Genomic DNA, 54,945 nt, shown 5'->3' on the forward strand with positions numbered 1-54,945 from the left:
AACAATCCAACAATGGCGGTTCCCCCGCTACGGCGCCGCGGGGCGCTTTGCTAGAGTGCGCGGGCTGCGCAATCGCGTAGCCGCGTCGCCCGTTTGACCATCCCAAGGAAGAGGACACCATGAATTCGACCCGCCGCCTCATGATGAGCGCGCTCGCCGCCACCCTGCTGCTCGCCGCCTGCGGCAAGAAGGAGGAGGCCGCACCCGCCGCCGAGGCCCAGCCCGCCGCCGCGCCGGCCGCCGCGGTGCAGACCTACAAGGTCGCCTCCGACGCCGCCTACGCGCCGTTCGAATCCGAGACCGAGGACAAGAAGGTGGTCGGCTTCGACGTCGACGTGCTGACGGCCGCAGCCGAGAAGGCCGGCTTCAAGGTCGAATTCGTCAATACGCCGTGGGAAGGCATCTTCAACACGCTCGGCACCGGCGACCGCGACATCGTCGCCTCGGCCGTGACCATCACCGACGAGCGCAAGCAGACGATGGACTTCTCCGATCCCTACTTCGAAGCCAAGCAGCTGATCGCCATCGGCGAGGGCAGCAAGATCGCCAGCGCCGGCGACCTCAAGGGCAAGAAGGTCGGCGTGCAGACCGGCACCACCGGCGACGAAGTGGTGCAGAAGATCCTCGGCAAGACCAGCCCCAACATCAAGCGCTTCGAGAGCACCCCGCTGGCGCTGCAGGAACTGCAGGCCGGCGGCGTGGAAGCGGTGGTGGCCGACAACGGCGTGGTGATCAACTACGTGGCCAACAACCCGAACGCCAAGCTCAAGACCATCGACGACGCCGAGTTCGCCAAGGAGTACTACGGCTTCGCGGTGAAGAAGGGCAACGCCGAGCTGCAGGCCAAGCTCAACGAAGGCATCAAGAAGATCAAGGAAGACGGCAGCTACGAGGCGATCTACGCCAGGTACTTCGGTGCGGCCACCGCACCGGCGGCACCGGCCGCCGCAGCCGCCCCGGCCGAGCAGACCAAGCAGTAAGGCCGTCCTGCTGCGCCGCAGCAGAGGGTTAACCCCAAGCAGAGGAAGCGCAATTTCACCGTAAATTGCGCTTCTTTTATTTTCCCGCCACGAGGGCCTGTTCCATGGATTTCGCCGCCAGCTGGAAAGCGCTGCAGGAAAGCGCGCCCTTCCTCGCCCACTTCCGCCCCGACATCGTCTGGGAATACCGCCAGCTGTTCGTCGAAGGCGCGTTGATGACGATCGAGATCACCATCGTCGCGGTGATCTTCGGCACGCTGATCGGCCTCCTGGGCGGCATGTCGCGGCTGGCCGAGACGCGCCATGGCCCGTGGCGGCTGCCGCTGCGCTGGGGCGTGCGCATGCCGGCCACCGCCTACGTCACCTTCTTCCGCGGCACCCCGCTGTTCGTGCAGATCATGCTGGTGCACTTCGCGCTGATGCCGCTGCTGGTGCACCCGACCGACGGCATCCTGATCTCCGGCGACACCGCGCGCCACCTGCGGCAGGAATACGGCGCCTTCATGTCGGGCCTGGTGGCGCTGACGCTGAACGCCGGCGCCTACATCACCGAGATCTTCCGCGCCGGCATCCAGTCGATCCACCGCGGCCAGACCGAGGCCGCGCGCTCGCTCGGCATGAACTACTGGCAGACCATGCGCTTCGTGATCGTGCCGCAGGCTTTCCGCCGCATGCTGCCGCCGCTGGGCAACGAGGCGATCATGCTGCTCAAGGATTCCTCGCTGGTCTCCGCCATCGGCCTGGCCGAGATGGCCTACGCCGCGCGCACAGTGGCCGGCGCCTACTCGCGCTACTGGGAGCCCTACCTGGCGATCTCGTTCTGCTACCTGGCCATGACCATGGCGATGGCGGCCCTGGTGAGCCGGCTGGAAAAACGCTTTCAAGCCTCGGGCGGCGTATAAGCTGCCGTAAGCGATCAAGCAGTCGGACAGGCGCACGGGAAACCCGTGCGCCTGTCCGCTTGTGCAGACTGAAGCTGCGGCCAGCCCTGTTCGACCTCTCCCGTCCCCGCCGCGGGGAAGCCTCGCTGGCGCCCGTCCGTGACGCGAACATGCGCAGGGCAGCGAGCCGGCAGGCCCATCTCCCTAGGCGCGTACCGGCCGGCCGGCTCAATCGCCCATCACGCTCCAGCGCGTCTGCAGCATCATCAGCCGAATGCGCGCATCGCGCCGGTCGCGCTCGCGGCTTTCGCGCATGCGGCGCAGCTTGTTGCGCTCGTCCTCGTTGGGCGCCTTGGCGATCTGGTCGGCCAGCCGGTCCAGTTCGCGGCCCCAGTTCGCGATGTCGTTCTCGAGCGCGTCGATGTCGCGGCGCAGCTCGTAGCGTTCGCGGCCGCGCTCGTATTCGCGCAGGAAGGCGGCCTGCAACTCGGGCGCGCAGACGCCGCCGTAGGACTGGCCGTTGCGGCCCTCGTGGTAGCCGTTCTCCGGCGTGCAGTAGGCGCGCAGGCCACGCTCGCGGCCGCGCGAGTACTCGCCGGCATCGGGCATCACCGCGACCTTCTGGCAGGCCTCGGCATAGGCGCCGAGCTGGCTCGAACGGCCTTCGCGGCCATCGCGCTCGCCGACGCCGTACCAGTCGCCGCTCCGACATTCCGCTTCCGACATCGCGGCGCAGCCGCCCAGCAGGGCGAGACTGGCCAACAGGACGATCCGTTTCATGTTGTTCTCCCTGGGCTATGGTGGCGGCAGCTTAGATCGCCATGGCCCAACGCCGCCTGAACGAAAAGAGCCCCGGACTGCGCCGGGGCTCTTCGCTGCAGGCCAGGACGCTCAGCCGCGCTTGCGCGCCGCGATGCGCATGCGCAGCGCGTTGAGCTTGATGAAGCCCTCGGCATCCTTCTGGTTGTAGGCGCCGCCGTCGTCGTCGAAGGTGGCGATGGTCTGGTCGAACAGCGTGTCCTTCGAATCGCGTGCGACCACCGAGACGCCGCCCTTGTACAGCTTGACCCGCACCCAGCCGTTGACGTGGGTCTGGGTGGTGTCGATCAGCGCCTGGATGGCGCGGCGCTCCGGGCTCCACCAGTAGCCGTTGTAGATCAGCTCGGCGTAGCGCGGCATCAGGTTGTCCTTCAGGTGCGCCACTTCGCGGTCGAGCGTGATGCTCTCGATGCCGCGGTGGGCCTTCAGCAGGATGGCGCCGCCGGGGGTTTCGTAGCAGCCGCGCGACTTCATGCCGACGTAGCGGTTCTCGACCAGGTCGAGCCGGCCGATGCCGTGCTTGCCGCCGAGCTCGTTGAGCTTGGCCAGCAGTTCGTGCGGCAGCATGCGCACGCCGTCGATGGCGACCAGGTCGCCGCGCTCGAATTCCATGTCGACGTACTGCGCCGCATCGGGCGCGGCCTCGGGCGACACGGTCCAGCGCCACATGCTCTCCTCGGCCTCGGCCTTCGGGTCTTCGAGGTGGCGGCCTTCGAAGCTGATGTGCAGCAGGTTGGCGTCCATCGAGTAAGGCGCGCCGCCGGCCTTGTGCTTCATCTCGATCGGGATGCCGGCCTGCTCGGCATAGGCCAGCAGCTTCTCGCGGCTCAGCAGGTCCCACTCGCGCCACGGCGCGATCACCTTCACGCCGGGCTTGAGCGCGTAGTAACCGAGCTCGAAGCGGACCTGGTCGTTGCCCTTGCCTGTGGCGCCGTGGCTCACCGCGTCGGCGCCGGTGGCGTTGGCGATCTCGATCTGGCGCTTGGCGATCAGCGGCCGGGCGATCGAGGTGCCGAGCAGGTACTCGCCTTCGTAGATGGTGTTGGCGCGGAACATCGGGAACACGAAGTCGCGCACGAATTCCTCGCGCAGATCGTCGATGAAGATGTTCTCGGGCTTGATGCCAAGCTTGATCGCCTTGGCGCGCGCCGGCTCGAGCTCTTCGCCCTGGCCGATGTCGGCGGTGAAGGTGACCACCTCGGTCTGGTAGGTGTCCTGCAGCCACTTGAGGATGACGGAGGTGTCCAGGCCGCCCGAATAGGCGAGGACGACTTTGTTGATGTCGGACATGGGGGCTTCCTGCTTGGGTTCAGATCAATTCTGGCGTTGGGGCGACACCGTCTTGGCGTAGGTCGCGCCGTCGATGTCGATGGTCTCGAAGCACAGCTGGCAGTCGCGCTCGGCCAGCGAGCGGGCGAAATGGGCGGCGACCACCGCCTGCATCGCCGCCACGGCGCGCTGCTTGAACTCGACGCTGCGGCGGTTGATCAGGTGCAGCTTGACGTGGACGAAGGCGTGGCCGGCTTCGCCGTGGCCGACGTACCAGTCGGTCAGCTTGACCGCACGGCTCTTGAGGTCGGCCGGGGCGATGTCGCCCAGCGCGATCAGGGCCTGGTGCAGCTCGCCGAACAGCGCCCGGAAATCGGGCTGCTCGGCGAGGTTGTCGGTGTAGTCGATGACGATGTGGGGCATGAATAAACTCTTCGGCACTCAATATGCGCCCGAGCGGAGCGAGGCTCCCTCCGGCCCACCCCACGAAGTCTGCGACTTTGCGGGGCCCCCGGAGCGGCGGGGGAGTAGGAATGATTCAAGGATGAGCCGATGGTCGAGCCCTCACGAATCTCCAGCGCCCGGCTCAGCCGCGGGCCTGCGCCCGAGCGATGATGTCCGCGACTCACAGGCTCGCCACCGGCGAATGGCAGACGGCTTCGATGTTGTGGCCGTCCGGGTCGAGCACGAAGGCGCCGTAGTAGTCGGGGTGGTAGTGCAGCCGCAGCCCCGGTGCGCCGTTGTCGCGGCCGCCGGCGGCCAAGGCCGCTGCGTGGAAGGCGTCGACCGTGGCGCGATCGGCCACCCGGAAGGCGACGTGGATCGGCGGCTGGTTGGGCGTGCCGGAGCTGATCCAGAAATCGGGCTTGCCGGTGGCCGTCTCGCCGAAGCCGGCGACGTCGACATGGCCGGTCACGCTGGCCGGGAATTCCATCAGCTTGGCGTAGCCGATGGCGGCCAGCGCAGCCTGGTAGAACGCCTTGCTGCGCTCGAAGTCGCTGACCGCGACGCCGGTGTGGTCGATCATTTTCCTCTCCTCAATCGTCGATCTTGCCCAGCAGCAGGAACTCGATCAGCGCCTTCTGCGTGTGCATGCGGTTTTCGGCTTCATCCCAGACGATGGACTGCGGACCGTCCAGCACGTCGGGGTCGACCTCTTCGCCGCGGTGGGCCGGCAGGCAGTGCATGAACACCGCATCCTTGCCGGCCAATTTCATCAGCTCGGCGCTGACCTTGTAATTCAGGAAGTCGACGCGGCGTTGCAGGCTTTCGCGCTCGAAGCCCATCGACACGCAGACGTCGGTGGTGACGATGTCGGCCCCTCGACCGCCGCACGCGGGTCGTTGGTCTGCTCGAAATGGGCCGAGCCGTAGTCGATGCCGTCGAGCACCTTCATCTCGTAGCCCTTGGGGCAGGCCAGCCGGAGCTTGAAGTCGAAGATCTTCGCGGCCTGCAGCCAGGTGCGCGAGATATTGTTGCTGTCGCCGATCCAGGCCACGGTACGGCCGCTGATCGGGCCGCGGTGCTCGATGAAGGTGAAGATGTCGGCCAGGGTCTGGCACGGGTGGTATTCGTTGGTCAGGCCGTTGATCACCGGCGACTTCGAATACCTGGCGAAGGTGTCGACGATGGTCTGCTCGTAGGTGCGCACCATGGTGATGTCGCACATGCGGCCGATCACCCGGGCGACGTCCTCGATCGGCTCGCCGCGGCCGAGCTGGGTGTCCTTGCTGGCCAGGAACATCGCATGGCCGCCGAGCTGGTTCATGCCGGCCTCGAACGAGACGCGGGTGCGGGTCGAACTCTTCTCGAAGATCATCGCCAGCGTCTTGCCGACCAGCGGCTGGTAGACCTCGCCTCGGCGCAGGCGCTCCTTCAGTACTCGGCTTCGGGCGAACAGGTGCTCGTATTCGTCGCGGGTAAAGTCGGTGAACTGGAGGAAATGCCGGGTCATGCTTGCCCCTATCGGTACCGTTGCGGAAAAGCTTCGAGCTTGTCCGAAGGCCGCCGCGGCGGTCAAGCAGGATTTTCGGCAATCGATAGTGCGACTTGGATATATGGAATCGCGACATCGCCATGTCGCAATGGCGGCGCCTACTCGGCCGCGTAGATGCGGTCGCGCCCGGCCGCCTTGGCGCGGTAGAGCGCGGCGTCGGCCGCCGCCAGCAGGTCGTCGGGCGTGCTGCCGTGATGCGGATGCGCGGCCACGCCGGCCGAGAAGGTCAGGCGATCGAGCTGGCTGTCGGCCAGGTCGACCACCAGCGCGCGGAAGCGGTCGAGCAGGTCGGCCATGCGTCCCATCGCGGCCTCGAGGCCGATGTCGGACAGCACCAGGCAGAACTCCTCGCCGCCGAAGCGGCAGGCGAAATCGGAACCGCGGATATTGGCGCGCAGCAGGTTGGCCAGCTCGATCAGTACCCGGTCGCCGACCGGATGGCCGAAGCGGTCGTTGACGGTCTTGAAGTGGTCGAGATCGATCAGCACCACGCAGATCGGGTAGTAGCGGCGCTCGGCCAGGCGGATCTCGTTGGCCAGCTCTTCCTGCAGGTAGCGCCGGTTGTAGAGGTCGGTCAGCGGATCGCGGATCGCCTGCTCGCGCAGCTTGGTCTGCAGCCGCTCGATCTCGTCGACCTTGGCGGCCAGCTCGCGGTTCAGCATCTCGAGCTCGGCGCGCGCGCGCTCGGCCTCGGCCTGCTTGAGCAGCGCGAAATCGCGTTCTCGCTCGGCCTCGGCCAGCTCGCTCTGGATGCGGGCGATCTGCATCCGCGCGCGCGCCGCGCTGCCGAGCGAGCGCTGATACAGCAACTGATGCTGCTCGAGGTAGCGGTAGGCTTCGGGCCAATTGCCCAACGCGGCGTGGCCGGCAGCCAGCTCGCGACTGATCTGCACCGAGTAGTAGGGGTCCTTGATCGGCCCGAGCAGCGCCTCGGCCTTCTGCAGCGCGACCAGCGATTCGGCCGGCCGACCTTCGCCGCGCTCGACCAGGCCCAGCACCCAGTGGCAGTGCACCGCGATCTTGACGTCGCCGAGCTGGTCGGCCGCTTCCAGCGCGCGGGCGACCATCTGGCGCGCTTCGAGCCATTGGCCGTTGGCGGTGTAGGTGTGGGCCGCAATGGCGCGGAAGAAGGCGGCGTCGGCACGGCCCATCCGCACCGTGTCGCGGTCGAGCTCGAGATAGGGCTGGATGGTGACGAAGGCGGCCTCGTGCGCGCCGATGGCCAGCTGGCACATGGCCAGATTGCTGGCGACGAAGGGCGCCAGCGCGGCCAGCCGCGACTTGGCGACCATCTCGTCGGCTTCGACCAGGAAGCGGATCGCGTCCTCGTAGTTGCCGGCGCCGTGCTGGGTGTCGCCGAGATTGGACAGCACCAGCGCCAGGTGGTCGGGCGAATCGAGCTGGCGGGCGGCCCCAGAGCCAGGTAGAAATTGCGCAGGCCCTCGTCGAGCAGGCCGGCCTCGACGCTGGTGGCGCCGATGGCGTTGTAGATGACGAAGGCGTCGACCGGCGCCGCCTCGTCCAGCCCCGAGACGAGGCCGATCAGCTCGGCATAGGACTCGTCGACCCGGCCGCTGCGCGCCAGCAGCGCCGAGACGCCGAAGCTCGCCCGCATATGGCCGCGGCGATCCTCGCGCGCATCGAAGAACTGCTGGAGCGACTGGAATTCGCGCAAGGCCACGTCGCCGTCGCCATGGCGCATCTGGTAAGCCGCCAGCGTGAGCCGGGCATAGGCCTCGCCGACCGCGTCGCCCTGGCTGCGGGCGAGCTCGGCGGCGCGCTCGGCGAGCGCGCGCGCCTGCTGCGGATCGCCGTACTGGAGACGCCAGGCATCCTCGTTGAGGGCCTCGGTCTCGCCGACGGTTTCCTGCACCGGATTAGGGACTTGCGCCTGTCCTGTCATGGCTGGCAAGCATGCGGCAAATCAGACCTCGCCGTCCAGCGGACGCAGGCCGGCCGCTTCCTCCTCGGTGAGCACCCGGATGCACGGCAGCCAGCCGTCGAACACCACGCCATGCAGCTCGACCTGCTTCTGGCTGCGCAGCAGGTTGACCAGGTAGCTGATGATCTCGGGCGTGATGACCTGGCCCGGCACCAGCACCGGGATGCCCGGCGGATAAGGCGTGATCTGGTCGGCGCTGACCAGGCCGGCCAGCTTCTGGTTCACCTGGTCGGCCTCGTCCAGCAGCGGGCGAGCTCGCCGCCGCAGTAGAAGGCGTCGCGCGGCAGGTACTTGAGGTAGGTGAAATGCGGAATGGCCGGCGTGCGATAGATGCGGCGCGGCGCCCGCGCCTCGCGCGCGATGCGCATCAAGGCGTCGTAAAGACGCGACACCTTGCTCTTGGTGGTGCCGATGGTCAGCAGCAGGGTGATGGTGTTGAAGGTCGATTTCTCGATCTGGATGTTGTAGCGCTCGAACAGCACCTTCTGCAGCTCGTCCACGGTGTAGCCGCAGGCCGAGATGTCGACGGTGACCTTGGTCGGGTCGAGCCGCACGCCGTCGTTCTTCACTTCCTCGGGCAGCAGGTCGTCGAGCTCGAGCACGCGGAACACGCCGGTCGAGTTGATCAGCGTCTTGAGCTCGGCCGCCAGCGCCAGCGTGCGCGACAAGAGCTTGTAGCCTTCCATGCTCATCTGCCGGCGGGCGACGTCGAGGCTCGCGATCATGCTGTACTGCGGGCTGGTCGAGGTGTGCATGTTGTAGTTCTCGCGGAACACATGCTCGTTGAACTCCGCGTCGTTCACATGAATCATCGACGCCTGCGAGAAGGCGCTCATCACCTTGTGGGTGGACTGGGTGGCGAAATCGGCGCCCGACTCCAGCGCCGTCGGGCGGAACTCGGGATGGAAGCGGCCGTGGCCATACCAGGCCTCGTCGATGATCACCTTGATGCCGTGCGCGTGGGCCGCCTCGATGATGGGCTTGAGGTCGTAGCGCAGGCCGTCGTAGGTGCACGAGGTCAGGATCATGACCACCGCGTCGGGGTTCTCCTCGATGGTCTTGAGGATGACCGCCTTGGGCACCGGCCCGAACAGGCCGTACTCGAGGTTGGTGCTCGAATCGAGGTAGACCGGCCGCGCGCCCGAGATCACCACGCCGTGGTGGACCGACTTGTGGCAGTTGCGGTCGAGCAGCATCTTGTCGCCGGGCGCCAAGAGCGTCTGCAGAATCACCTTGTTGGCGGTCGAGGTGCCGTTGGTGGCGAAGAAGGTGCGGCGCGCGCCGAAGGCCTGGGCCGCCATCTGCTGCGCTTCCTCGATGATGCCGGTCGGGTGCAGCAGCGAGTCGAGCATCGGCACCGAGACCGACAGGTCGCCCTTGAAGATGTGCTCGCCCATGAAATCGTAGAAGTCCTCGGCCCAGGGGCTGCCGCGCAGGCTGTCGCCCGAGCTGTGGCCCGGCGTGTGCCAGGCATCCTTGGCCATGAAGACGTACTGCTTGAGCTTGTCGTAGAACGGCGTCTGGGCGCGTTCCTGCAACTGGGCGTTGAGGATGCGGTACCAGCCGAGGTAGTCGGGATCGTCGCGGTAGAAATAGCCGTCGACGGTCTCGCACAACAGGGTGTTGACCACCTCGTCCTCGTCGGCCTGGGCGATCATCACGTAGACGTCGAGTTCGGGACGCAGGACATGGATCTCGTGCACCAGCTCGAGCGCCGACATCTGCAGCTTCTTGCCGCGCTTGCCCTTGCCGGCGTCGCCGAGGCGGTGCAGCTGGTCGTCGACGATCACCGCCTGGATGTCGCCGTCGTCGCGGATCGCAGCCAGCGCTTCGCGGGCCGTCTCGACGCCGGCGCAGCTGATGCCGAGCGGGTTGTCGAGCTGACGCGCTGCAGCATTCAGTCCTTTTACAAGCGCTTTGAGCACCTGCTGTTCATCGTTTACCAGTAAAATGCGGCTCACCGGCTTGGTCATGCTGTCCCCTTCTCGCTATTTTTGGCGCAGGGCGGGATCGCCGCCCAAGCCCGCAAGAATAATCCAAGCCTCAGTCCAAGCCCAAGCCCAGCTGCACACGATGATTTGCAACCCGTACGAAGTCATCATTCAAGGCCTCACCAAAAGTGGCCGCGAATTCCGTCCCTCCGACTGGGCTGAACGCCTGTCGGGCATCCTGTCCACCTTCGGCATGGACCAGAAGCTGTCGTACGCGCCCTACGTGCGTCCGATGGTGATGGAGAACATCCGCTGCGTGGCGATCGACAAGCAGCTCGAGAAGATCGATCCGCGCGTCTATTCCTTCCTGATGAGCTTCGCCAAGGACAACGACCTGCGCGTGGTCGATTGCCGCCAGCTGCTCGAAGAGCACTACCCGAGCCAGTTCCTCGGCTGAGCGCCATCCCGCCCGCCGGCAACGGCCGCATCGCCGCGGCCCGGTTCGAGCAAAAACTCCACGCCATTCCCTCCCCGCGCCGCTAGCGCCGCCGTCCCATCCCGCCCGCAGCCAGCGCCAGATCAGCGGCAGCTGGCAAACCACGAACAGCAGGAAGCCGGTTTCCAGCCCTTCCGAGCCGCCCGGTCCGATCCAGCCGAAGAAGTACAGCCAGAAGCCGGCGATGCCGGCTGCCGCCAGCCATTTGAGCGGCCGGCCGATCGGCATGGCCGGGAGGGACGGCCGCCGTTCCTCTTCCTGGTCGGCCCAGCCCGCGCGGACCTGGATGCGCCGCCGCTGCTTCATCGCCGCTCAGGCCACCGTGAAGGCCGCATCGACCAGGCCGCCGAGCTTCAGCGCCAGCGCATCGCCCGGCCGCAGCGCGGCCACGCCGGCCGGTGTGCCGGTGAACACCAGGTCGCCGGCCTGCAGCGTGAAGCGGCTCGACAGGTAGGCGATCAGCGCCGGCAGGTCGTGCAGCATCAGGCGGCAGTCGCCGCTCTGGCGCCGTTCACCGTTCACGTCGAGCGAAAAGGTCGCCTCGCCCGGATAGGGAATCGCCGCGGCCGGCACGAAGCGGCTGAGGCAGGCGCTGCCGTCGAAGCCCTTGGCCAGCGTCCACGGCAGCCCCTTGCGCTTGGCCTCGGCCTGCAGGTCGCGCGCGGTCAGGTCCAGCCCCACCGCGTAGCCGGCGATGTGGCTCAGCGCGCTGGCGCGGTCGATGTCCTTGCCGCCGCGGCCGATCAGCGCCACCAGCTCGACTTCGTGGTGCACGTCCTGCGAGAAGGCCGGCAGCGCCAGTGGCGCGCCTTCGCCTCGCAGGGCCGAGGTCGGCTTGAGAAAGACCACCGGCTCGGGCTCGACCGCGTTGCCGAGCTCGGCGGCATGGGCGGCGTAGTTGCGGCCGATGCAGAAGATGTTGGCGACCGGCTGGCTGCGGCCGTCGAGGAAGTGGACGTCGGGCATCGGAAGGCTCCGCAAAGGAAAAGGACGGCGCCTGCCGTCCTTGGATTGGATCGAGATCGCTGCGCCGCGGTTCAGAACAGGGTCGACAGCGTGACCAGCAGGATCAGCGCCAGCCAGAACAGCAGCGTGCGCCAGACCAGGCCGACCGCGCTGGCCAGCATGTCGGCGTCGGCATCCTCGCCGAGGCCGAGCTCGGGGCGGAACTTGACCGTGTAGTCCTGGTGCAGCGGCATGCCGAGCTTGACGCCGATCGCGCCGGCGCCGGCCGCCAAGAGGATGCCGTAGGCCTCGCTGGTCCAGCGCTCGGCCTGCTGGCGCCAGCAGTAGACCGCGTCCTCGAAGTCGCCGACCACCGCGAAGCTGGCCGCGGTGATCCGGCTCGGCAGCCAGTCGATCACCGCCGCGACGCGCTCGGCGAACAAGCCGAAGCGGCCGCCGAGCCGGCGGTCGCGCGCGCCCCACTTGAGCTGCAGGATGGTGGCGGCGCGGTAGGCCACCGCGCCGGCCGGGCCGAGCACGACGAACCAGAACATCGGCCCGAACACGTGGCGGTAGGCATCGATCAGGCCCTGCTCGATCGCCACCCGGGCGACCTCGTTCTCCGACAGCGTGCGCGTCGATTCGCGCGTCCAGCCGCCCAGCAGCTCGCGCGCGGTGTCCAGATCGCCCTCCTTGAGCGCATCGGCCACGCCGGTGAAGGCCGAGCTGAACTGGCGGAAGCCCATGGTGACCCACAGCACGCCGAGGCCGAACAGCCAGGCGAGCAAGGGGTGCAGCAGGTAGAGGCCGCCCCAGACCAGGCCGGCCAGCACGGCCGGCACCGCCACCGCGATCGTCCAGCCGACCACGCCGTGCTGGTATTCGCCGGCGTTGAAATTGCGCTCGACCATTTCGGCGAAGCCGCGATAGCCGCCATAGAACAGGTTGCCGCGGCCGACCGGGCGGAATTGTTCGAGCAGCAGGGCGAGGACGAGCGCGAGCCAGGTCATGGTCGATCGAGGGAAAGGGACAATGAAAGACCGGGCCATGATAGCGCAAATGCTCCAGCGGTCCGACCGGCGCGGCCAAGCCCTTGTAATAGCATAGTAATTTACTCAACTATTGGCTGACGGGGTGAGTCGCGCTATCCTTTCGCGGTATCCCGATCGCAAGCCGCCACGCGGCGCGCCCCCTTTTACGGCCACGTCTTGGAGAAAAAGTCATGGAACACAAGCTGCCAGAACTGCCCTACGCGCTCGACGCCCTCGCCCCGCACATGTCGAAGGAAACGCTCGAGTACCACTACGGCAAGCACCACCAGACCTACATCACCAACCTGAACAACCTGATCAAGGGCACCGAGCTGGAGAACGCCAGCCTCGAGGAGATCGTGAAGAAGGCGCCGGCCGGCGGCCTGTTCAACAACTCCGCCCAGGTCTGGAACCACACCTTCTTCTGGCTCGGCTTCAAGCCGAACCCGGACAGCGAAGCGCGCGCCCCCGCCGGCGCGCTGGCCGACGCGATCAACGCCAAGTGGGGCTCGTTCGACGAGTTCAAGAAGGCCTTCAACACGTCCGCCGCCGGCAACTTCGGCTCGGGCTGGACCTGGCTGGTGAAGAAGCCGGACGGCACGGTCGACATCGTCAACACCACCGCCGCCGCCACCCCGCTGACCACCGCCGACGTGGCTCTGCTGACCGCCGACGTGTGGGAACACGCCTACTACATCGACTACCGCAACAGCCGCCCGAACTACCTCGAGGCGTTCTGGAAGCTGGTCGACTGGGACGTGGTGGCCGGCCGCTTCGCCTGAACCACCGGCACGGGCGCCTGAGGCGCCCCGGTCCCGAAAACGAAACGCCCCGCATCGCGGGGCGTTTTGCTTGGCGGGGCCATCGCGGCAGCCAGGTTGCCGGCGGGTGGCCGACCGCAACCGGGCCGTCGACCGCAGGTCGGACTGAAGTCCGACCAACCCAAGCCCATCCGCCCACCATGGACCTCAGCGGCTGCGCACCGTGATCGCCCCGGCAGCCCGGCCCGCACCCGACCGGCCTCGATCAGCACGCGCTCGAACAGCTCCTGCACCGACGGCAGGTCGCGCACCAGGCCCTGGGACTGGCCGATCAGTTGCACGCCGCGCGCATGGTCGCCATCCTCGATCGCCAGCCGGATCGCCTCGGTCGCCGCGCCGAACTGCGCCAGTTGCTTGACCGCCGCCGGCCTGGCGAACACGCCGGCCAGCACCCGCCCCAGCGGCAGGCCGGCCCGCCGCGCCGCCGCCATCGCGCGCGGCACCGCCTCGACCAGCGTCAGGCTGCGGCGCGAACGCTTGCGCGCCGTCGGAGTATCCATGATGCGGCAGGGGATGCCGTCGAACTTCGAGCTGTAGATGGTCTCGTTGACCGCCTTGCCGACGATCATGCCCTTGGTGTTGGCATGCACCGGGCTCTCGCGCGTGGCGGCCAGCCGGGTGCCCATCGCCACCGCGTCGGCGCCGAGCGCCAGCGCGGCCAGCAGGCCGCGGCCGTCGGCAAAGCCGCCGGCCGCGATGATCGGCAGCTTGACCGCGTCGCGGATGGCCGGGATCAGCGTCAGCGAGGTCACCGCGCCGCCGTGGGCGGCCGCCTCGTGGCCGGTCACCAGCAACGCGTCGGCGCCGATCCGCTCGGCCGCGCGGGCGTGTTTCTCGGTGGTCACGGTGGCGATCACCCGGCCGCCGTAGCGGTGCGCCTGCTCGACGATCCAGTCGCCCTTGCCGAGCGAGAAATTGATCACCGGCACCTTTTCCTCCAGCGCCACCCGGGCGTTCTCGGCCGCGCCGGGCATCAGCAGCGTCACGCCGACGCCGAAAGGCTTGTCGCTGAGTTCGCGCACGCGGCGGATCGCGGCGCGCGTCTGCTCGGGCGTCAGCGGCCCGCTCGCCAGGATGCCCAGGCCGCCGGCGTTGCCCACCGCGGCCACCAGCTCGGGCACGGCGATATAGCTCATGCCTGGGCAGATCAGCGGCTTGTCGATGCCGAACAGGGCAGTGATACGGGTGTGCATGGCGAGGAAATCCTATCTATGGCCAACCGGCAGGCGGCGTGATGTCTTTGGACAGCGCGATTCTATCTATTTTAAACAAGCGCTTGCTTTACAGATGCGCGATCGCATCCTGACCGTGACGATCCCACGCCGCAGGGGTGGCATCCCATTGGTGGAATCCAAGAAATCGGGCGCGGCAGGGGCGTGAATTTTGCGCATCGCCCCATGCGATTGGCGCAGCCCGTTGGCCTTTATGCAGGAGCGGCTTCAGCAGCGAATGGCGGCAGCAGGAACCGGACGGCGATCTCTCCGCCATTCGCGGCCGAAGCCGCTTCTACATGGGGAGGCCCCCGCGGCAGCGCGGGCTCCCCGGTTGAAGCCGCCGCCCGATTGCGCCACGATCGCGTCCCCGCCAGGAGAATCCATGCTCATCGCCGCCATCGCCTACCTCTACGTGATCGGCATCGTCGCCGTCGTCAGCATCGCCGGCGGCCACGTCGCATCGGGCATCTTCACGCTGCTGTTCGCCGGCGTGCTGCCGACCTGGCTGGCGCTGACCATCGTCCGCCGCAAGCAGTTGAACCGGCTGGCGCAATTCCGCGAACGGCAGGCGGCCGAGGCGGCGCAGGCGGAAACCGGCGCCGATCCGCAGGACTGAACCGGGCCGGAACTCGCCGCAATCGTGCCGGACGTAAAGGAAAGGCTTGCCTTGCCAGCCGAATTGTTACGTTATAACATCAATTCACCATTCGAACCTCGACCGCCATGCCCTGCACTCATGCCCACGATCTCGACCAGCAGCTGCTCGCCGCCACGCGCAGGTGCGCCGCGCGCGGCGAGAAGCTGACCGATCAGCGCCGCGAGGTGCTGGCGCTGCTGCTGGCGGCACCCGGCGCGATGAAGGCCTACGACCTCCTGGCCGCGATCCAGAAGCAGAAGCCGACCGCGGCGCCGCCGACGGTCTACCGCGCGCTGGACTTCCTGGTGGCGGCCGGCCTCGCCCACAAGCTCGATTCCAAGAACGCCTTCGTCGCCTGCCACGACTTCGAGCATCCGCACCACGGCGTGATGCTGATCTGCGACAGCTGCGACTCGGTGACCGAGCTCAGCGACGACACGCTGGAAGCGCGGCTGGCCGAGGATGCCGCCGCCTTCGGCTTCGCAGTGGCGACCCAGGACATCGAGGTAAAGGGCCTGTGCAGCAACTGCCGCAACCCGCCCGGCAAGGACGCGGCATGAAGCGCACCCGACTGATCGCGCTGTCGGCGCTGCAGCGCGTGCTGCTGGTGCTGCCGCTGCTGGCCGTGCTGTGGGCGCTGGTCGGCTGGGCGCTGGGGGATGCGACATGAACGCGCGCCACGACCACCATCGTCACGATCATCACGGTCACGACCACGGCCAGCCCGCCGCCACCCGGCCCGGGCTGCTGCGGCTGGACAACCTGACGCTGACCTACCACCGCCACCCGGTGGTCCACCACGTCTCCGGCAGCTTCGCCGCCGGCCGGACCACCGCCATCGTCGGTCCCAACGGCGCCGGCAAGAGCACGCTGATGAAGGCGCTGGCCGGCCTGATGGCGCCGCACCACGGCCGCGTCGAGCGCGGCGCGCTGAAACCGCGCGAACTGGCCTACCTGCCGCAGCAGGCCGCCATCGCGCGCGATTTCCCGCTGTCGGTGCTCGACGTGGTGCTGCTCGGCGACTGGCGCGGCTCGGGCTGGTTCGGCCGGGTCAGCCGCACCGCGCGCGCCAATGCCGAGACCGCGCTCGAGCGGGTCGGCCTGGCCGGCTTCGGCGCGCGTTCGCTCGACGAGCTGTCGGCCGGCCAGTTCCAGCGCGTGCTGTTCGCCCGGCTGTTGCTGCAGGACGCCAAGGTGATCCTGCTGGACGAGCCGTTCACCGCGCTCGACGCGCGCACCACCGCCGACCTGCTCGGCCTGGTCGCCGCCTGGCACGGCGAAGGCCGCACGGTGATCGCGGTGCTGCACGACTACGAGCAGGTGCGCAGCCATTTCGCCGAGACGCTGCTGCTGGCCAAGGAATGCATCGCCTGGGGCCCGACCGCCGAGGTGCTGACGCCGACCAACCTGGCGCGCGCCAACGGCGTGCCGGTGGGCTGGGACGAACGGGCGCCGGTGTGCGGAAGGCCGTGAAACGTGAAAGGTGAAGCGTGAAATGTGGACCCCATCCCCAGCCTACGCCGGCCGCCCCAACCCTCCCCTTGAAGGGGAGGGAGCCCGATTGCGACACGTCTGACGATCACCGCCACCCGAAACCGCTGCGCCCGACTCCTCCCCCTTCACGGGGAGGCCGGGAGGGGACGGGTTCCATCTTTCACATTTCACGTTTCACCTTTCACATGTCTTCCATGTACGCATTGCTCTGGCAACCCTTCGCCGAATTCGCCTTCATGCGCCACGCCCTGGTCGGCTGCCTGGCGCTCGCGCTCGGCTGCGCGCCGGTCGGGCTGTTCCTGGTCCTGCGGCGCATGAGCCTGGTCGGCGATGCGATGAGCCACGCCATCCTGCCCGGCGCCGCCATCGCCTTCATCGCCTACGGCCTGTCGCTCACCGCGATGAGCATCGGCGGGCTGATCGCCGGCCTGGTGGTGATCCTCGCCGCCGGCCTGGTCACCCGCGCCACCCAACTCAAGGAAGATGCCAGCTTCGCCGCCTTCTACCTGGTCTCGCTGGCCGCCGGCGTGCTGCTGGTGTCGCGCTGGGGCAGCAACGTCGACCTGATGCACATCCTGTTCGGCACCGTGCTGGCGGTCGACGACAGCGCGCTGCTGTTCCTCGCCGGCGTGGCCACCGTCACCCTGCTGGCGCTGGCGCTGCTCTACCGCGCGCTGGTGCTCGAGAGCTTCGATCCCGACTTCCTGCGCAGCATGGGCGGCGGCGGCGCCTGGGCCCACTTCGCCTTCCTGGTGCTGGTGGTGCTGAACCTGGTGGCCGGCTTCCAGGCGCTCGGCACGCTGATGGCAGTGGGCCTGATGATGCTGCCGGCCGCCAGCAGCCGGCTGTGGGCCGCCTCGCTGCCGGCCATGCTGGCCATCGCGCTGGCGATCGCGCTGGTCGCGGGCTACGCCGGCCTGCTGGTGTCCTACCACGGCGACCTGCCGTCCGGCCCCTGCATCATCCTCACCGCCGGCCTCGCCTATTTCGCCTCGCTGCTGCTGGGCCGCCGCGGCGGCCTGCTATGGCGCTGGTGGCGCGGCCGCCACCTGGAAGCCTGATCCGCGCCAGGCCCCCGGACATCCGCAGGCGCGGCCGGCCCGCATCGGGCTCCAGCTGCGAATGCCGCTGCCCGCGCCTACGCCCACCCGCTTTTCGACCCTATTTTTTCGCTTCGGAGCATTGCGCATGAAAACCCTGCTGCTCGCCTTCCTCGCCACGCTGGGCCTCGCCGCCCAGGCCGCCGCCCCGCTGCCGGTGGTGGCCTCCTTCAGCATCCTCGGCGACCTGGTGCACGAGGTCGGCGGCGACAAGGTCGCTGTCACCACCCTGGTCGGTCCCGACGGCGACGCCCACGTCTACCAGCCCACGCCGCAGGATGGCCGCGCGCTGGCCGGCGCGCGCCTCTTGGTGGTGAACGGCCTCGGCTTCGAAGGCTGGATCGACCGGTTGGCCCGCGCCAGCGCCTACAAGGGGCCGCGCGTAGTGGCCAGCGCGAAGGTGGTCGCCCAGCAGATGGAGGCGGACGAGCACGAGCACGGCCACGACGATCACGATCATGGCCGACTCGATCCGCATGCCTGGCAGGACCCGGCCCGGGTGCGCCAGTACGTCGCCAACATCGCCGCGGGCCTGGCCGCCGCCGATCCGGCCAACGCCGCCTATTACAAGGTCCGCGCTGCCGACTACGACCGCTCGCTGCGCGCGCTCGAACAATGGGCGGCCGAGCAGATCGGCAGCATCCCGCCGGCGCAGCGCAAGGTCATCACCTCGCACGACGCCTTCGGCTACCTCGGCCGCCGCTTCGGCATCGCCTTCCTGGCGCCGCAGGGCGTGAGCACCGATTCGGAAGCCTCGGCTCGGATGGTCGGCGCGCTGATCCGGCAGATCCGCCAGGAACGCATCGGCGCGGTGTTCGTCGAGAACATCAGCAATCCCAAGCTGCTGGAACAGATCGGCCGCGAAACCGGCGTACAGATCGGCGCCCAGCTGTATTCGGACGCGCTGTCGGGCCCAGCCGGACCGGCGTCAACTTATCTCACGATGATGCGTTACAACATCGGCCAGCTGGTGGCCGGCATGAAGCGGAACCGCTAGCGCCGCAAGGCTGCAATGCGGCGCCGCTACCGTGGCGCACCGGTGGCGGCGGGCGGCCGCCTCCGCAGGTCGGACTTCAGCCCGACTGCGATCGCTCCGGCAGCGTAGGTCGGGCATGAAGCCCGACCTACGACCCCGCCATCGCAACCCGCCATTGACGAAGTTCGACTTCCACTCGAGGACCGCCGCACCGTGTTCCAGCTCGCTTCGCTTCGCCACCACTACGCCGGCGGCACGCCGCTGGCCTTCCCCGACTGGTCGCTGCCGCAGGGCGGCCAGGCCGTGCTGGTCGGCCCGTCGGGCAGCGGCAAGACCACGCTGCTGTCGCTGCTGGCCGGCATGCTCCGGCCGGCCGCAGGCCAGCTGGCCGTAGCCGGCCAGGACATCGGCCGGCTCGGCGGCGCCGCGCTCGACCGCTTCCGCGGCCGCCACATCGGCCTGGTGCCGCAGCGGCCCCACCTGATCGCCAGCCTCACCGTGGCCGAGAACCTGACGCTGGCGCAGTACCTGGCCCGGCTGCCGCAGGACATGGCGCGCGTGGCCAACGTGCTGGCCCGGCTCGGCCTGGCCGAGCTCGCCGCACGGCGGCCGCACCAGTTGTCGCAGGGCCAGGCCCAGCGCGCCGCGATCGGCCGAGCGGTGGTCAACCGGCCGCGCCTCTTGCTGGCCGACGAACCGACCGCCAACCTCGACGACGAGGCGACCGCCGACGTGCTGGCGCTGCTGCGGCGCGAAGCCGAGGCGGTCGGCGCCACGCTGCTGATCGCCAGCCACGACGGCCGGCTCAAGGCCGAATTCGCCGAACGCTTCACCCTGGTCCGCGGAGGCGCCGCATGAACATCGCCCGCCTCGCCCTCAAGCAGGTCGCCGCGCGGCCGCTGATGAGCGGTCTCAACGTGCTGCTGCTCGCGCTCGGCCTCGCCAGCATCGCGCTGCTGATGCTGTTCGACGCGCAACTGGAGGAGCGGCTGGTCAGCAACGCGCGCGGCATCGACCTGGTGGTCGGCGCCAAGGGCAGCCCGCTGCAGCTGATCCTGTCGACCGTCTACCACGCCGACATCCCGACCGGGAACATCCTCAAGCGCGAGGCCGACAAGCTGGCCCGCCATCCGCTGGTGGCGCGCGCGATTCCGCTGGCGCTGGGCGACAACCTGCAGGGCTTCCGCATCGTCGGCACCAGCCGCGACTACCCGGCGCTGTACGGCGCCAGGCTGGCCGCCGGCCGCTGGTGGGATCTCAGCATGGAGGCGGTGCTCGGCGCCCGGGTCGCAGCGCGCACCGGCCTCGGGCCCGGCCAGGAATTCGCCAGCCAGCACGGCCTGGCGCCGGGCGGCCATATGCACGACGACAATATGTACCAGGTGGTCGGCGTGCTCGCGCCGACCGGCACCATACTCGACGAGCTGGTGCTGACCACGCCGCAGAGCGTGTGGGACCTGCACGAGGGCCACGACCGCACCAGCAACCCGGCCTATGCGCCCGAGAACAGCCTGGCCACGCCGAACGCCGCCGCGGACGGGGATGACGAAGACGAGGACGACGGCAAGCCGCGCGAGTACACCGCGCTGCTGCTGCAGTACAAGACGCCGCTGGCGGTGCTGGCGCTGCCGCGCCAGATCAACGCCCAGACCGCGCTGCAGGCCGCCTCGCCGGCGATGGAATCGGCGCGGCTGCTGCACGTGGTCGGCATCGGCCTCGACGCCTTCCGCGCCTTCGCCGGCATCCTGATCGTCTCGGCCGGCCTGTCGGTCTTCGTCGCGCTGTATACCGCGCTAGAGGCGCGCCGTTTCGACCTGGCGGTGATGCGCATGCTCGGCGCCAGCCGGCTGCGGCTGTTCGCCAGCGTGCTGCTCGAAGGCCTCCTGCTGGCCGCCGGCGCGGTGCTGCTGGCGCTGGCCCTGGCGCACGGCGCGGCCGAACTGGCCGGCCGGCTCGAACTGGCCGGCCGGCTCGAACTGGCGCCCGGCCTCGCGCTCACCGGCCGCATCTGGCTGTGGCAGGAGACCTGGCTGGCGCTGCTGGCGCTGGCAGTCGGCCTGTTCGCCGCCCTGCTGCCCGCCATCCAGGCCTACCGCACCCAGATCGCCAGCGTGCTGGCCGAACGTTGATCACCCACCCGACCGGAGCCTCACCATGCGCATCGCCCCTGCCCTGACGACCTGCCTGCTCGCCACCGCCTGCCTGGCCCACGACGAAACGCCCTGCACCTCCGAAGCCGAAGCCAAGTGGCAGCCGCTGTCGGCCGCGGTGAAGAAGGCCGAATCGCTCGGCCATCAACCCAAGGTCGCCGAAATCCATCACAAGTGTTATGAAGTACGTGGAAAAACCAAGGACGGCCAGCGTTTCGAGCTGATCCTGAACCCGGTCACGCTCGAACCGCGTCCGGCCAAGTAGGAAAGCGCCGACTTGTTCGAAGGCTTGGCCTTCAGCCCATCACCCGGCAACGCCGGGTGATGGTCGGGCATGTATGATCCAATGATTCCTTCCTGTTTTATTCCACCCCCACAGCCCCCGCCGCGGGAAACCGCGCCAAGGCGCGTCGGTGGAATGAATCAGCGCTTTAGCCATCCATCGGAGATCCGCCATGCTGCGTCCCGCCCTCGCCCTGCTCGCCGCCGGCCTCGCGCTGGCAGCCGATCCTTCGAGCCTGCCGGCCGGACCGGCTCCGGTGGGCGGCGCCGGCTTCGGCGTCACCGCGCCGTCGGGCAAGCCGCTGGCCGACCGCGGCGGCTTCGTGTCGTGGAACCTGCTGGCCCAGGTCGAAGCGGTGCCGCAGGGCAATACCCACGTGCCGCGATTCGACCCGGCGATCCGCAAGCTCGACCGCAAGACGGTCAAACTGCAGGGTTTCATGCTGCCGCTGGGCATGGGCGAGATGCAAAACCACTTCGTGCTGACCGCCACGCCGCCGACCTGCGCCTATTGCCTGCCGGGCGGCCCCGATTCGGTGATCGAGGTGAAGACTGCCACCCCGGTGCGCTTCGGCTACGAGCCGATCGCCATCGCCGGCAAGTTCGAGCTGCTGAGCAACGATCCGATGGGGCTGTACTACCGCATCACCGAGGCCAAGCCGATCAACTAGCGGGATCGGCGGCGCCGGCGCCTCGGCGCGGATAGCAGTCGTACGACGCGCCGGCGGCCGATCGAATCGTTCGATCGGCCGCCGGTGTCGCATTCAGCGACCGCGGGGATGGCAGCAGGCCGGGAGCCTGCAGGAAGGGCCGGCCGTTCAGGCCTCCGGCTCGATCCACACCAGCGCCGCCATGCGGCCGGTGGTGCAGTCGCGCCGGTAGGAGAAGAAGCGCGCCCGATCGCTCACCGTGCACAAACCGCCGCCGTGCACGCTCCGCACGCCGGCCGCGGCCAGCCGTTGGCGCGCCAGCAGGTAGAGATCGCACCACCATTTGCCGGCCGATTCGCCGGGACGGAAAGCCTCGGCCGCAGCCTCGCCGTGCGCCATGAAGGCGGTGCGCACCTCGTCGCCGACCTCGAAGGCATCCGGCCCGATCGCCGGCCCGAGCCAGGCCACGATGCGCGCCGGCTCGCCGAGCCGCGCCACCGTCGCCTCCAGCACGCCGTCGCACAGCCCGCGCCAGCCGGCATGGGCGGCGCCGACCGCGCTGCCGTCGTCGCGCGCGAACAGCACCGGCAGGCAGTCGGCCGTCATCACCGTGCAGACCGCGCCGGGGCCGAACGCCACCGAGGCATCGGCCATCGGCGGCAACAGGCCCTTCTCGGTCGCATCGACCACGTTGGTGCCGTGCACCTGGGTCAGCCAGGCCGGCTCGGCCGGCAACACCGCCGCCAGCGCGGCGCGGTTGGCGGCGACCGCGGCCGGATCGTCGCGCACATGGGTGCCGAGGTTGAAGCTCTCGTACGGCGCCGCACTCACGCCGCCCTGCCGCGTCGTCACCAGCGCGCGCACGCGCGCCGGCACCGGCCAGTCGGGCAGCAGCGCATGGGCCAGCCAATCGGCCGTCGCCGTCAGGTTTTCGCGCTTCGCCATCTTCTTGATCCCCTTGTTCATCGCCGGGCTCCCGCGTGTGCGGCGAGCCGGTCGCCGGGCGGCGCCGCGCGCCAGCCGCGGACCGCCCTGTTTCCGCATCGTCCGGGCATGTTACGCCGCGGACCCTGCCTACCCTATGCGCCAAAGTACCACCGCTCCGGCCATACCGGTATCGTCCACACGGCTGAGGCCACGGTCGGCCGACGGCCGCAGCAAGGCCTCGCGGACGGGCCTGGAACGCCGCGCCGGCACGGGGCTACAAGGGGTGACTGGGGTCAGGCCGATTCGTGCCGCAGCGCGTCGACCAGCGCCGCAAAATCGACGGACGGCGGGCTGGACCATTGCAGGGTCTCGCCGCTGTCGGGGTGGACCAGCGCCAGCCGCGCCGCGTGCAATGCCTGGCGCCGCAGGCCGGCCAGCGCCGCCGCCACCTCGTCCGACACCGGCAGCGCGCGGCCGCCGTAGACCGGGTCGGCCGCCAGCGGATGGCCGATGTGCGCCATGTGGACGCGGATCTGGTGGGTACGGCCGGTCTCGAGCCGGCATTCGACCAGGGTATGGCGCGCATAGCGCTCGAGCACGCCGAAATGGGTGACGGCCGGCTTGCCGTTGGGCACCACCGCCATGCGCAGCCGGTCGCGCGGATGGCGGCCGATCGGCGCGTCGACCGTGCCGTCGGCGGCCAGCACGCCCTGCGCTACCGCCAGGTAGTGGCGCTTCACGCTGCGCGCCTGCAACTGGCGCACCAGCTCGGTCTGCGCCTTCAGCGTGCGCGCCACCACCATCAGCCCGCTGGTGTCCTTGTCGAGCCGGTGCACGATGCCGGCGCGCGGCACGCCGGCGAGCTCGGGATAGCGGTGCAGCAGGCCGTTGAGCAGGGTTCCCGACCAATTTCCGGCGGCCGGGTGAACCACCAGGCCGGCCGGCTTGTCGATGACGACGAGCGCGGCGTCCTCGTGGATCACCGGGAATTCGACCGGCTCGGGCTGGAAAGCCTGGGTCTCGGGATCGGGCTCGGCGTCGACCTCGACGGTCTCGCCGCCCCACACGCGGGTCTTGGGGCTGGCCGCCTTGCCGTCGAGCCGGGCCTTGCCCTGCTCGATCCAGCGCGCCAGGCGGCTGCGCGAGTAGTCGGGCATCAGCTTGGCCAGCACGGCGTCGAGCCGACCGCCGGCGCAATCGGTCGGCACGCTGACGCGTAGCGTCGCGTCCGACTCGCTATAATCATCGGCTTCGATATCGGAGTGTTCCATGAAGCGCATTCTACCTTTCCTCGCCGCCGCCCTCGTGCTGTCGGCCTGCGGCACCACGCCGAAGAACCCCGGCGAGGAAAACCCGGGCGCCAGCGCCGAAGAGATGTACCGCGAGGCCAAGCAGGAACTGGAGTCCGGCAACTACAACCGCTCGGTCAAGCAGTTCGAAGCGCTGCAGGCACGCTACCCGTACGGCCGCTACGCCCAGCAGGCCGAGCTCGAAGTGGCCTACGCCAACTACAAGGACCAGGAACCCGAACTCGCGCTGGCCGCGATCGACCGCTTCCTCAAGGCCCACCCGACCCATCCGAATGCCGACTACGCGCTCTACCTCAAGGGACTGGTCAACTTCATCGAAGATCGCTCGCTGTTCGCCAGCCTGGCCAAGCAGGACATGTCCGAGCGCGACCCCAAGGCCGCGCGCGAGTCGTTCGAGGCGTTCCGCGACCTGGTCACCCGCTACCCGCAGAGCCGCTACGCGCCCGACGCGCGCGACCGCATGGCCTACCTGGTCACTGCGCTGGCCGACGGCGAGCTGCACGTCGCCCGCTACTACTACAAGCGCGGCGCCTACCTCGCCGCCGCCAACCGCGCCAAGGCCGTGATCGAGCGCTATTCCAACACCGACCGCGTCGAGACCGCGCTGGTGGTGATGATCGCCGCCTACGACAAGCTCGGCCAGCCCGAGCTGCGCGACGATGCGCGCCGGGTGCTGGCGCAGAACTACCCGCAGAGCAAGCTGACTCCGGACGAGATTTTCGCCGATGGGGCATGGTGGAAGCTCTGGTGATCGCCGGGTCTTAATGCTCGCAGGCGGTAATCAACGTTCAGTGCAGGCGCCCGGCAAAGCCGGGCGCTTTTCATTTGTGATGGCTGAACCGGTCCGGCGATCCTTGATCCACCCCGACTCCCCCGCCCTCGTCGCTGCGAGGGAGCCTCGCTTCGCTCGCCGGGCTCTTCTAATCACATTGAGGCTCACCAACGATTGGTACAGCGTTCGGCATAGCCGGCCGTTAACGGACAGTGAGCCCCGACCATCCGGCTCGCCTTGATTTACCCCGACTCCCCCCGCCCTCGCCGCCGCGAGGGGCCTCGCATCGCTCGCCGGGCGCTTCTTTCCGCCTCGGCGGTTGCACAGGCGATTAATGCAGCGCCCGGCCCAGCCGGGCGTCAACGGGCAGTAGATCTCGGCCATCCGGCTCGTCTTGATTCATCCCTACTCCCCTGCCCTCGCCGCCGCGAGGGAGCGTCGCTTCGCTCGTGGGTGACCGTTCATCCGTTTGCTTCTGCCCATCGAATGATCCGGGCCGGAGCAAGCTCTTCGACGAAAATGCGTGACAGGGGGTTTACAAGATCGATCGACCTCCTTATGATGCGCGTCTCTTCGCCGCCGGCCATGCCGGAAGCGAGTCGAGTGGGGGTATAGCTCAGCTGGGAGAGCGCTTGCATGGCATGCAAGAGGTCAGCGGTTCGATCCCGCTTACCTCCACCAAAGTTCGATAGATTCCGCGGTCGCCAGCCGCTGGATCGCAAGGCCAAAGTCCCCATCGTCTAGAGGCCTAGGACACCGCCCTTTCACGGCGATAACCGGGGTTCGAATCCCCGTGGGGACGCCAATACCGAAGTCGGCTTGGCGTTGTACGCACCAGGCAGCACTTCACCCGGAACCTGGTTCCGGCGCAACGCAAGGTTGCGAGCAGCAAAATTTGGGGTATAGCTCAGCTGGGAGAGCGCTTGCATGGCATGCAAGAGGTCATCGGTTCGATCCCGTTTACCTCCACCAAAATTCGAATCGTCCGCTCCGGTGGCGAACGATTCGTAGGCCAAAGTCCCCATCGTCTAGAGGCCTAGGACACCGCCCTTTCACGGCGATAACCGGGGTTCGAATCCCCGTGGGGACGCCACAACAGAGAACGGCCTGGCAGCGATGTCAGGCCGTTTTTCCATTTCCATTTCCGCACAGGACCGGGGTCATCCCGGTCATCCCGGTCATCCCGGCAGCGTGCATATCCGACGCCGCTGCCGGAATGAATTCCGACCTGCCACCCCACATCGCTAGTCGAACCCGCGGATCGTCTCGTCGCCGAAGCGCGGCAGCTGCCAGTCGAAGCGCAGCGCGCACAGCCGCAGCGCCAGGCCGGCCACGAAAGCCGCCGCCAGCGTCGCGGTCGCGCCGACGCCGAGCAGCGGCAGGCCGAGGTACAGCGCGCCGCACAGCAGCGACACGCTGGCATAGAGCTCGCGCTGCAACACCAGCGGGATCTCGTTGCACAGCACGTCGCGCAACAGGCCGCCGAAGATGCCGGTGATCAGGCCCGATACCAGCACGATGCTGGTCGGCAGCCCCTGGCTCGCCGCGATGTCGCAGCCGAGCACGGTAAAGGCGACCAGGCCCAGCGCGTCGACCACCAGGAAGGGCATGCGCAGCTTGTGCAGCCGGCGCGCCGCCACGGCGGTGAGCGCCGCCGCGCCGGCGGTCAGCAGCAGGTATTCGGGATGGGCGATCCAGCCCAGCGGATAGTGGCCCAGCAGCACGTCGCGCACCGTGCCGCCGCCGAGCGCGGCGACGGTACCGACCAGGCAGATGCCGAACAGGTCCATGCCGCGGCGCATGCCCATCAGCGCGCCCGACATGGCCTCGGCGACGATGGCCAGCAGGTAGAGTCCGTGCAGCGACATGATTCAATCCTCTCGTTCGGAAAACAGTTCCAGGATGGCCGCGCGCTCGGCCGCGGCCTCGTCGGCCACGGGATCGGCACTGGCCGCGGCCTGGGCAGGCACGATCGAGGCCGGCGGACCGCCGGCTGGCGCGGTTTCGGCCACCGTGGCGCCGGTCGCCGCGCCGGCCTGCTGCATCGGCCGCGCGCAATCGAACTCGCTGCGGATGTAGGGCGGCAGCCCGTCGAGGCAGCGGCCGTCGAGGTATTCAGCGTAAACATAGTCGCCGTCGAACGGTACCAGCCCGTCCGGCAGCACCGCCGGCTCGATCGGGCGGCCGCGCAGCGCCACCTTCATGTAGTCGGTCCACACCGGCAGCGCCAGGCCGGCGCCGGTGGCGCGCGCGCCGAGGCTGCGCGGCCGGTCGTAGCCGAGCCAGACCACCGAGACCACGCCGCCGGCATAGCCGGCGAACCAGGCGTCGCGCGACTGGTTCGAGGTGCCGGTCTTGCCGGCCAGGTCGTCGCGGCCGAGCACGCGGGCGGCACGGCCGGTGCCGTCGCGCACCGCCTCGCGCAGCATGCTGTCCATCAGGTAGGCGTTGCGGGCCGATACCACCCGCGTGGCGGCCGGCTTCGACCTTGCCCGGTAGTAGACGTGGCCGCTGCGGTCGCGCACCTCGCGGATCAGGCGCGAAGCCACCCGGCAGCCGCCGTTGGCGAACACCGCATAGGCTTCCGCCATCTGCAGCGGCGTGGCGGCGCCGGCACCGAGCGCCAGCGGCAGGCTGGCCGGGTTGCGCGCCGGCTCGAAGCCGAAGCGGCCGGCGAAATCCTGCACGTAGTCGGCACCGCTGGCCTGCAGCAGGCTGACCGCCACCAGGTTCTTCGAGCGCGCCAGGCCGCGCCGCACCGGGATGAAGCCGTCGTAGCGATCGCCGTAGTTGCGCGGCTGCCAGGCGCGTGCGCCGGTCTCGGCCGGGCTCAGCAGGCGGCGCGTGTCGTCGACCAGGGTGTCGGGGAAGTAGCCCTTCTCCAGCGCGGCCGAGTAGACGAAGGGCTTGAAGCTCGAGCCGGGCTGGCGATAGGCCTGGCTGGCGTGGTCGTACTGGTTGCGGCCGAAATCGAAGCCGCCGACCAGCGCGATCACCTCGCCGCTGGCGGCATCGAGCGAGACCAGCGCGCCCTCGGCGCCGGGCAGCCGCAGCGCCGTCCAGCGGCCGTCGATGCCTTGCCGGACATGGATCACGCTGCCGGCTTCCAGTGCGGCGGCCCGTGCCCCAGGGCGACGCGGCGGCCGTCGCGCAGCAGCGCCTCGCCACCGGGCGCGACCCAGGCGGCGCGCAGCTCGCCGCTGTCGGGCCAGGCCGCCAGCGCGGCGGCCGCCTGCGCCGGCGTGGCGCCGCCGGCCGGCCAGTCGACATGGCCCTCGCCGAGGCGCCCTCCGCCCTGTTCGTGCGCCAGCAGCGCGGTGCGCAGGGCCGCGTCGGCCGCACGCTGCTCGGGCATGCGCAAGGTGGTGAACACGTCGAGCCCGCTGGCATAGGCCGCCTGCTCGCCGTAGCGCGCCACCACCTCCTGCCGCACCTGCTCCACCGCGTAGGCCGCTTCGCGCGTCACGCCGGCACCGCGCGGGCCAGCGCCAGGCGCTCGTCGACCGCGCTGCGGTAGTCGCGGCCGTCGATCCAGCCGAGCTCCAGCATGCGCCGCAGGATGTACTGCTGGCGCTGGCGCGCGCGCAGCGGATCGCTGACCGGGTTGTAGGCCGACGGCGCCTTGGGCAGGCCGGCCAGCATCGCCGACTCGGCCAGGCTCAGCTGCGCGACCGGCTTGCCGAAGTAGATGTTGGCCGCCGCGGCGAAACCGTAGGCGCGCTCGCCGAGGTAGATCTGGTTCATGTAGCGCTCGAGCAGGCGGTCCTTGCTGTAGGTCTGCTCGAGCCGCCAGGCCAGGCGGATTTCCTGCAGCTTGCGCCGGTAGGTCTTCTCCCGGCCCAGGTAGAGGTTGCGCGCCAGTTGCATGGTGATGGTGCTGGCGCCCTGGCCGTGGCGGCCGTGCAGCAGGTTGGCCCAGGCGGCGCGGGCCAGGCCCTGCCAGTCGACGCCGTCGTGCTCGTAGAAGCGCGCGTCCTCGATCGCCAGCACCGCCTGGCGCAGTTGGGCCGGCATCTCCGCCAGCGGGGTCAGCTCGCGCCGCTCCTCGCCGTATTCGGCCAGCAGTTCGCCGTCGCTCGAGTAGATGCGCAAGGGCTGGGCCGGCCGCTGCAGCGCCAGGCCGTCCACCGACGGCAGCGGCGGCAGATCGCGCAGCAGCCAGGCGGCGGCGGCAGCCACGCCGATGCCGGCCAGCAGCATCAAGCACAGGGCGGCGAGCACGATGCGGCGCAGCAGGCGACGGCGGGCAGGCGGCGGCGGGGCGGGCTGCGGAGTGGGTCTGTTCAGGCGCATGGGCTGTGCTCCTCGTCTCGATCGGATAGCCCGGCCGTAGGCGTGGAGCGCCGGGCCGGGCTGCGCACATTGTCGAGCCCGGCCCGCTGTTCATGAATCAGGCTAAGTATTCATAATTAATGCTTACATCAGCTTCATAACGGCCATGGAGTAAGCCATGAACCTGGATCGCAAGCATACCGACGCGTTTCTCGCCGTGATCGATACCGGCAGCTTCGAGCAGGCCGCCGGCCGGCTCCACGTCACGCCTTCCGCGGTGTCGCAGCGCGTGCGCGCGCTCGAAAGCCAGCTCGGCAACCCGCTGGTGGTGCGCACCCGCCCCTGCCATGCGACGCGGCTGGGCCAGCGCCTGCTGCAATACCTGCGGCGGGCGCGGCTGCTGGAAGAGGATCTGGTGGCCGAGCTGGCCGGCGAAGGCGACGCGCCGCTGAACGTGGTGATGGCGGTCAACGCCGATACGCTGGCCACCTGGTTCTTCCCGGCGCTGGCGGACGAGCTGGCCGGCGAGCGGGTGCTGCTGGAGCTCAGCGTGGACGACCAGGACCACACCTACGCGCTGCTCGAGAGCGGCCGCGCGGTCGGCTGCGTGAGCACCGAGCCCAAGCCGATGCGCGGCTGCAGCGCCGAGCCGCTCGGCGCCATGCGCTACCGGCTGGTGGCGGCGCCGGACTTCGCCGCCGAGCGCTTCCCGGCCGGCCTGCAGCGCGAGGCGGCGCGGCGCGCGCCGGTGGTGGCCTTCAATCGCAAGGACATGTTGCAGTCGCGCTTCCTGGCCCAGCATTTCGCACTGCAGCCGGGCAACTACCCCTGCCACTACGTACCGGTGCCCGGCCCGCGGCTCGAAGCGATCGCCCGCGGCCTGGGCTACGGCATGGTGCCCGAGCTGCAACTGGGCGAGGCCATTGCGCAGGGCCTGCTGATCGACCTGGCGCCCGATCTGCCGACCGACGTGATGCTGTACTGGCATACCTGGAAAGTGCAGTCGCCGCGCATGGAATACCTGTCGGCGCGCATCGTGGCGGCCGGCCAGCGCACGCTGCTGGCCGGCCCGGCCGGCTGAACCGGCGGCGTCAGCCCGGCTGGCCGATCTCCGCCAGGTCGGCGCGTAGCCGCAGGAAGGACTGCTCCTCGATGTCGAGGTGGATGAAGCCGCGGCCGGGCCGGTCGAGGTCGAGCGTGACGTAGATCACCAGCGCCGCCAGCACGGCGAAGCCGGCGTGGCCGGCCAGGCTGAAGCTGCCGCTGTGCCCTGCCGCGTAGCCGCTGGTCAGCGCCGCGGCCAGCGCGACCACGAACAGCACCAGCACGATCACGTCGGGCATGTGCAGCTTGGCGGCCAGCTCGCGGCTGGCGCCCAGGTTGAACATGCGGTCGAGCGCCGGCAGCATCTGGCCGCTGGCCAGACTGTTGGCCGGCTCGCGCGAAAGCTCGGTAGCGCGTTGCCACAGCTCGCGCTCGACGGCGCGGCCGCGTTCGGTCGCGCCGTCGAGCGCGGCCCGGTCGTAGCCGGCCTCGTAGAAGGCGATGCGGCTGTCGAGGTACTGGCGCAGCAAGGCGCGGAAGGCGACGCGCTCGGCCGGCGGATAGAGGTCGGCGCGCAGGATCGCGCCGTGGATCGCGTTGGCCGCCTCGTTCATCAGATTGCTGCGCGTCTCGATGCGCGCGGCGGCGCCCGAGAAGGTGAAGGCCAGCAAGAGGCCGAACAACCCCATCAGCGCATTCTCGATCGAAGCCAACCCCCCCTTGCCCTGGTCGGCGCGCAGGCGCGCATGGCGGCCGCCCAGCCGCGCACCGAACCAGGCGGTGGCCACCATCGCCAGCGCCAGCACCCCGCAAATCAGTACCGCATCGATCTGGTACAGCACGGTTTCCCGCATCTCGTCCTCTCCCCGTTCCGCCGATCCGGCGGGCTTCCTCATCAATATATTTGATGCACGGAGACCATCCAAGCGCTCGCTCATCGGCCGCCAGCCCGCATGCAGACTGGCATCTCACTTAATGCTTATGGAATAACAAGACAACCTGTTATTTATGACATATTGATAATTCGGTAGATGCGCGCTAGCTTGGGCTTGGCACCGGCAAATGCACCAAACCGGTGCGCCGCAGCTAAGCCCATGCGGCAGAAGACTAAATCAACAACTACCCCCGGAGAAATCATGGCTGCCTCGACCCAAGCCCGTTCGTCCACCTGTCAATTTTCGCACCGCCGCACTGCCGCGCTGGCAATCGCCCTGGCCGGCCTGCTGTACGCACCCGCCGGCCTCGCCGCCGGCCAGCCCGACGCCGCACTGCGCCAGGCCGCCAGCGCCGCCCTGCTCCAGCAGACGGCCGCCCTGCGCGCGTCCGCCGCGCTGCCGCCCGAGACCTGGGTCGACCTGGGCAAGAGCGACCCGTCCGGCCGCTGGGTAATGGGCTCGGTCACCGAGCAGATCGACGGCAGCCGCGACGAGACGCCGCGTTCGAAGCTGTTCCTGGCACGGCGCGACGGCCAGCGCTGGACCGTCGGCCTCGAAGGCAGCGAAACCTTCTTCAGCATGCTGGAGCAGGCGCCGACCAGCCTGCTGGCCGAGGCCGAGAAGTCCGCCTTCCGCAGCCAGCGCAAGTCGGCGACCGCGCGGCCGAACGCGGCGCCGCAGCTCTTGGCCGGCGAGACCGGCCTCGGGCTGCCCTGGCCCGAGGGCGTCGCCTGGTACATGGGCGGCGGCCCTCACGGCAACAGCGGCGACAGCCGGCCGTTCGATTCGATCGACTTCAGCGGCGGCGACGGCCGCGTGCTGGCGCCGCGCGACGGCCGCATCTACAAGAGCTGCATCCGCAACGGCAGCGCCATCGTCCAGCTGGTGCACGACAACGGCTACACCACGCGCTACTACCACATGGTGAACCTGCCGACGCTGGCCGACGGCACGCTGGTGCGCAAGGGCGCCTACCTCGGCCAGATCGGCAACGGCCTGCCCTGCGGCGGCTCGACCACCGGCCCGCACGTGCATTTCTCGCTGAGCCAGAACGGCCAGGCGATCGCGGTGAACGGCAAGACCGTGGGCGGCTGGCAGTTCTTCGAGGGCGCCCAGCCCTATGCCGGCTACGCGTTGCGCAACGGCCGGCGGGTGAACACCGGCGGCTCGCTGGTCAACTACGGCGCCGACCAGGGCCCGACGCCCGAGCCGCAGCCGCGCACCGTGACGGTGAAGGCGCCCAGCGCCAACCAGCTGGTCAACCTGCGTGCCAATCCGAGCCTGTCGGCCGCCGTGGTGGCCACCGCCCGCAACGGCGACCGCATCCAGATCGTCTGCCACGCCTACGGCGACGAGGTGAACGGCAACTGGGGCCGCACGCGGCTGTGGAACCGGCTGACCACCAATACCTGGGTCAGCGACGGCTTCGTCGATACCGGCAGCAACGAGCCGGTCGTGCCGGCCTGCAGCACGCTGAAGCGGCCTTGATGTTCTGCCTGCCGTGAGAATGTCGAGCTGATGTGCAAGCGCCCGGCGGAGCCGGGCGCTTTGTGTTTCGTGCTCATTGAATCGGCGGGCCGCTGCCGGATCGAACCCGGCTCCCCCCGCCCTCGCCGCCGCGAGGGCGCCTCGCTAACGCTCGCCAGGGCGTCGCACGACCGTCGGGGCAACGCGTCTACCTGCCCGCCGCGGGATCCGCGTCGCCGGCTCAATCCGCTTCGAATACCTCGGTCCGGTTGCGGCCGCTGTGCTTGGCCCGGTACAGCGCCTGGTCGGCGCGCTTGAGCACCAGCGCGGCCGGGTCGTTGTCCTCGCAGCCGGCGATCGGCGCCAGCTCGCCGGCATCGAGGCTGGCGCAGCCGAAGCTGGCGGTCACCGCGATCGACTTGCCTTCCCAGCAGGTCCAGTCGGCCTCGACCAGCACGCGCAGCCGCTCAGCCACCGCGCGGGCGGCCTGGGCATCGGTCTCCGGCAGCAGGATGGCGAACTCCTCGCCGCCGAGCCGGCCGACCGTGTCGACCGCGCGGCGGTGATGGTCGAGGATGCCGGCCACTCGCACCAGCACGCTGTCGCCGGCCGGGTGGCCATGCTGGTCGTTGATCGACTTGAAGTAGTCGATATCGACCAGCACCACCGCCAGCGGCCGGCCGTGGCGGCGGCTGCGCTCGACCTCGTGCGCCAGCATGGCCAGGAACTGGCGCCGGTTCGGGATGCCGGTCAGCGCATCGGTCACCGCCAGCCGGCGCATCTCGGCCTCGGTCTCGACCAGCTGGCTGTGGGTGCGCGCATTGGCTACCGCCACCGCGACGTAGGCGCTCAGGGTGCGGAAGATCAGCCGCTCGCGCGGGCCGTAGGCGCGTTCGTCCTCGGACTGGATGGTCAGCACGCCGAACAGCGTCTCGCCGACGCTCAGCGGCCCGAACCAGGATGCGTGCATGCCGCGCGTACCGGGATGTGCGAGGGGCCGAGCTCGCCGCCGACGTCGTGCTCGACCAGGATCTCCTGCCGCTCGCGCGCGCAGCGGGCCGCCAGCAGCACCGGGTCGTCGATGTCGATGCGGGCCGGCGGCAGCGGCCGGCCGTCCTCCACGCTGCGGCGCATCATCTCGCGGCCGCCGGGCTCGACCACCGAGATGCCGACGTAGCTGACCGGCAGCAGCTCGCCAAGCAGGGTCGCCAGCGCGTTGAGCACGTTGTCCAGGTCGAGGTTGGCAGTGATCTCGCGGCCGATGCGACCGAGGTTCTCGAGGATCTGGAACGAGGCCTCGAGCTCGCGCGCCCGCGCCGCCTCGGCCTCGGCCAGGCCGCGCTGGTATTCGATCAGCGCGCGCTGCTGCTCGGCCTGGTGGCGCATTTCGAGCAGCGACAGGCGGTTGGCCACGCGCTTGGTCTGGGCCCCGGCCATCCGCGCACGCGCCTGGCGCTCGGCCTGCACCGCGCGGGCCGGATCGCCGGCCGCCTCGTAGAAGCGCGACAGCGCCTCGAGGATGTCGACGTCCTCGCTGCCGCCGTTCACCGCCAGCGCGCGCTCGAGCAGGCCCAGCGCCCGCTCGGACGAGCCCTCGCGCGGCCAGGCCGATTCGATCTCGGCCAGGCCCTGCAGCGCGGCCGCCAGCCAGACCGGGTTGGACTGCCGCTCGGCATCGGCCAGCGCCCGTTCGGCCGAGGCGCGCGCCACTTCGCCGCGGCCGAGCCGCGATTCGGCCCGCGCGGCCACCACCATGGCGTCGACCTTCACCGGCAGGATGCCGAGCTCGCCGGCGATCCGCTCGGCATTGCGCGCATGCAGCAGCGCCTGCTCGGGCCGCTGCGCCGCCAGTTCGGCATGGCCGAGATAGCACTGCACCAGCGCGTTGCCGCGCGACAGCGGCGCCACCTGCAGCCATTGCGCCGCCTCGGTCAGCATCGCCAGGCTGCGCTCGAGCTCGCCCGCCTCGCGCAGCACGCCGCCCAGCAGCGCCAGCGTGTCGCCCATCGCCAGCGGCCAGCGCGTGGTGCGGGCCAGCTTGAGGTTGCGCTCGACCCAGTCGAGCGCGCCTTCCTTGTCGTCGAGATTGGCCAGCGAGGCGCCGAGCGAATTGCCGATTCGCAGGCAGAAATGCACCATGCCCAGCCGCATGGCCGGCTCGAGCAGCTCGGAGAAGTCGATCACCGCCTCGGTGTAGCGGGCCGCGTTGAACAGCCGGTAGGAACGGGCGATGCCGAGCAGCAGGCCGGCCGCACGGCGCGCGGCAGCGTTGCTGCCCGCCGCGCCGAGGCCGGCTTCGAGCTCGGCGATGCGGCGCGCGGTGCTGTCCTGGTCGCCGAAGGTGCTGGCTACCGCGGCCCAGGCGCGCGCCAGCAGGGCGCGCTCGGCCACGCCGGCCGCGCCGTAGCATTCGAACGCGCGCTCGGCCTCGGCCAGGTTGCCGCGGTTGTCGCCCTGCACGCTGGCCAGCATGCCGGCGGTGAGATGGCTGTCGCCGATGCCGACCAGGTCGCCTGCCGCCTGCATCGCCTGCCGCGCCTGCTCGAGCAGCGCCTGCGAGCGTTCGAATTCGGCGAACAGCGCCACCACCTCGGCGCGCATCAGGTCGAGCCGGGCCAGGCCGGCCCGCGCCTCGGGCCGTCGCCGAGCCGGAGCGCGGCCTGGTCGGCCAGCGCCAGCGCATGGCGGCTGTCGCGCTGGCGGTAGTGCCACGCCAGTTCGACCAGCAGCGCGGCCGCTTCCGGCCCCTGCGCCTCGCGCTGACGCGCCTCGAGTGCCGCCAGTGCGGCATCGTCAACAAACAGGTCCACGCACATTCCTAGTCGGGGCGGCCGGTCGAGTCATCGATCGTCCCGCCCGTTCGCCTCGTTTCCCGCCACGCCGCCACCGGGGCGGCGCCACCATGCATTCAAGCCACGCAGCGGCGATCTACCCACCGGCATAGACCACCGCCGCGGCAACAGCCACCGCAAAGGTGCATCGCCGCCCTGTCCGAGGTCGCCGCACGCACCTGTTTCACCACGATCGGATGATTATATAAATATATTCTACCAATCCCATCGCCGAAGCAGCACGGCCGAGGCGGTCGAGCGGACGGTCGGCTCGATGCGGGCCGGCTACCGGTACGACCGGCACGGCCGTCCGAAGTCCGGCTGGAATGGAAAAATGCGGAAGAGAAGAGGAAGTCGCGACGCCCGGCAGGACGCCGCGCGAGGCCGCCGGCCGGCGGCCGGGGTCAGTTCATCGGCAGCAGCAGGCTCACCCGGCCGCCCTGCCATTCGCCGCGGTCGAGCCGGATCTCGCCGCCGTAGGCCGCCACGATGTCGGCCACCACGGTGAGGCCGATGCCGTGGCCCGGCACCCGTTCGTCCAGCCGCACGCCGCGCTGCAGCGCGGCATCGGCGTCGGCGAAGCCGGGACCGTCGTCCTCGACGGTCAGCCGCAGCGTACGCTGCTCGATGCGCGCACGGACCCGGATCCGGCCGCGCGCCCATTTGGACGCGTTGTCGAGCAAATTGCCCATCACCTCGAACGCGTCGCCCTCGTCGATGCGCCAGCTCAGCCCGACCGGGCACTCGACCACGAATACCAGGTCGCGCTCGGCATAGACCTTTTCGAGCGACTCGACGATGCGCCGCAAAATCGGCTCGAGCTTCAGCGGCGGCGCGAAGTGGGCGGCGCCGCTGGCTGCCGCGCGGCCGAGCTGGTGCTGCACGATGCCGTCCATGCGCGCCACCTGGGCCTCGACCGCGGCCGCCATGGTCTCGGGTTCCGCCAGCGCGCCGCGCAATACCGCCAGCGGCGTCTTCAGGCTGTGGGCCAGGTCGCCCAGCGCGTCCTTGTAGCGCTGCTGGCGCGCGCGTTCCTGCTCGATCAGGGTGTTGAGGTTGTCGGTCAGCGCCGACAGCTCGGTCGGATAGCGGCCCTCGACGCGCTGCTGGCGGCCGGCCTCGATCGCGCGGACCTCGCGCGCCACCCGCCGCAGCGGCGCCAGGCCCCAGCCCAGCAGCAGCGTCTGCGCCACCAGCAGCACCACGCCGGCGCCGCCGAGCCAGGTCCACAGCGTGGTGCGGAACTGGCGCAGCTCGCGCCGGTAGCCGGCGTCGTCCTCGACCACCGCGAAGGTCAGCGGCTGGGCGCGCGGCCCGTCCGACCACTTCACGCCGTAGGCCGCCGCCAGCCAGCTGCGGCCGCCGGCCTCGCGCTCGTCGAACAGCCACTGGCCGGCCGCCAGTCCGCGCGGGAACGGCGGATCGAGCCCGATCGTCGAGGTCGACTGCCAGACTTCGCGGTGGTTGGGATTGGCCACGTTGGCGTACAGCCCGGAGCCGGGCAGCGAGAAGCGCGGTTCGCGCAGCGAGGGCGGCATGATCAGGCCGCCCTCGGGATCGAGTTCGGCGGCCGCCATCAGCAGGTAGACATGGCCCTGCAGCCGGGCGTGGTGGGCCGTCAGCGTGCTGTTGGCGAAGGCGCGCTCGAGGCGAAGCCGGCGCCGGCCAGGAACGCGGCCAGCACCAGGGCCGCCCCAGGATCAGGCGTGTCCGGATCGAACCGGTCTTCATGGAAGGGCTGCGGCCGCGCGGCTCATTCGAGCACGAAGCGGTAGCCGCGGCCGCGCAGCGTCTCGATCGGCGCCAGCGCGCCGTCGGGATCGAGCTTGCGGCGCAGGCGGCCGATCAGGACCTCGAGCACGTTGCTGTCGCGGTCCTCGTCGTGCGGGTAGAGATAGTCGGAGAGTTCCTGCTTGCTGACCACCCGCGCGCGTTCGCGCACCAGGTATTCGAGCAGGCGGTATTCGAAGGTGGTCAGCTCGACCGGCTGGCCGTCGAGCCGCACCTGCTGGGCCGAGAAATCGAGCGACAGCGCGCCGATCGCCAGCACGTCCGAGGTCGCCTTCAGTGCGCGCCGCAGCAGCGCCTTGATGCGGGCGGCGAGTTCCGGGTATTCGAACGGCTTGACCAGGTAGTCGTCGGCGCCGGCCTCGAGGCCCTTGACCTTGTCCTGCCAGCTGCTGCGCGCGGTCAGGATCAGGATCGGCAGGTCGCGGCCGTCGGCGCGCAGCTTCTGCACCACCGCCAGGCCCGACAGCTTGGGCAGGCCGAGATCGACGATGGCCAGGTCGACCGGGTATTCGCTGGCCTGGAACAGGCCATCCTCGCCGTCGGCCGCCTCGTCGACGCGGTAACCGTCTTCCTCGAGCTGCTTTTTCAGGCCCCGCCGCAGGTCGGCCTCGTCTTCGATCAGCAACAGCCGCATGGTTCCTTCCTCTGCCTCAGGCGGGACGGCCGCTGGCCGCGTCGATATAGATCACCTTGACCTCGCCCTGCCCCGTCACCACCTTCACGCGCCAGACCGTGCGGCCGTCGCGCTCGGTGCGGTCGACCGACAGCACGCGCCCACCGGTCATGCGCTGGGCGACCGTGGCCGCCTCGTCGCGGCTGACGTCGGCCCAGGCAGGCGTGGCGGCCAGCAGCATCAGGCTGCCGAGCCAGACGATTGCGGATTTCATCGCATTCCTCATGGTGACGGGTCGGGGCGAATTGTAGTCACTTCTATGGCTTTACTCGATGCGGGGTTCGCGCGATCCGGCATCCGGAGCCGCCGACAAACCCCGCGAAGCGGTTCTGGCTAGGCGTGCGAGCGCAGGCAATACATAGGGACAGCAAGCTCGCACAGCGACGCCGGAGGGTGTGCTGTCGGCGGTTCTTACTCGATCGGATCGACCGACACCCGCACGCGCAGGGTCTTGCCCGGGTTGTCGGGCATCAGCGCGGTGTACTGCTGGCCGCGGTAGTCGTAGGTCACGCGGTAGCCGGTCACGCGGCTTTCCCAGTCCTCCACCGTGCGGCAGCGCTGGATCTCGCGCGGGACTTCTTCGTAGTAGCCGCCGCGGTCGCGGTTATCGATGCGGTCGCCGGTCATGGCGCCGACCACCGCGCCGAGCGCCGTGGCGGCTTCGCGGCCATGGCCCTTGCCGACCTGGTTGCCGATCACCGCGCCGGCCAGGCCGCCGACCACGGCGCCGCCGTAGCTGCGCCGCTCCTCGATGTGGCGCGTCTCGGTCACGACCTCGCGCGTGCATTCCTTGCGCGGCGTGCTGATGCGTTCGTACTGCGGCTCGACGCTGCGGACCCGGGCGGTATCGGTGAAGCTCTCGGCCTGGGCGACGGTGAAGCTGGCGGCGATGAGGCTCAACAAGGCGATGCGTTTCATGATGCGCTCCTTCTCGATGTCGTCGAGGTGGCGATCGCCGGAGCGGCTTCGAATCGAACCGGCCTCCGCCGTACCACCGGCCCGGACCGTCCGTCCGGGGCTTGGAGCGCAGTCTGTGCCCGTCGCGGTGAACCGAAACTGAATAAGGCCGCAGGCGCCGGCCGGGGCACCGCGTCAGGCGGGCAGGCCCGCACCCTCCGCAGCCTTGAGCCTGCCGACCAGCGCCACGTACTCGGCCATCGCCGCCTCGCGCGCCAAGCCGCGCCGGCCGGCCCAGGCGTCGTACTTGGCACGGCCGACCATGTCCATCACGCCGGGCCGCGCGCCGCTCACGTCGCCGATGCTGCCCTGCTTGTAGAGCGCGTACAGCGCCAGCAGCGTGTCGTTGTCGGGCGCCTTGCGCAGCGTCCTCGACTGCGCGGCGGCCGCCTCGAAGGCGCGCTCGGCCTCGCTCGGGCCGTCCGGCACCGGTTCGCCGCCGAAGTGGTCGTCCTCGAGCGCCGGATCGTCGGGGAACCAGCGCGCCTCGAGCAACCGGCCCTGCCGCAGCGCGAAGGCCAGCACGCCCTGCGACGCGAGCGGACCGGCGCGCAGCGTGGCCGGCAGCACCGCCATGCCGGCATTGAACACCGGCGCGCCGAAGGCGGCGAAGCTCACCGCGGCGGCCTCGCCCTCGCGCGCCCAGCGCTGCAGCCGCGCCAGGCCCTTGCGGCCGCGGTGGATGCCGCTGGTGCGGTTGGCGCCGGGCTGGAACCAGCCGAAATCGGGGATGCCGCGCTCGTACAGCGCCGCGAAATCGCCGCGCTCGAGGTCGGCCTGCGCGCCGGCCAGCAGCGCAACCATCTCGGCCGGCGCCATGCGCGGATCGTCGCCGGCCATGCCGAGCGAGCCGGCCGCGCTGGCCTCGAAGAATTCGAGCACGTTCTTGGCCACGATCTCGCGGTCGTTGTCGACGCAGACCATGTGGTAACTGTCCTCCAGCACCACCATGCGCGCCTGGCCGGCCCGCTTGCCGCCGCCGATGCGCTCGACCAGGTAGTGGGCCGAGCGCAGGCTGGTCAGCTCGTCCTCGCGCGCATGCACCACCAGCGTCGGGCAGGCGATGCGCTCGAGACCCTTCATCACGAAGCCGCGCAGCCGGTCGACCTCGCGGATGCAGGCCAGCGGCACCCAGCGGTAGTGGAAGTTCTCGCCGCGCTCGAACTTGGCCTTGACGATGGCGCGCAGCTGTTCGTTCTTGATGCCGTAGGGATCTTCCTCCTCGACCTTCATGCGCGCCGGCAGGCCCGGCACGTGGTACAGCAGCGGCCGCAGGCCGCGATACCAGGGCGTGGCCCAGCCGTCGATGTAGACCGGCGGCGCCAGCGCCACCAGCCGGCCCTTGGCATGGCGCTCGCGCTTGGCGGTCTCCACCGCCAGCAGCGCGCCCATGCACATGCCCATCAGATGCAGCACCTCGTGCTGGTCGACGATTTCGCGGTACTTGAGCCGCACCGCCTCGAGCCATTCCTCGGCGCGCACGCCGGCCAGGTCCTCGGGCGTGGTGCCATGGCCCGGCAGGGTCAGCGAATGGGTGACGAAGCCGGCGTTCTTCAGCCGCTTGTGCATCGAGCCGAGGTCGTACTGGGTGCCGCCCAGGCCGTGGATCAGGAAGACGGCGGGCTCAGCCATGGCTGCTCTCCGCGGCCGGCTGCAGCAGCGCGACCACCTGCTCGACCACGCCGTCGGCGCCGCGCACGCCGGCCAGCCGCTCGCGCACGCGCAGCACGCGGCCGTCGGCCAGCCGCACCGCGTAGTCCTGTTCGCTGGCCGGCGCCTGCCCGCTGGCCACCGCCTGCCAGGCCGCCTGCACCAGGCCGCGTTCGGCGGCATCGATGCGATCGAGCCAGTCGGCCAGGCTGGCGACCTGCGTGACCGCCGGGCCGAGCACCCACGCCGCACCCTCGCCCCAGGTGGCGCGGCCGGTCACCGCGTCGTACTCGACGCTGGCCACGCCCACCGCCTGCAGCGTGCGCTCGTAGCGCAGCCGCCAGTCGCGCGCGCGTTCGAGCGCGGCCAGCCGGCCTTCGGACAAGGCCCGCGCCAGCAGCAGGACCACCGCCCAGACCGCGACGAAGCCCTGCACCTCGACCACCGCCTCGCCGGCGAAGGCCTCGGCCACCACGAACGGGCCGCCGCCGCCGGCGGTGCGGCCGACGATCAGCAGCGAGCCGGCCAGCGTCGCCAGCGCGCCGCCGCGCGCGCCCCACAGCACGGCTGCGATCAGCAGGAAGGGCATCGGCAGGTAGGCCAGCGTCGGCTCGAGGCTGCCGAAACGCTGGGCGGCCTGATCGGCGAACACCACCAGCACCGTCGCCACGAAGGCGACGAAGGCGGCCGCGCCGCCGAGGAAGCGCCCCATCGGCAGGCCGCCCGAGCGGCGCACGCGGAAGCCGCGGAAGGCCGCGGCCAGCGGCGCCACCAGCAGGATGCCCACCGCGGTGGAGCCGGCCCAGGCACGCCATTCGACCGCCAGGTCGGCCGCCGGCCGCTGCCAGCGCCACAGCTCGACCGCCAGCAGGCCGCCGACTGCCGCGGCCGCCAGCGCCCCGGCGATCAGCAGCGCCGCGCCGGCCGGGCTCTCCGGATCGTGGCGGCCCAGCGTGGCGATCCAGCCGCCGAACGCCATGCTGACCACCTCGATCGCGCCGAAGGCCAGCGCGCCCGACGGCCCCAGGCCATGCGCGACCGCGCCCCAGGCGGCGGCGGCCACGGCCGCGCCGGCCAGCGTCGCCGGCCAGCTCCAGCGCGCGCCGACCAGCAGCGCGGCGAAGGTGACGCCGCTGCCGAGCCAGACCGGCACCGCCTCGGTGGCGGCGTGCCCCAGCGCACGCGACAGCCAGGCCGTGACCAAGAACGTTGCGGCCACCAGCGCGGCGCGTTTGAGCTGCTGCATCGTGTATTCCCCCGTCTGGATATCGGTGAAGGCGCAGTGCGGACTGCCGAGCCAGCATAGTGCGCCGTGGCCGGCGCATTCAAGGTCGCGCCGGCTGCGCGGCGACGCTTGGCGGCTCATACCGTAACAGTGGGCAAGCCAGTCCCAAAGCGCTTTCGTAAACAGGCTTGGCCTGGCGGGGAAAAACGGACAGTGTCGTTCGGGAAATACTTCGACGGGCATCCGCATCGACCGTCCGGTCGATGCGGCTCTGCCACTCCGCGCAGGAAGCCCTCACTTCCCCACGTTTGCTTCCGCCTCCATTGATCTTCTTTTCTTGACGGTCCGGGACGCCGGGCGATCAGCGCCGGGACAAAGCGGATACTGTGTCGCGAATGGGCAAAACCACTGCATCCACCGGCAAGGGCCAGGTCGGATCACGCCGACAGCCTCGTTGTTATGCCTGCAAACAGCGCGACGGACTAGGCGGCGATCAGGATGCGCGGCGCCGCTTCGGCCTCCGTCCGGTTGCCGGCCAGCCGCGCCTCGGTCTCCGGGCCGCATAGCACCTCGAAGGCCGCATCGTCCATCTCGATGGTGAAGGCCACCGCGCGTTCGATGCCGACCTGCATCGGCGGGCCGAAGCGTTCGATCTTCAGTCCCAGCCGGCGCAGCATGCGCTCGATCGCCACCGTGGTGACGGTCACGTAGCGCTTGATGCCCCAGGCACGGGCGAAACGCGTCACCGCCTGCATCATGTGTATCGGCGTATCGCTGAAGCCGAAGCCGCCGACGCCCTCGGTCGTCATGGCGAAGCGCGACAGCTCCCAGACGTCCGGACCGACCGGCGCATCCTGGCCGTACAGCAGTTCGGGGAACGTATCCTTGAGCATGTAGGGACCGGTACTCGGCAACAGGCGCCAGCAGCCCAGCACCAGCTCCGCATCGTTGCGCACCAGCATGTAGACCGGATTGCAGTCGTCGTAGTCGTCCCGTTCCTGGCCGTCCTGCACCGCAACCTCCCAGTTCAGCCGCTCGCGGAACACGCGATAGCGCAGCTTGTACATCTCGGTTTCGAGGTTCTGGGTAAGGATTCCGGCATCACGGCGGGAGATCAGGATTTGCATGGCGAGGCTCCTATTAATGGCGAGCGCAGAGGTGCGCCGCCCGGTGGGTGGAAGCCTCAGATTGAAAGCCGTTTGACGCCGACGCTGTATTCCCCGAAATGGGGATGGGTGATGTGCCCAAAAGCCGCCTGTTTTCAGGCTTTCAGGACTAAACCGCTATCAAATTACGGAAAATATATTATTTATTCCTGTTACAAAGTGTTTCAGACCTTGATCAGACCCAGTGAAATGGCACGGGTAATGCTCTGCTCGCGACCCGAAGTGCCGAGCTTCTCGGCGACCCGCTTGAGATGCTGGACGATGGTGCTTTCCGCCACGCCGAGCTTGGCGGCCGCCTCGCGCGCGGTCATCCCCTCGGCCACGGTGCGCAGGCAGTCGAGCTCGCGCGGCGTGAGCGGGCTGTCCTCGGGCAGCTCGTCGGGCGATTCGGCGATCAGCCGGCACACCGCCTCGTGGATGTGCAGTGCCAGCAGCTGCCCCTGCGCCAGCGTCGCGTGCAGCTTGGGCATCACCATCTCGGGCTCGTCGCGCGAGCACATGCTGAACAGCGCGACCTCCTCGCTCCAGCGATGCACCGGGAAGCTCGCGCCGACGTTGAGCCCGTGCACGCGCGCCTCGCGCAGCAGACGCTGCTGCTCCGGCGTGGTGAACAGGTTCTCGTCCCACAGCGCCGGTACCACGCGCTTCACGCAATGCAGCACGGTCGGGTCGATGTGCTCGTAGCCGTGCTTGACGTAGTGATTGCGCCAGCGCTGCGGATAGTTGGTGAAGGTCAGTTCCTTGGGGGTGCGCTTGAGGTTGTAGCGCACGCCGTAGATGTAGTAATGGAAGCCCAGCCCTCGACTGCCGCGCGCACCGCGCTCTTCAGCGTATCGAGATCTCCTGCTGCCCCCACCGCGACGAGCGCCTCGTCTGCGGGTGCGATCTTGCGTCGCATAATCATTCCATTCTCCGGCCGGCCGCCGGGTTGTCGGTTATCGGTGCGTCGTCCTGTTCCGAAGCGGTCTGCCAGGCAGCGCCGGCTTCGGCGGTCTCCATTTAATCAGGCTCCAATGCAAAAAGCCGCCCACGGGCGGCTTTTTGTCATAAAAATCGGCTCAGCTCAATTGCAATCAGAATGCTTCCGGCAACTTTTGCAAAATGATCAGTCGCCGGTTCTCGATCCGCACGTAGCCGCCGAACACCAGCTCCTTCATGATCCGCGCCACCATCTCGCGCGAGGAGCCGACGCGGTCGGCGATCGCCTGCTGGGTCATCGGCTCCTCGATCAGTACGATGCCGTCGTGCTCGACCGCCAGGTCCTCGAACAGGATGCGCACGCGGGTGTAGACGTCCTTCAGCGCCAGGTTCTTCACCGCCTCGGTCAGCTGGCGCGTGCGCCGCACCAGGTTGACCAGCACCTGGAACTGGATGCGCGGGAAGTTGTGCAGCAGCGCCAGGAAATCCTCCTTCTGGATCACCAGGAAGGTGCTCTGCTCCTCGGTCTCGACCGAGGCGGTGCGCGGCTCGTCGTCGAGCAGGGCCAGTTCGCCGACATATTCGCCGGGGCCGAGCACGGCGAGCACGTATTCCTTGCCGTTGGAATCGCTGACGAAGACCTTCACCCGACCCTGCATCAGCAGGAACATCGAGCTGCCGTCATCGCCCTCGTTGATGATGGTGGTGCCCTTGGCGTAGGTCTTGGCGGTGGCCGAGGCCTCGACCTGGTCCAGCTCCTCGTCGGAGAGGCCCAGGAAGAGCGGAATCTGTTTGAGCGTGGCGATCATGCGACACCTGGGTCAGGAAGTTTTCTCGGGAGTGGGCTCGGCGGCCGGCGGGGTCGCGGCGTCGCCCTGGTTTTCGGTCCCGCCGCCGATCTCGACCGACGAGGCCGGCGCCTCGCGGGCCGGCCGGTCGGCCGGCGGCGCGACCACCTCCAGTTTGTTCTTGGCCATGTACTCGTTCATTTCCTTCCAGCCGGCGAACACGTCGGCCTTGGAAACGCGCGGATTGCGCTGGAAACAGTCCTCGAGCGCGCGCCCGGAGTGTCGGCAGGCCGCACCGATGGCGCGGCCGTTGAGCTTGGCCTGATTGGCCAGCTCGCTGATCCGATCGCAGCCGGTGAGCCCCAACACCAGCGCAGCGATCAAAAAAATCCGTGTTGTCATCGCGTTCCAGCGCTTAGTTCATGTTTTTTCAGAATTGTAAGCCAGATTCCGGCATTACTCACAAAGCCCGCCCGGGCCGCCTGGACACCTTAGTCCACTTTTAGGATCGGATTGGGGGCCTCGCCAAAGCGTTCCGGCGCGTAAAGTGCTTCGACCCGGGTCGGCGGCAGCGCGAATTCGCCGCGCGTATTGAGCCGCACGGTGTATTCGAGCACGTGGCGGCCCTTGGGCAGCCAGTCGTAGTAGGCCTTGTAGGCCGCCTCGCCACGCTCCTCGAACACCGGCCAGGCGCCCTCGCCGCCCTCCTTGCGCGCCAGCAGCGCCGAATCGGTGCCGAAGCCGCGGCCCAGCAACTGCGCGCCGGCCGGGATCGGATCGTTGACCGCCACCCAGTTCATGTCGGCCTGGGCGTCGATGGTCAGCCGCACGCGCCAGACCTCGCCCCGCGCATAGCCCTTGCCGGCCGCCTCGACCGGCTGCCACTGCTTGTCGACGCGATAGCCCGAGGCCAGCGGCGCCTTCAGCGGCACCGCCGCACGCGCCTGCACGATGGCCCACGGCTTGCCCTGGCCCTGGTGGGCCAGCGTCAGCGCGCCGGCCGAGTCGGGCCAGCCGAAGCGCAGCGTGCCGCCCTTGGCCGCGCCGGCCCAGTCGAACCGCTGCTCGCTGCCGAGCTTGGCCACCGTGACGCCGCCCGGCTGGCCGGCCTCGACCTCGGCGGCGAAGCGGCGCAGCGCCAGCGCGCCCCAGACGTTGGCGGTGGTGGTATCCCAGTGGCCGTGCCGCTGGCGGCCGACCACGCCGCGCGCGATCCGGCCCAGATCGACCTTGGGCAGGCCGACCGCCATGCCGTCCAGCAGCACGCGGGCGGCGTCGGCATCGACCGAATCCATCATCCACCAGGCATCCCAATCGGTGCTGCCGGAGAAGTTCAGCGTGGTGCCCGACAGGTCGAGCCGCGCAGCCAGTATCTGGCGCGCCTCCTTGAGCCGCTCGGCGCGCTTGGGCACCTCCGCCACGCGGTCGAGGATCGCGATCCAGTCGAGCACCGTGCTGGTCGGCCAGCGGTTCGGTTCGAGCACCAGGCCGTCCAGCATCGCCGGCCGCGCCGCCTCGTGGCGCGCCAGCGCCGCCACCGCGTCGAGCCGGTAGATGGCGCGGCGGGTCGAGTCGCTCGGCCAGTCCTGCACCCGCAGCCGGCCTTCGGCATAGCCGGCCAGCGCCGTCTTCATGCGCGCCAGCCCCGTCTCGGGCAGCGCCCAGCCGCTTTCGGCCGAGACGGTCAGCAGGTGGGCGGTCAGCACCGGGCTGCCGGAATAGCTGGAGGGGAAGTACTTGGCGAAGCCGTCGCCGTCGAGGTAGCCGTCGAGCCGGCCCACGATCGCCCGCCAGCCGGCCTCGTCGCCCAGGCCGATCGCCTTCGAGGTCTGCTGCTCGAGGCAGCTGTAGGGGTAGTCGCGGAAATAGGCCTCGACCCCGTCGAGCGCCGCCGCCAGGCTCGGCGACAGGCTCACCTCGATGCCGCCGCGGCCGGGCAGCGCGTCGGCCGGCCGCGCCAGCGGCAGGCTGTAGTCGGGCGCCAGTTGGGTCAGCGTGGCCTGCAGCACCCGCACCGGCACGGCCTGCTCGACCTTCTGCCCGATCGCCAGGCCGTCGTAGCGCCTGCCGTCCTCGCCGGTGGCGTCGACCTGCCAGGCCAGTCGCTGCGCCGCGACCGGCACGCTTACCGGCCAGACCAGCTCGCGCGCCGCGCCGGCCGCCAATTCGACCGTCTGCGGCGGCAGCGCCGGCAGGCCCTCGGCACGGGCCGCCACCTTGACCTTGAGCGGCTGCCGGGTGGTATTGCGCACGGTGAAGCCGGCCTCGAAGCGGTCGCCCTCGCGCACCGTGCGGGCCAGGCCGCTGAACAGCATCACGTCCTTGCTGGCGCGGATGCTGGTCTCGCCGCTGCCGAAGCGGTCGCTGCCGGCGCTGGCGACGGCGACGATGCGGAAGCTGGTCAGCGAATCGTTGAGCGGCACCTCGACCCGCGCCTCGCCGCGCGCATCGAGCGTCACCCGCGCCTTCCACAGCAGCAGCGTATCGAACAGCTCGCGCGTACCGCCGCGGCCGCCGCCGCCGCCGACCGGCACCGCCTTGCGGCCGAAGTGGCGCCGGCCGATCACCTGGCCCTGCGCAGTCGAGGTGGTGAAGCCGTAGCCGCGCTCGCCGAGCATGGCTTCGAGCAGCTGCCAGCTGTCGTTGCGGCGCAGCGCCAGCAGGCCCTCGTCGACCGCCGCCAGCGCCACCTCGGCGCCCTTGGGCAGCGGCTTGCCGTCGGCGGTCTTCACCGCCACCGTCACCTTGGCCTTGTCGCGCACCTGGTAGAGCGGCTTGTCGGCCGTCACCTTGACGTCGAGCGCGTAGGCGCGGCTGCCGACCCGCAGCTTGGCAATGCCGAGCTTGTAGGCCGGCCGCGCCAGGTCGACCAGCGCGGTGGCGGCCGGATCGGCCACCCGGCCGCGCACCACCATCACCGAGACGTAGACATTGGGGCCGTAGTTGGGCTTGAGCGGCACCTTGACCACCGGGTTGGCCGCGGTGATCGTCTGGGTGCGCCATTCGAGCACCTTCTCGCGCTCGACCGCGATCAGCGCGGTGCCTTCGCGGAACGGCATGGCGACGCGCAGGCTCGCGGTCTCGCCCGGCTCGTACTGCTTCTTGTCGGCCAGGAGGTCGATGCGGTCGCCGTCGCCGCCGCCGTACCAGCCCTCGCCGTCGCCGTAGACATAGACCTCGCCATGGCTGTAGGCGGTACGGCCGGCGTCGTCGCGGGCGGCCAGGCGCAACACGATCTCGCCCTTGTACTTGGCCGGCAGCGTGCAGGCATAGCGGCCGCGCACGTCGGTCGCGCCCTTGCAGAGCTCGCCCAGCGGCTGGTAGCGCGTCTGGTTGTCGTAGCTGTAGAAGCCGCCGACCAGCCGCTTGCGATGGCTGAAGCTCTGCCGCAGCCACCCCTCGATGCGCAGTGCGCGGCCGGCCAGCGGCTTGCCCGCCAGGCTGGCCAGCGCGGCCTCGATCGGTACCGTGCCGTCGGGCCGCGCGCTGCCGAGCTTGAGGCCCGGCTGCAGCGCCGCCGGCCACAGCGTGGTGGCCGCCGCCGCGGTCTGCACCTCGCCGTTCGGATCGCGGTATTCGAGCTCGGTGCGCAGCCAGGCCGGGCCGTCGAGCTTGCGCCAGCCGGCGATGGCCAGGCTGGCGCCGCCGGCCTTGTCCAGCGTGGCGCTGCGCGTTTCCAGCGTCTGCTCGCCGTCGCCCTCGGCCGCCGCGCCGCCGAGCACCTCGGGCGCCACATCGCCGCTGCTGAAGTAGAAACCGTCGAAGTCGTCGAGCGAACGGCCGCCGGCGCGGCTCAGCGCCGCGCGCAGCTTGACCGGCTCGCCCGCGGCCGGGCCGCCGGCCAGGTACTGCACCTGGGCCACCACGTCGAGACGCTCGACCGCCACCGGGTCGACCGGCAGCTTGAGCGTGCCGCGCATCAGCGGCACCCGGAACTCGGCCACGCTGAACTGGCCGGCGTCGCCGAGCCGGGCGGTTTCTTTGCCCTTCTTGCGCTCCAGGCCGATGAGGTAGCTGCCGAGCTTGGCCTCGGCCGGCACCTTCCAGCTCGCCTCGGCCGCGCCGCCCTGCCAGCGCAGCGGCAGCACCACGCTGTCGTCCGAGCCCAGGTGGGTCAGCCGCAGCTGGTCGGGCAGCCGCTCGGCCGCCAGCGCGCCGAAGCCGGCCGCGGTCTTCTCGCGGGCGAACAGCTTCATCGACACCGTCTCGCCGGCGCGGTAGAGGCCGCGGTCGAGCACCGCGTGGAAGGCGCGGCGCTGGTCGCGGTCGCGCTCGGTGCTGATGCCGAAGCGCCACGGCTCGATGCCCTGGTCCCATTCGCTCGAGACGAAGCCGACATCCTCGCCCTGCCGCGCGAACACGTAGAGCGGGCAGTCGTAGCGCTCGGCCGGCAGCGGCTTGGCGTACTGCCAGATGCCCTGCTTGTCGGTCTTGCCGCTGGCCAGCGTGCGGCCCTTGCAATCGAGGATGCTGATGATCGCGCCGTTCACCAGCCAGCCGCGGTCGAGCGTGGTCACCCATACCAGCGCGTCGTCGAGGCCGCGGCGGAAATGCACCGAGAGGTTGGTCACCAGCGCGCCGGCCGCCACCCGCATCGGCGCCACCGGCTGCAGCAGGCGCTGGCCCAGCCGCGCGCTCTCCACCTCGACCACGGTCAATCCGCTCGGAGGCAGCGGAATGCCGATCACCTCGGCGGCGCGGTCATCGCTCGGCGCCGGCAGCCGCAGCCGCTGCGCCGCCGGCTCGCGCGCCAGCAGCGACGCCGCCCGGCCGTCCTGGCCCTCCTCCACCATGGCGCCGCGCCGCAGCGCGCGGTACCAGCGGACGATGTCAGCTTCCTTCTTCACGTTGATCTGGCGGTAGGGCAGGCCCAGGCCGCTGGCCGCGCCGCCGCTGGCGATCTCGACCAGGCTGTCGAGCACGCCGCGCGGCTCGGGCCTGCCCGCCTCGCCGACGTTGCGCACCGTCACCGGCAGCGTGCCGACCGCCTTCTCGACGATGCCGAACTCGGCGGCGAACTTGGCCAGCGCCGGGAAGCGGTCGGTCTTGAAGGCGAGCGGGAATTCGCGCGCATTGGCCAGCGGCCGGCCGAATTCGTCGCGCAGCTCGGCCGGCAGCGCGAGCTTGAACGCGGCGCCCTCGGGGAACGGCGGCTTGAAGCGCACGCTGCGGGCCATGCGCACCGGGCGGCCGGCGGCGTCCTCGGCGGTGGCGTTGTCGTCGTCGCCGACCGCCTCGCCGGTCCAGCGCTTGCCGTCCGGCCCGGTCAGCGTCACCGCGGCGGCGCTGGCGGCCGGCACGGCGCTGGTGAAGCGCAGCTCGATCGGCGCGATCGGCACGCAGCCGGCCTTGTCGCGCGTGCGCTCGCAGCCGAGCCAGGCGGTGAAGCGCGACTGCACGCGGAATTCGTAGCGCATCGGCTCGCGCAGGCTGGCGCCGTTGGCCGCGGCGAGGCCGGCGTCGAACACCAGCTGCACCGCGGCATCGGCCGGCAGCGGCCGCTGGCAGCGCAGCGCCTGGCCGTTGAGCGGCCAGCGCGTGCGGTCCTTGCCGAAGTAGCCGGTGAACAGCTTGTCGCGCTCCTCGGCCGCCAGCGCCACCGCCGGCAGCCGCTCGCGCACGCCCTCGACCTCGCAGCGCGCCTTGGCCGCCAGGCTCTGGGCGGTCGGCGCCGCGCCGAAGGCGACGATGAAGACCTGGTTCTCGTTGATCGGCTGCCAGTTCTCCGGCCAGACCTCGGTCGGCTCGGGCCCGCCGGTGCTGAAGGCGAAGCCGGCCGGCGGCAGCGCCGCGCCGGCAAGCGTCCTGGTCGCCGGCTTGAGCGTGAAGCGGCACTGGGTCGCCGCCGGCAGGTCGCGCACGAAGTCGTAGACCCAGGTGCGGTCGTCGATCCAGCGGCCGCTGCCCTTCTCCTCGCCGCAGGCGACTTCGAACGGATCGGCCAGCCGCGGGTCGCCGAACCGCACCATGCTGTCGGAGAAGGCGGCCTTGGCCTGGCGCACCTCGCGCACCGCGCCCTGTGGCGAGAAGGAGACGACTTCGGCGGCGTGGGCGGCGGCAAGGCCGAGGAGGAGCGCAGGTGCGGCCTGCGCCAGGCGGAATGGGGAGAAGGTCATATCAAGCAGGTATCCGAAAATATGCCTTTATCGTAGCAGGCCGGCGTGCCGAGACGCTTGCCGAACGGAACGCGACATGCCCGCGCTCGCATGGACGAATGCGTATAAAATGCTGCATTCGCCCTCGATCAGGGCTGTATCAGCCAGAAAAAAGTCATGACCACTCAAGAAGAGAAGACACGCCGGGCCGAACTCATCACGGCGGCCAGCCGGCTGTTCAAGGAACAGGGATACGAGCGGACGACGGTGCGGGACCTGGCCCAGGCGGTGGGCATGCAGTCGGGCAGCCTGTTCTATCACTTCCGCACCAAGGAAGAGATGCTGGTGGCGGTGATGGCGGCCGGCATCGGCGACCTGACCGACCGGCTCGAGGACGCGCTGGCCGCGGCCAAGACGCCGCTGGATCGGCTGCGCACGGTGTTCCGCGTCCACCTCGACACCCTGCTGGGCGACGACAAGGGCGCGCTGTCGGTCCTGCTGTACGAGTGGCCGAGCCTGTCGGACAAGGCGCGCACCGAGCTGATCAAGCTGCGCGACGCCTACGAGCGCGACTGGCAGCAGGTGCTCGACGAAGCCGCCGCGGCCGGCCTGGTGCACCAGGACACCCGGCTGCTGCGCAAGCTGCTGCTGGGCGGCCTGCACTGGACCATCATGTGGTACCGCCGTGACGGCAGCCAGTCGCCGAGCGAGCTGGCCGACCGCATGCTGGACCTGGTACTGAAGAAGTAGGCAGCGCAGCGCGCATCGCACCGCAAGGGCCCGTCATCCGATGGGCCCTTGTCGTTCCGGCCGGCGGAAGAGGCCGGCGGAGTACAATCGGCGCCGCAGGCCGGCCCAGGCCGCCATGCCCCCATCGCGGCGGCCGCCCCACGAAGGCGGCGCCGATCCCGCGCGCAGCGCGGACTCTTTCCACAGAACCGTTCCACGAGAACAGGAGACGACACGATGCAACTCAAGGACAGCGTATTTCTGGTCAGCGGCGGCGCCTCGGGCCTCGGCGCCGCGGTGGCGCGCATGGCGGTGGCGGCCGGCGGCCGGGTCGTGATCGCCGACCGCAACGCCGATGCCGGCGAGGCGCTGGCGGCCGAGCTCGGCGCCAATGCGGCCTTCGCCCGCGCCGACGTCACCGACGAGGCGGCCTGCCGTGCCGCCGTGGCGCTGGCCGGCGAGCGTTTCGGCCGGCTCGACGCGCTGGTCAACTGTGCCGGCGTGGTCCATGGCGAAAAGGTGGTCGGCAAGGAAGCCGCCCACCTGCTCGACAGCTTCAAGCGCGTGATCGACGTCAACCTGGTCGGCAGCTTCAACCTGCTGCGGCTGGCCGCCGAGGCGATGAGCAAGCAGGCGCCGCATCCGACCGGCGAGCGCGGCGTGGTCATCAACACCGCCTCGGTGGCGGCCTTCGACGGCCAGATCGGCCAGTGCGCCTACAGCGCCTCCAAGGCCGGCATCGTCGGCATGACCCTGCCGGCCGCGCGCGAGCTGGCGCGCTTCGGCATCCGCGTGATGACCATCGCCCCCGGCATCTTCAAGACGCCGATGATGGCCGGCCTGCCGCAGGAAGTGCAGGACAGCCTCGGCGCCTCGATCCCCTTCCCTTCGCGCATGGGCGAGCCGGCCGAATACGCCGACCTGGTGGCGGCCATCGTCGGCAACCCGATGCTGAACGGCGAGGTGATCCGCCTCGACGGCGCGCTGCGGATGGCGCCGAAGTAAGGCCCAGGACGCCCTGCCCGCCTCAGGCAAAACGAAACGCCCCGGCATGCCGGGGCGTTCTGTTTTTCCGGCGCACAGAGGCCGAGCGCGACGGATACCCATGCAGGAGCGGCTTTAGCCGCGAAAGCGCGCCACGCATTTCCACCATTCGCGGCCGAAGCCGCTCCTGCAGGCAGTGCTGCGAACGGCTGGCGCGTCCCGGAATGCAAAACCGGCCTGAGCAGGCCGGTTCGGACAATCGCGGCGCAATACGCGCCGTATTGCGGTCAGGCCGAGAACGATGAGCCGCAGCCGCAGGTCGAGGTCGCGTTCGGGTTCTTGATGGTGAACTGCGAGCCCTCGATGCTCTCGACGTAGTCGATCTCGGCGCCGACCAGGTACTGGTAGCTCATCGGATCGATCAGCAGCGTCACGCCGTTCTTGGTGTAGGCCGAGTCGTCGTCGTTGGCGATCTCGTCGAAGGTGAAGCCGTACTGGAAGCCCGAGCAGCCGCCGCCGGTCACGAAGACGCGCAGCTTCAGGTCGGGATTGCCTTCTTCGGCGATCAGGTCGGCCACCTTGGCGGCGGCGTTGTCGGTGAACACGAAGGGCGTGGCCATATCGGGGGCGTTCATGGGGGACTCCAGACGATTCAATGATTTAGGCGCGATTATCCGCGCTTCGGTGGCGCTTGTTAACCCTTTCGGCGAAAGGGTCTGCGGCCTGGTCAGCTATGTATATGGGGTCAGCGCTCGGTGGATTCAACCGGCGGCAGCTCGGCGCGCGGCTTGTTGTCCTTGTCCTTGGCCTTCGGCGGCGGCAGCGCGGCGGCCTTGCCCTCGCCGGCGGCGATATGGATCAGCTGGCCGGCCACCACCGCGCCCGGGTGCATCTCCAGCGTGGTGTAGTGGACGTCGCCGTTGACGCGGCATTTCGACTGCAGCTCGAGGTACTGGCTGGCATGGATCGGCCCTTCGACCGTGCCGTTGAGCACCAGGTGGGCCACGCGCACGGTGCCCTTGATGCGGGCCTTCTCGCTCACCACCAGGGTGCTCGGCTTGTTGTCGAGCGCGGTCACGTTGCCGACGATCTCGCCGTCGACGCGCAGACCGCCGGTGAACAGCATGTCGCCCTCGATGCGGGTTTCCAGCCCGATCAGGCTGTCGATGCGGTTGGTCGCCTTCTGCTTGTTGCTACCGAACACGGGTCATCCTTTCACGTCGTAGATGCGGGAGAGCCGGGCGCGCGCCTCGCCGGAGCCGTACACGCGCAGCTCCACCTGGCGGAGCTTGGCATCGGCCGGCAGTTCGGTCTCGCGCTCGATGCGGGTGAAGCGCGACACGGTCAGCGGCAGGCGCGGCTGCGGCCAGTTCAGGGTCTCGCGATGGCCGCCGCGCTCGGTCACCAGGCGGAAATCGATCTCGCCCTTGAAGGCCTCCTGGCTCGACTGCCCCTGCACCAGGATCGCCCGCAGGCGGTAGCGACCCGGACCGACCGGCTCGACGCGGAACATCTCGACCGCCAGTGCCGGCGCCCGGTCGGTCTTGGTCAACAGCGATTCGTAAAAGGCGATCTGCTCGCGCAGGCTGCCATTGTCGCCTTGCAGTTGCTGGATCTGGCGCGCCAAGGTCTCGCGCGTGGCGGTCTCCAGCCGGATCTGCTGCTCCATGCCGGCCGCCCGCTGGCGTGCTTCGGCCAGGTCGGCGGCGAGCCGGCTCGCCTCGACCGAGGCGCCCTGGACGGCCAGCAGCGCATTGGGATCGCGCCGGCCCTCGTGCTCGCCGTAGCGGTAGATGCCGAAACCGAGCGCCGCCAGCACCAGCGCCAGCAGGAAGGCCAGGCCGATGCGCGCATACCAGGGCAGGTGGCGCTTGACCGCGAGCCGCGCGGTCGCCAGGTGGTTGCCGCGGCGTTTCCAGCGCCCGATCACGGCAGCAGCGGCACCACGTCGAGGCCCTGCCCCTCGGGCAGGCCGAACAGCAGGTTCATGTTCTGGATCGCCTGGCCGGCCGCGCCCTTGACCAGGTTGTCGATCGCCGACAGCACCACTACGGTGTCGCCGCCCTGCGGACGGTGCACCGCGATGCGGCAGGTGTTGGCGCCGCGCACCGAACGCGTCTCGGGCGTGCTGCCGGCCGGCAGCACGTCGACGAAGCGCTCATTGGCATAGCGCTGTTCGAACAGCGCCTGCACGTCGACGTCGCGCGTGAGACGGGCATAGAGGGTGGCGTGGATGCCGCGGATCATCGGCGTCAGGTGCGGCACGAAGGTCAGCCCGACCGGCGCGCCCGCCATGCGGGCCAGACCCTGGCGGATCTCGGGCAGGTGGCGGTGGCCGCCGACGCCGTAGGCCTTGAAGTTGTCGCCGGCCTCGCACATCAGCGTATGCACCTCGGCCTTGCGGCCGGCGCCGGACACGCCGGACTTGCAGTCGGCGATCAGACCCGACAGCTCGACCACGCCTGCCTCGACCAGCGGCAGGTAGCCGAGCTGCACCGCGGTCGGATAGCAGCCCGGGTTGGCGATCAGGCGCGCGTTACGGATCTGCTCGCGGTTGACCTCGGGCAGGCCGTAGACCGCATCGGCCACCAGGCGCGGCGAGGCGTGCGACATGCCGTACCACTTCTCCCACTCGGCGACGTCCTTGATGCGGAAGTCCGCCGCCAGGTCGATCACCTTCACGCCGGCCGCCAGAAGCGCCTCGGCCTCGCCCATGGCGATCCCGTTCGGAGTGGCGAAGAACACCACGTCGCACTGCTCGAGCGCAGCCTCGGCCGGTGTCGCAAATGCCAGGTCG

General features: G+C 69.8%; 52 protein-coding genes, 3 tRNA genes and 2 pseudogenes (1 of these 57 only partly in view). 21 read left to right on the forward strand and 36 right to left on the reverse strand.

All coding sequences use genetic code 11. From position 1 onward, the window contains the following. The first annotated feature begins 119 nt into the window (after positions 1–119). Both H9L41_RS18430 and H9L41_RS18435 read left to right on the forward strand, forming a co-directional pair. Complete coding sequence (locus H9L41_RS18430; RefSeq protein WP_028445168.1) at positions 120–980, forward strand: basic amino acid ABC transporter substrate-binding protein; 861 nt, start codon at positions 120–122, stop codon at positions 978–980. Positions 981–1,084: 104 nt separating this feature from the next. After that, positions 1,085–1,882 carry an amino acid ABC transporter permease gene (locus tag H9L41_RS18435; RefSeq protein WP_051318782.1) on the forward strand — a complete coding sequence of 266 codons (798 nt, stop codon included), beginning with the start codon at positions 1,085–1,087 and terminating at the stop codon, positions 1,880–1,882. A gap of 207 nt (positions 1,883–2,089) precedes the next feature. On the opposite strand, the gene H9L41_RS18440 is transcribed toward H9L41_RS18435, so the two are convergent. From H9L41_RS18440 to H9L41_RS18470, 8 genes and pseudogenes are all read right to left on the reverse strand, one after another. After that, positions 2,090–2,641: a DUF2799 domain-containing protein gene (locus tag H9L41_RS18440; protein WP_051318781.1), complete on the reverse strand. Its 552-nt coding sequence runs from the start codon at positions 2,639–2,641 to the stop codon at positions 2,090–2,092. Between the two features lie 111 nt (positions 2,642–2,752). Further along, positions 2,753–3,970, reverse strand: coding sequence for an argininosuccinate synthase (locus H9L41_RS18445; RefSeq protein ID WP_028445166.1), 1,218 nt, complete (start codon positions 3,968–3,970; stop codon positions 2,753–2,755). Between the two features lie 24 nt (positions 3,971–3,994). Beyond that, the gene (locus H9L41_RS18450; protein ID WP_034606159.1) at positions 3,995–4,372 is read right to left on the reverse strand and encodes a 5-carboxymethyl-2-hydroxymuconate Delta-isomerase; all 378 of its coding nucleotides are present in this window, start codon (positions 4,370–4,372) and stop codon (positions 3,995–3,997) included. A gap of 202 nt (positions 4,373–4,574) precedes the next feature. Further along, complete coding sequence (locus H9L41_RS18455; protein ID WP_028445165.1) at positions 4,575–4,976, reverse strand: VOC family protein; 402 nt, start codon at positions 4,974–4,976, stop codon at positions 4,575–4,577. A 10-nt stretch (positions 4,977–4,986) separates the two neighbouring features. Then, positions 4,987–5,903: pseudogene (argF, locus tag H9L41_RS18460) on the reverse strand (ornithine carbamoyltransferase). A gap of 140 nt (positions 5,904–6,043) precedes the next feature. Beyond that, a complete protein-coding gene (locus tag H9L41_RS18465; protein ID WP_187523531.1) occupies positions 6,044–7,318 on the reverse strand; it encodes a tetratricopeptide repeat-containing diguanylate cyclase in 1,275 nt (424 codons plus the stop codon). Positions 7,319–7,869: 551 nt separating this feature from the next. Beyond that, a complete protein-coding gene (locus H9L41_RS25120; protein WP_265583834.1) occupies positions 7,870–8,112 on the reverse strand; it encodes an Orn/Lys/Arg family decarboxylase in 243 nt (80 codons plus the stop codon). Beyond that, complete coding sequence (locus H9L41_RS18470; protein WP_265583835.1) at positions 8,109–9,812, reverse strand: aminotransferase class I/II-fold pyridoxal phosphate-dependent enzyme; 1,704 nt, start codon at positions 9,810–9,812, stop codon at positions 8,109–8,111. The genes H9L41_RS25120 and H9L41_RS18470 overlap by 4 nt, the downstream gene beginning before the upstream one ends. Before the next feature lie 148 nt (positions 9,813–9,960). On the opposite strand from H9L41_RS18470, the pseudogene H9L41_RS18475 reads away from it, so the two are divergent. Then, positions 9,961–10,248 (forward strand): annotated as a pseudogene (locus H9L41_RS18475) (DUF3579 domain-containing protein); the annotation flags it as partial. A gap of 378 nt (positions 10,249–10,626) precedes the next feature. Here H9L41_RS18475 and H9L41_RS18480 read toward each other — a convergent pair. After that, positions 10,627–11,280 carry a fumarylacetoacetate hydrolase family protein gene (locus tag H9L41_RS18480; RefSeq protein WP_028445160.1) on the reverse strand — a complete coding sequence of 218 codons (654 nt, stop codon included), beginning with the start codon at positions 11,278–11,280 and terminating at the stop codon, positions 10,627–10,629. A 71-nt stretch (positions 11,281–11,351) separates the two neighbouring features. Next, complete coding sequence (locus H9L41_RS18485; RefSeq protein ID WP_028445159.1) at positions 11,352–12,269, reverse strand: CobD/CbiB family protein; 918 nt, start codon at positions 12,267–12,269, stop codon at positions 11,352–11,354. 212 nt (positions 12,270–12,481) lie between these two features. On the opposite strand from H9L41_RS18485, the gene H9L41_RS18490 reads away from it, so the two are divergent. Next, positions 12,482–13,072: a superoxide dismutase gene (locus tag H9L41_RS18490; RefSeq protein ID WP_028445158.1), complete on the forward strand. Its 591-nt coding sequence runs from the start codon at positions 12,482–12,484 to the stop codon at positions 13,070–13,072. Here H9L41_RS18490 and H9L41_RS18495 read toward each other — a convergent pair. Then, positions 13,012–14,304, reverse strand: coding sequence for an NAD(P)H-dependent flavin oxidoreductase (locus tag H9L41_RS18495; RefSeq protein ID WP_187523532.1), 1,293 nt, complete (start codon positions 14,302–14,304; stop codon positions 13,012–13,014). The genes H9L41_RS18490 and H9L41_RS18495 overlap by 61 nt on opposite strands. A 403-nt stretch (positions 14,305–14,707) precedes the next feature. On the opposite strand from H9L41_RS18495, the gene H9L41_RS18500 reads away from it, so the two are divergent. The 9 genes from H9L41_RS18500 to H9L41_RS18540 all read left to right on the forward strand — a co-directional run bounded on the left by H9L41_RS18500 (position 14,708) and on the right by H9L41_RS18540 (position 21,635). Continuing rightward, positions 14,708–14,941: a hypothetical protein gene (locus H9L41_RS18500; protein WP_034606154.1), complete on the forward strand. Its 234-nt coding sequence runs from the start codon at positions 14,708–14,710 to the stop codon at positions 14,939–14,941. A gap of 107 nt (positions 14,942–15,048) precedes the next feature. Further along, positions 15,049–15,522, forward strand: coding sequence for a transcriptional repressor (locus H9L41_RS18505; protein WP_028445157.1), 474 nt, complete (start codon positions 15,049–15,051; stop codon positions 15,520–15,522). 106 nt (positions 15,523–15,628) lie between these two features. Then, positions 15,629–16,435: a zinc ABC transporter ATP-binding protein AztA gene (aztA, locus tag H9L41_RS18510; protein ID WP_084299900.1), complete on the forward strand. Its 807-nt coding sequence runs from the start codon at positions 15,629–15,631 to the stop codon at positions 16,433–16,435. Positions 16,436–16,641: 206 nt separating this feature from the next. Continuing rightward, on the forward strand, positions 16,642–17,517 hold the full coding sequence (locus H9L41_RS18515) for a metal ABC transporter permease (protein WP_028445155.1): 876 nt from the start codon (positions 16,642–16,644) through the stop codon (positions 17,515–17,517). 127 nt (positions 17,518–17,644) lie between these two features. Continuing rightward, positions 17,645–18,553, forward strand: a complete 909-nt coding sequence (locus H9L41_RS18520; RefSeq protein ID WP_028445154.1) for a metal ABC transporter solute-binding protein, Zn/Mn family — start codon at positions 17,645–17,647, stop codon at positions 18,551–18,553. 192 nt (positions 18,554–18,745) lie between these two features. Continuing rightward, complete coding sequence (locus H9L41_RS18525) at positions 18,746–19,390, forward strand: ABC transporter ATP-binding protein (protein WP_028445153.1); 645 nt, start codon at positions 18,746–18,748, stop codon at positions 19,388–19,390. Further along, complete coding sequence (locus H9L41_RS18530; protein WP_028445152.1) at positions 19,387–20,661, forward strand: FtsX-like permease family protein; 1,275 nt, start codon at positions 19,387–19,389, stop codon at positions 20,659–20,661. The genes H9L41_RS18525 and H9L41_RS18530 overlap by 4 nt, the downstream gene beginning before the upstream one ends. A gap of 25 nt (positions 20,662–20,686) precedes the next feature. Then, entirely contained in the window at positions 20,687–20,947 is a 261-nt protein-coding gene (locus H9L41_RS18535; protein WP_028445151.1) for a PepSY domain-containing protein, read from the forward strand. 190 nt (positions 20,948–21,137) lie between these two features. After that, a complete protein-coding gene (locus H9L41_RS18540) occupies positions 21,138–21,635 on the forward strand; it encodes a DUF3299 domain-containing protein (RefSeq protein WP_028445150.1) in 498 nt (165 codons plus the stop codon). Between the two features lie 147 nt (positions 21,636–21,782). Here H9L41_RS18540 and pgeF read toward each other — a convergent pair whose 3' ends face one another. Next, positions 21,783–22,580: a peptidoglycan editing factor PgeF gene (gene pgeF / locus H9L41_RS18545; RefSeq protein ID WP_373278937.1), complete on the reverse strand. Its 798-nt coding sequence runs from the start codon at positions 22,578–22,580 to the stop codon at positions 21,783–21,785. Between the two features lie 254 nt (positions 22,581–22,834). Then, the gene (rluD, locus tag H9L41_RS18550; protein ID WP_084299920.1) at positions 22,835–23,812 is read right to left on the reverse strand and encodes a 23S rRNA pseudouridine(1911/1915/1917) synthase RluD; all 978 of its coding nucleotides are present in this window, start codon (positions 23,810–23,812) and stop codon (positions 22,835–22,837) included. On the opposite strand from rluD, the gene H9L41_RS18555 reads away from it, so the two are divergent. The 4 genes from H9L41_RS18555 to H9L41_RS18570 all read left to right on the forward strand — a co-directional run bounded on the left by H9L41_RS18555 (position 23,811) and on the right by H9L41_RS18570 (position 25,716). Then, positions 23,811–24,602: an outer membrane protein assembly factor BamD gene (locus tag H9L41_RS18555; protein WP_028445147.1), complete on the forward strand. Its 792-nt coding sequence runs from the start codon at positions 23,811–23,813 to the stop codon at positions 24,600–24,602. The two genes, rluD and H9L41_RS18555, sit on opposite strands and share 2 nt — an antisense overlap. Positions 24,603–25,228: 626 nt before the next feature. After that, positions 25,229–25,304, forward strand: a tRNA-Ala gene (locus H9L41_RS18560). Positions 25,305–25,352: 48 nt separating this feature from the next. Next, positions 25,353–25,428: transfer RNA gene (locus tag H9L41_RS18565), tRNA-Glu, on the forward strand. A 212-nt stretch (positions 25,429–25,640) separates the two neighbouring features. After that, positions 25,641–25,716, forward strand: a tRNA-Glu gene (locus H9L41_RS18570). 151 nt (positions 25,717–25,867) lie between these two features. Here the strand turns inward: H9L41_RS18570 and H9L41_RS18575 are convergent. Genes H9L41_RS18575 through H9L41_RS25130 form a run of 4 tightly spaced genes read right to left on the reverse strand, consistent with a single transcriptional unit; the run spans position 25,868 to position 28,916 of the window. After that, positions 25,868–26,491: a trimeric intracellular cation channel family protein gene (locus H9L41_RS18575; RefSeq protein WP_028445146.1), complete on the reverse strand. Its 624-nt coding sequence runs from the start codon at positions 26,489–26,491 to the stop codon at positions 25,868–25,870. A 3-nt stretch (positions 26,492–26,494) separates the two neighbouring features. Next, entirely contained in the window at positions 26,495–27,718 is a 1,224-nt protein-coding gene (locus tag H9L41_RS18580; RefSeq protein WP_308419533.1) for a penicillin-binding transpeptidase domain-containing protein, read from the reverse strand. Further along, the gene (locus H9L41_RS25125) at positions 27,715–28,089 is read right to left on the reverse strand and encodes a hypothetical protein (protein ID WP_265583836.1); all 375 of its coding nucleotides are present in this window, start codon (positions 28,087–28,089) and stop codon (positions 27,715–27,717) included. The genes H9L41_RS18580 and H9L41_RS25125 overlap by 4 nt, the downstream gene beginning before the upstream one ends. After that, positions 28,086–28,916 carry a transglycosylase domain-containing protein gene (locus H9L41_RS25130; protein WP_265583837.1) on the reverse strand — a complete coding sequence of 277 codons (831 nt, stop codon included), beginning with the start codon at positions 28,914–28,916 and terminating at the stop codon, positions 28,086–28,088. The genes H9L41_RS25125 and H9L41_RS25130 overlap by 4 nt, the downstream gene beginning before the upstream one ends. 157 nt (positions 28,917–29,073) lie before the next feature. Here H9L41_RS25130 and H9L41_RS18585 point away from each other — a divergent pair, with 157 nt between their 5' ends. Next, entirely contained in the window at positions 29,074–29,976 is a 903-nt protein-coding gene (locus tag H9L41_RS18585) for an HTH-type transcriptional regulator ArgP (protein ID WP_028445144.1), read from the forward strand. Positions 29,977–29,986: 10 nt separating this feature from the next. On the opposite strand, the gene H9L41_RS18590 is transcribed toward H9L41_RS18585, so the two are convergent. After that, the gene (locus H9L41_RS18590; RefSeq protein ID WP_028445143.1) at positions 29,987–30,793 is read right to left on the reverse strand and encodes a bestrophin-like domain; all 807 of its coding nucleotides are present in this window, start codon (positions 30,791–30,793) and stop codon (positions 29,987–29,989) included. A gap of 282 nt (positions 30,794–31,075) precedes the next feature. Here H9L41_RS18590 and H9L41_RS18595 point away from each other — a divergent pair, with 282 nt between their 5' ends. Continuing rightward, positions 31,076–32,362 (forward strand): M23 family metallopeptidase, encoded by a 1,287-nt coding sequence (locus tag H9L41_RS18595; RefSeq protein WP_051318779.1) that lies wholly within the window; start codon positions 31,076–31,078, stop codon positions 32,360–32,362. Positions 32,363–32,582: 220 nt separating this feature from the next. Here H9L41_RS18595 and H9L41_RS18600 read toward each other — a convergent pair whose 3' ends face one another. The 14 genes from H9L41_RS18600 to H9L41_RS18665 all read right to left on the reverse strand — a co-directional run bounded on the left by H9L41_RS18600 (position 32,583) and on the right by H9L41_RS18665 (position 50,456). Continuing rightward, positions 32,583–33,311: a GGDEF domain-containing protein gene (locus H9L41_RS18600; RefSeq protein WP_187523533.1), complete on the reverse strand. Its 729-nt coding sequence runs from the start codon at positions 33,309–33,311 to the stop codon at positions 32,583–32,585. Next, entirely contained in the window at positions 33,284–34,942 is a 1,659-nt protein-coding gene (locus tag H9L41_RS18605) for a tetratricopeptide repeat protein (RefSeq protein ID WP_187523534.1), read from the reverse strand. The genes H9L41_RS18600 and H9L41_RS18605 overlap by 28 nt, the downstream gene beginning before the upstream one ends. Next, a complete protein-coding gene (locus H9L41_RS18610; protein WP_187523535.1) occupies positions 34,942–35,151 on the reverse strand; it encodes a hypothetical protein in 210 nt (69 codons plus the stop codon). The genes H9L41_RS18605 and H9L41_RS18610 overlap by 1 nt, the downstream gene beginning before the upstream one ends. A gap of 425 nt (positions 35,152–35,576) precedes the next feature. Beyond that, on the reverse strand, positions 35,577–36,749 hold the full coding sequence (locus H9L41_RS18615; RefSeq protein ID WP_265583838.1) for an ATP-binding protein: 1,173 nt from the start codon (positions 36,747–36,749) through the stop codon (positions 35,577–35,579). A gap of 176 nt (positions 36,750–36,925) precedes the next feature. Beyond that, positions 36,926–37,597 (reverse strand): response regulator transcription factor, encoded by a 672-nt coding sequence (locus H9L41_RS18620; protein ID WP_028445139.1) that lies wholly within the window; start codon positions 37,595–37,597, stop codon positions 36,926–36,928. 16 nt (positions 37,598–37,613) lie between these two features. Further along, complete coding sequence (locus H9L41_RS18625; RefSeq protein ID WP_028445138.1) at positions 37,614–37,850, reverse strand: PepSY domain-containing protein; 237 nt, start codon at positions 37,848–37,850, stop codon at positions 37,614–37,616. A 197-nt stretch (positions 37,851–38,047) separates the two neighbouring features. Beyond that, positions 38,048–38,554: a glycine zipper 2TM domain-containing protein gene (locus H9L41_RS18630; protein WP_028445137.1), complete on the reverse strand. Its 507-nt coding sequence runs from the start codon at positions 38,552–38,554 to the stop codon at positions 38,048–38,050. Positions 38,555–38,728: 174 nt separating this feature from the next. Next, positions 38,729–40,225, reverse strand: a complete 1,497-nt coding sequence (locus H9L41_RS18635) for an acyl-CoA-binding protein (protein WP_034606152.1) — start codon at positions 40,223–40,225, stop codon at positions 38,729–38,731. Then, complete coding sequence (locus H9L41_RS18640; RefSeq protein ID WP_169730145.1) at positions 40,218–41,489, reverse strand: MASE1 domain-containing protein; 1,272 nt, start codon at positions 41,487–41,489, stop codon at positions 40,218–40,220. The genes H9L41_RS18635 and H9L41_RS18640 overlap by 8 nt, the downstream gene beginning before the upstream one ends. 461 nt (positions 41,490–41,950) lie before the next feature. Beyond that, a complete protein-coding gene (locus H9L41_RS18645; RefSeq protein WP_084299896.1) occupies positions 41,951–42,595 on the reverse strand; it encodes an acyl-homoserine-lactone synthase in 645 nt (214 codons plus the stop codon). 203 nt (positions 42,596–42,798) lie between these two features. After that, complete coding sequence (locus tag H9L41_RS18650; protein ID WP_187523536.1) at positions 42,799–43,404, reverse strand: helix-turn-helix transcriptional regulator; 606 nt, start codon at positions 43,402–43,404, stop codon at positions 42,799–42,801. A gap of 303 nt (positions 43,405–43,707) precedes the next feature. Beyond that, on the reverse strand, positions 43,708–44,361 hold the full coding sequence (locus H9L41_RS18655; protein WP_034606148.1) for a Crp/Fnr family transcriptional regulator: 654 nt from the start codon (positions 44,359–44,361) through the stop codon (positions 43,708–43,710). A 12-nt stretch (positions 44,362–44,373) separates the two neighbouring features. Further along, positions 44,374–44,724: a hypothetical protein gene (locus H9L41_RS18660; RefSeq protein ID WP_157461876.1), complete on the reverse strand. Its 351-nt coding sequence runs from the start codon at positions 44,722–44,724 to the stop codon at positions 44,374–44,376. A 107-nt stretch (positions 44,725–44,831) separates the two neighbouring features. After that, a complete protein-coding gene (locus H9L41_RS18665; RefSeq protein WP_034606144.1) occupies positions 44,832–50,456 on the reverse strand; it encodes an alpha-2-macroglobulin family protein in 5,625 nt (1,874 codons plus the stop codon). 156 nt (positions 50,457–50,612) lie between these two features. Here H9L41_RS18665 and H9L41_RS18670 point away from each other — a divergent pair, with 156 nt between their 5' ends. Together H9L41_RS18670 and H9L41_RS18675 are read left to right on the forward strand one after the other, a co-directional pair. Continuing rightward, positions 50,613–51,185, forward strand: a complete 573-nt coding sequence (locus H9L41_RS18670; protein ID WP_157461875.1) for a TetR/AcrR family transcriptional regulator — start codon at positions 50,613–50,615, stop codon at positions 51,183–51,185. Between the two features lie 216 nt (positions 51,186–51,401). After that, a complete protein-coding gene (locus H9L41_RS18675; RefSeq protein WP_028445132.1) occupies positions 51,402–52,169 on the forward strand; it encodes an SDR family NAD(P)-dependent oxidoreductase in 768 nt (255 codons plus the stop codon). A 266-nt stretch (positions 52,170–52,435) separates the two neighbouring features. Here the strand turns inward: H9L41_RS18675 and erpA are convergent, their stop codons facing one another. From erpA to argC, 4 genes are all read right to left on the reverse strand, one after another. Then, positions 52,436–52,768, reverse strand: a complete 333-nt coding sequence (gene erpA, locus H9L41_RS18680; RefSeq protein WP_211236824.1) for an iron-sulfur cluster insertion protein ErpA — start codon at positions 52,766–52,768, stop codon at positions 52,436–52,438. Positions 52,769–52,893: 125 nt separating this feature from the next. After that, positions 52,894–53,352 (reverse strand): bactofilin family protein, encoded by a 459-nt coding sequence (locus tag H9L41_RS18685; RefSeq protein ID WP_051318777.1) that lies wholly within the window; start codon positions 53,350–53,352, stop codon positions 52,894–52,896. Between the two features lie 3 nt (positions 53,353–53,355). Continuing rightward, positions 53,356–54,078 (reverse strand): DUF6776 family protein, encoded by a 723-nt coding sequence (locus tag H9L41_RS18690; RefSeq protein ID WP_028445130.1) that lies wholly within the window; start codon positions 54,076–54,078, stop codon positions 53,356–53,358. Further along, positions 54,075–54,945, reverse strand: the 3' portion of a protein-coding gene (argC, locus tag H9L41_RS18695; RefSeq protein WP_028445129.1) for an N-acetyl-gamma-glutamyl-phosphate reductase. Its footprint extends 158 nt past the window's final position; 871 of the gene's 1,029 nt are visible here — the last part of the coding sequence; its start codon lies beyond the right edge, outside the window — the gene reads right to left on this strand; it ends in the stop codon at positions 54,075–54,077. The genes H9L41_RS18690 and argC overlap by 4 nt, the downstream gene beginning before the upstream one ends.

Source organism: Chitinimonas koreensis (assembly GCF_014353015.1).
In the GTDB taxonomy this organism is placed as follows: domain Bacteria; phylum Pseudomonadota; class Gammaproteobacteria; order Burkholderiales; family Chitinimonadaceae; genus Chitinimonas; species Chitinimonas koreensis.

What these genes read in the sequence shown, in the direction of transcription:
- H9L41_RS18540 (WP_028445150.1), top strand. Translation starts at nt 21,138, where the DNA reads ATGCTGCGTCCCGCCCTCGCCCTGCTCGCCGCCGGCCTCGCGCTGGCA.
- H9L41_RS18450 (WP_034606159.1), bottom strand. Translation starts at nt 4,372, where the DNA reads ATGCCCCACATCGTCATCGACTACACCGACAACCTCGCCGAGCAGCCC.
- pgeF (WP_373278937.1), bottom strand. Translation starts at nt 22,580, where the DNA reads ATGAACAAGGGGATCAAGAAGATGGCGAAGCGCGAAAACCTGACGGCG.
- H9L41_RS18625 (WP_028445138.1), bottom strand. Translation starts at nt 37,850, where the DNA reads ATGAAATCCGCAATCGTCTGGCTCGGCAGCCTGATGCTGCTGGCCGCC.
- H9L41_RS18600 (WP_187523533.1), bottom strand. Translation starts at nt 33,311, where the DNA reads ATGCACGCATCCTGGTTCGGGCCGCTGAGCGTCGGCGAGACGCTGTTC.
- erpA (WP_211236824.1), bottom strand. Translation starts at nt 52,768, where the DNA reads ATGGCCACGCCCTTCGTGTTCACCGACAACGCCGCCGCCAAGGTGGCC.
- H9L41_RS25130 (WP_265583837.1), bottom strand. Translation starts at nt 28,916, where the DNA reads ATGCGCCTGAACAGACCCACTCCGCAGCCCGCCCCGCCGCCGCCTGCC.
- H9L41_RS18575 (WP_028445146.1), bottom strand. Translation starts at nt 26,491, where the DNA reads ATGTCGCTGCACGGACTCTACCTGCTGGCCATCGTCGCCGAGGCCATG.
- H9L41_RS18435 (WP_051318782.1), top strand. Translation starts at nt 1,085, where the DNA reads ATGGATTTCGCCGCCAGCTGGAAAGCGCTGCAGGAAAGCGCGCCCTTC.
- H9L41_RS18495 (WP_187523532.1), bottom strand. Translation starts at nt 14,304, where the DNA reads ATGCACACCCGTATCACTGCCCTGTTCGGCATCGACAAGCCGCTGATC.
- H9L41_RS18645 (WP_084299896.1), bottom strand. Translation starts at nt 42,595, where the DNA reads ATGCAAATCCTGATCTCCCGCCGTGATGCCGGAATCCTTACCCAGAAC.
- rluD (WP_084299920.1), bottom strand. Translation starts at nt 23,812, where the DNA reads ATGGAACACTCCGATATCGAAGCCGATGATTATAGCGAGTCGGACGCG.
- H9L41_RS18655 (WP_034606148.1), bottom strand. Translation starts at nt 44,361, where the DNA reads ATGATCGCCACGCTCAAACAGATTCCGCTCTTCCTGGGCCTCTCCGAC.
- H9L41_RS18520 (WP_028445154.1), top strand. Translation starts at nt 17,645, where the DNA reads ATGAAAACCCTGCTGCTCGCCTTCCTCGCCACGCTGGGCCTCGCCGCC.
- H9L41_RS18505 (WP_028445157.1), top strand. Translation starts at nt 15,049, where the DNA reads ATGCCCTGCACTCATGCCCACGATCTCGACCAGCAGCTGCTCGCCGCC.
- H9L41_RS18615 (WP_265583838.1), bottom strand. Translation starts at nt 36,749, where the DNA reads ATGGCGGCCGCCGAACTCGATCCCGAGGGCGGCCTGATCATGCCGCCC.
- H9L41_RS18535 (WP_028445151.1), top strand. Translation starts at nt 20,687, where the DNA reads ATGCGCATCGCCCCTGCCCTGACGACCTGCCTGCTCGCCACCGCCTGC.
- H9L41_RS18670 (WP_157461875.1), top strand. Translation starts at nt 50,613, where the DNA reads ATGACCACTCAAGAAGAGAAGACACGCCGGGCCGAACTCATCACGGCG.
- aztA (WP_084299900.1), top strand. Translation starts at nt 15,629, where the DNA reads ATGAACGCGCGCCACGACCACCATCGTCACGATCATCACGGTCACGAC.
- H9L41_RS18665 (WP_034606144.1), bottom strand. Translation starts at nt 50,456, where the DNA reads ATGACCTTCTCCCCATTCCGCCTGGCGCAGGCCGCACCTGCGCTCCTC.
- H9L41_RS18430 (WP_028445168.1), top strand. Translation starts at nt 120, where the DNA reads ATGAATTCGACCCGCCGCCTCATGATGAGCGCGCTCGCCGCCACCCTG.
- H9L41_RS18640 (WP_169730145.1), bottom strand. Translation starts at nt 41,489, where the DNA reads ATGCAGCAGCTCAAACGCGCCGCGCTGGTGGCCGCAACGTTCTTGGTC.
- H9L41_RS18675 (WP_028445132.1), top strand. Translation starts at nt 51,402, where the DNA reads ATGCAACTCAAGGACAGCGTATTTCTGGTCAGCGGCGGCGCCTCGGGC.
- H9L41_RS18485 (WP_028445159.1), bottom strand. Translation starts at nt 12,269, where the DNA reads ATGACCTGGCTCGCGCTCGTCCTCGCCCTGCTGCTCGAACAATTCCGC.
- H9L41_RS18590 (WP_028445143.1), bottom strand. Translation starts at nt 30,793, where the DNA reads ATGCGGGAAACCGTGCTGTACCAGATCGATGCGGTACTGATTTGCGGG.
- H9L41_RS18585 (WP_028445144.1), top strand. Translation starts at nt 29,074, where the DNA reads ATGAACCTGGATCGCAAGCATACCGACGCGTTTCTCGCCGTGATCGAT.
- H9L41_RS18595 (WP_051318779.1), top strand. Translation starts at nt 31,076, where the DNA reads ATGGCTGCCTCGACCCAAGCCCGTTCGTCCACCTGTCAATTTTCGCAC.
- H9L41_RS18630 (WP_028445137.1), bottom strand. Translation starts at nt 38,554, where the DNA reads ATGAAACGCATCGCCTTGTTGAGCCTCATCGCCGCCAGCTTCACCGTC.
- H9L41_RS18490 (WP_028445158.1), top strand. Translation starts at nt 12,482, where the DNA reads ATGGAACACAAGCTGCCAGAACTGCCCTACGCGCTCGACGCCCTCGCC.
- H9L41_RS18455 (WP_028445165.1), bottom strand. Translation starts at nt 4,976, where the DNA reads ATGATCGACCACACCGGCGTCGCGGTCAGCGACTTCGAGCGCAGCAAG.
- H9L41_RS18605 (WP_187523534.1), bottom strand. Translation starts at nt 34,942, where the DNA reads ATGCGCGCCGAGGTGGTGGCGCTGTTCGCCGAATTCGAACGCTCGCAG.
- H9L41_RS18500 (WP_034606154.1), top strand. Translation starts at nt 14,708, where the DNA reads ATGCTCATCGCCGCCATCGCCTACCTCTACGTGATCGGCATCGTCGCC.
- H9L41_RS18555 (WP_028445147.1), top strand. Translation starts at nt 23,811, where the DNA reads ATGAAGCGCATTCTACCTTTCCTCGCCGCCGCCCTCGTGCTGTCGGCC.
- H9L41_RS18480 (WP_028445160.1), bottom strand. Translation starts at nt 11,280, where the DNA reads ATGCCCGACGTCCACTTCCTCGACGGCCGCAGCCAGCCGGTCGCCAAC.
- H9L41_RS18445 (WP_028445166.1), bottom strand. Translation starts at nt 3,970, where the DNA reads ATGTCCGACATCAACAAAGTCGTCCTCGCCTATTCGGGCGGCCTGGAC.
- H9L41_RS18515 (WP_028445155.1), top strand. Translation starts at nt 16,642, where the DNA reads ATGTCTTCCATGTACGCATTGCTCTGGCAACCCTTCGCCGAATTCGCC.
- H9L41_RS18530 (WP_028445152.1), top strand. Translation starts at nt 19,387, where the DNA reads ATGAACATCGCCCGCCTCGCCCTCAAGCAGGTCGCCGCGCGGCCGCTG.
- H9L41_RS18620 (WP_028445139.1), bottom strand. Translation starts at nt 37,597, where the DNA reads ATGCGGCTGTTGCTGATCGAAGACGAGGCCGACCTGCGGCGGGGCCTG.
- H9L41_RS18440 (WP_051318781.1), bottom strand. Translation starts at nt 2,641, where the DNA reads ATGAAACGGATCGTCCTGTTGGCCAGTCTCGCCCTGCTGGGCGGCTGC.
- H9L41_RS18635 (WP_034606152.1), bottom strand. Translation starts at nt 40,225, where the DNA reads ATGGCTGAGCCCGCCGTCTTCCTGATCCACGGCCTGGGCGGCACCCAG.